The organism is Burkholderia sp. Se-20373, assembly GCF_017104705.1.
Taxonomy (GTDB): Bacteria; Pseudomonadota; Gammaproteobacteria; order Burkholderiales; family Burkholderiaceae; genus Burkholderia.
In genome coordinates, this window is record NZ_JAAGPH010000032.1 from 1 (window position 1) to 55797 (window position 55797).

The window sequence follows — 55797 nt, forward strand, 5'->3', positions numbered from 1 at the left end:
CGGCCGGCTGGGCAGGCGCGCGCGGTGGCAGGACGGCCGAAGGCGGGAAAGATGCGGATGGGGCTGCCGAGGCAGAGGCAGAGGCGGCCCCGGCGGGCGTGTACACGGTCGCGGCCGAGCCGGCCTTCGCGCCGGCCAGCTGGCCGCGCAACGACGCGACTTCGCGCGTCAGCGTCTCGACGGTCGCCTCGAGGCGTGCGACGCGCTCGGCCAGTGGAACCGGCGGCTGGGCGGGCGGTGCCTGCATCGCGAACGCAGCGGGGGCCGTGCCTTTGTTCTTGCGCTTGCGCTGTTGCAGCGTGTTGTCGAGGCAGAACCCGATCGCGGCGCCGAGCACTGCGCCGGTGATGGCGGAGACATCCCCGATCCATGCGGCAATCCCGCCCACGATGAAGCCGATTGCGGTAAAAGCCCAGTTCATCTCGCCTTGCTCCCTCTCTCGTATCGTTATCGGCCTGCGATCGGATGTTCGGCCGATCGAGGCGGTATCGGCATGGCCGGCAGGCGAACCGGCATGCGCTGCTGACCACGGTGGCCGCGTGGCGGCCTGCGTCGCGAGCAGCCTGTTGGCGGGGAATGTATCACAGCGGCTGTCGGGGATTTTCCGGGTTGGCGCGGTACCGCGGCGTGTACCGTCCGGTGTCGCCGCGCGGCTTTTTGCACGGTCATGCTTTTTATGGGTGGGGGCGAGGCGCTTTCGTCTGAGCAGATCGGCGCGTGATCGGACGTGAAATTGTCGTAAAGCGACGCGTGCCCGATGCGAATTGGCGCAACGCGCGACGCGATCCGCGCTGCGCTGCTGCGCACAAGTCCGACGCGCGATGCCCGCCGTTGCTGGCCTCGCGCGTATTGCGCCGCCGCAATCGGGTGCCGCCGCGTGCCGCGGCCCGCCCGGCGGGGCTGGAGGCCGTGTCGTATTTGCGCAAGCGTTTGTCGTAATTCGTCGGCAGGTCGGGGTTTTTTCTGGCAACTATGTAGGCACGCTAAGACAAGCGCGAGTCCCCGCTACACGAGGAGAAGGTTTCGATGGATGCCCCCAAGGTCGTGGTCGAAGGTCTGTGCAAGGTGTTTGGAAGTAACCCGCAGCAGGCGCTCGACATGCTCGCCGCCGGCGCGACGAAGGACGATGTGCTCAAGCGCACCGGCCAGGTCGTCGGCGTGCACAACGTCTCCTTCGATGTGCAGGAAGGCGAAATTTTCGTGCTGATGGGCCTGTCCGGCTCCGGCAAATCCACGCTGATCCGCCTCGTGAACCGGCTGGTCGATCCCAGCGCCGGCAAGGTGATGATCGACGGGCTCGACGTCGCGTCGGCGCGCCGCTCGGCGCTGACCGCGCTGCGCCGCAAGGACATGAGCATGGTGTTCCAGTCGTTCGCGCTGATGCCGCATCGCTCCGTGGTGTCGAACGCCGCGTTCGGCCTGGAAGTCGCGGGCATGGGCAAGAAGGAGCGCGAGCGGCGCGCGATGGAAGTGCTCGAGCAGGTCGGCCTCGCCCCGTTCTCGCACAAGCTGCCGTCCGAGCTGTCGGGCGGCATGCAGCAGCGCGTCGGCCTCGCCCGCGCGCTGGCCGTGAACCCGTCGCTGATGATCATGGACGAGGCGTTCTCCGCGCTCGATCCGCTCAAGCGCCGGGAAATGCAGGATGTGCTGCTGCAACTGCAGAAGGAACAACGCCGCACGATCATGTTCGTGTCGCACGATCTGGAAGAAGCGCTGCGCATCGGCAACCGCATCGCGATCATGGAAGGTGGCCGGCTCGTGCAGGTCGGCACGCCGCAGGACATCATCGCGAACCCGGCCGACGATTACGTGCGCGCGTTCTTCGACGGCATCGACACCAGCCGCTACCTGACTGCCGGCGACCTGATGCAGACGGGCGCCGTGCCGATCGTGTCGAAGTGCGATGCCGCGAACGTCGCGGCGACGCTGAACGGCAGTGCCGACTATGCGTTCGTGCTCGATGCGCAACGCAAGATCCGCGGCTTCGTCACGCGCGATGCGATCGGTCAGGCCACGCCGTCCGTGAGCCCGATCGAATCCATCCGGCGCGACGCGTCGCTCGAACATGTCGTCGCGCGTGTGGTCGCGAGCCCGAATGCCCTGCCGGTCGTCGACGACGACGGCTGCTACTGCGGCTCGGTCGATCGTGCGCTCATCCTGAAGGCCATCACGCGTTCGCGAGGTTCCCATGTCTGAAATGATTCCGCTCGGTACCTGGGTCGACCAGTCCGTTCACTACCTGCTCGACCACGACGCCAAGACGTTCGACACGATCGGCCAGGCGATCGAGGGGCTCGCGGCATTCGTCGAGCACGGCCTGCAGGCGATCCCGATGTGGCTGATGATGGCCATCTTCATCGGCGTCGGGCTGTGGCGGGTGGGCTGGCGCTTCGCGCTGTTCACGACGCTGTCGCTGCTGCTGATCTTCGCGACGGGCTTCTGGGACCAGACGGTCATCACGCTCGGCCTCACGCTGTCGTCGACGATCATCAGCCTCGTGCTCGGCATCCCGCTCGGCATCTGGGCCGCGAAGAGCAAGTGGGTCGCCGCGATCGTGCGCCCGATCCTCGACCTGATGCAGACGATGCCGGCCTTCGTCTACCTGATTCCGGCTGCCATGCTGTTCGGTCTCGGCCGCGTGCCGGGGATTTTGTCGACGGTGATCTTCGCGATGCCGCCCGCGGTGCGCCTGACGAGCCTCGGGATCCGCCACGTGAACCGCGAGATCGTCGAAGCCGGTCAGGCCTTCGGCTGCACGCCGTGGCAGCTGCTGTACAAGGTGCAGTTTCCGAATGCGCTGCCGTCGATCATGCAGGGCGTGAACCAGACGATCATGATGGCGCTGTCGATGGTGATCATCGCGTCGATGGTGGGTGCGGGCGGCCTGGGCAACGACGTGCTCGCCAGTATCCAGCGCCTCGACATCGGCCTCGGTTTCGAAAGCGGTCTGTCGGTCGTGCTGCTCGCGATCATTCTCGACCGCATCACCGAAAGCTTCGGCCGTGCGCCGGGCACCGTGAAGGCGCCGCTGTTCTCGGGTCTCAAGCAGCTGTTTCGCGTGAAGGCCTCGCCCGCGCAGGCTTGACCTCCGGCGGCCGGAACTCCCGGCCGCTCATCCTGAACTCGGATAACGGCCTCCGCGGCATCCGCCGCGGGGCTGGCCCCCTGCAACCTCCTCGACAGGAGACCGATGTGACGTCCGCCGTCGCTGTCGCGCCCGCAGCCTGCGTTTCACCGGTTTCATCGCTCGCCCATTTCGGCTTCCTGACGCTGCCGAACTTTTCGATGATCGCGTTCTCGAGTGCCGTCGAAGTGCTTCGGATGGCGAACTACGTCGGGCGCGCCGATCACTACCAGTGGTCGATCTATTCGCTCGACGGCAGTCCGGTTCACGCCAGCAACGGCATCGCGGTAAGGCCCACGCAGGCGCTCGACTACACGAACCTGCCCGACGTGATGATCGTGTGCGGCGGCATCCGCATCCGCGACGTGGTCGACGAAGGCGCGCGCGATACGCTCGCGGCACTCGCCGAACGTGGCCTGCCGCTCGGCGGCATCTGCACGGGCGCGTATGCGCTGATGTCGAGCGGGCTGCTCGACGGCTATCGCTGCACCGTGCACTGGGAGAACCTGTCCGCGCTGCATTCGGAGTTTCCGCAGGTCGGTTTCGCCGATGAACTGTTCGTCGTCGATCGCGACCGGCTGACCTGCACCGGCGGCACCGCGCCGCTCGACCTGATGCTGAACCTCGTCGGGATGCGCTTCGGCCAGCAATTGGCCGCGCAGGTATCCGAGCAGTTCATCCTGGAGCGCATCCGCAGCTCGACCGACACGCAGCCGATTCCGGTCGATGCGCGCGTCGGCTTCTCGCGCGCGGAGCTGATCGAGGTCGTGCGGCTGATGGAGGCGAACATCGAGGAGCCGCTGTCGCTCGAGGAGCTCGCGCGGCTCGTGCGGCTGTCGCAGCGGCACCTGCAGCGCATGTTCAAGGTGTACCTGAACGTGTCGCCGACCCACTATTACCTGACGCTGCGCCTGAAGCGCGCGCGCGACCTGCTGCGCACGACCGACGCGTCGATCGCACGCGTGACGACGGTCTGCGGCTTTCATTCGCCCTGCCATTTCAGCAAGGCCTATCGTGCGCAGTTCGGCCACGCGCCGAGCTACGAGCGCCGGTTGCCGGGGCGCTGACCGACCCAATGGTCCGCGACGCTGCCGGGATCGCGGCGCGCGGCTTCAATAAACGATCCCGCATTCAAGCAAACGACATCACTTTGAGGAGAAGCAAGATGAAGCGCCTATTGATCGCAGCGGTGTGCGGGATCGGGATAACCGCGCCGATGTCGGCCGTGTATGCGGCCGATCCGCCCGTGTGCAAGAACGTGCGCTTCGCGGACGTCGGCTGGTCCGACATCGCGGCGACCACGGGCCTCGCATCGACGATGCTGCAGGGGCTCGGCTACAGCCCGACGAAGACGATCGCCTCGGTGCCGATCACGTTCGCCGGCATCAAGAGCAAGCAGATCGACGTGTTCCTCGGCTACTGGTCGCCGACGATGGACCCGATCATCCAGCCGTTCACGAAGGCCGGCCAGATCAAGGTGCTGTCGACGCCGAACCTGACCGGTGCGAAATACACGCTCGCGGTGCCCGACTACGTGTACCAGGGCGGCCTGAAGTCGTTCGCGGATATTCAGAAGTACGCGGACAAGCTGAACGGCAAGATCTACGGGATCGAACCGGGCAACGACGGCAACCTGCTGATCAAGAAGATGATCGACGGCAACCAGTTCGGCCTCGGCAAGTTCAAGATGGTCGAGTCGAGCGAGGCCGGGATGCTGGTCGAGGTGAATCGCGCGATCCGCGACAAGCAGTGGATCGTGTTCCTCGGCTGGGAACCGCATCCGATGAACGTGCAGATGAAGATCGACTACCTGAGCGGCGGCGACGACGTGTTCGGCCCGAACTACGGCGAAGCGAAGGTGCTGACGGCGACGCCGCCCGACTACTCGCAGCGCTGCCCGAACGTCGCGAAGTTCGTGTCGAATCTGCAGTTCACGACGTCGATCGAGAACCACGTGATGATGCCGATCATGAACAAGGAAGACCCGAACAAGGCGGCGGCCGAGTGGCTGAAGGCGAACCCGCAGGCGCTCGACAAGTGGCTCGCCGGCGTGACGACGCTCGACGGCAAGCCGGGCCTGCCGGCGGTGAAGGCCTATCTCGGCGTGCACTGAGCGAGGTGCGCGGGGCTTCGCGGTCCTGACCGGAGGCCCGGCGTGCTGTCGAGCCGGCGGAAGCAGGGTACACATCCTGCTTCCGCCAGCTTTTTGCATTCGGCTTCATGCGCGGCCCGACCGTGAGCGGTCGATGCGCTAGACTGCCCGATTCCGATCGAGGAGGCGGTCATGATACGCAGTGCGCTTGAGGTATCCGGATGGCGGCAGGTGGCCGGCAGGCGGCCGAGGCCGAACGGCGCGTCGGCTTGTCGCGACGCAGGCTGCAGCCGGACGATGCCGCACTGCGGCCATTCACGCGCATGAAGCGCATCGAGCAAGTGGTGCTGGCCGCCGATCTCGCGGGCACGGCGGTGTTCGCGGTCGAGGGTGCCAATGCCGCGATCGGCGCCGGGCTCGACCTGTTCGGTGTGATGGTGCTGTCGCTCGTCGTCGCACTCGGCGGCGGCGTGATCCGCGATCTGCTGATCGGCGCACGGCCACCGAGCGCCGTGAGCGACTGGCGCTATCCGGCGCTCGCGTTCGCGTCCGGGCTGTTCGCGTTCGTCTTTCATGCGCGGGTGGCCGAGTTCTCGCCGTCGATGCTCACGACGCTCGATGCGGCCGGCCTTGCGTTGTTCGCGGTCGCGGGCGCGGTGAAGGCGCTCGAATTCCGGGTCCACCCATTCATCGCGACGCTGATGGGTGCCGTGACCGGGTGCGGCGGCGGCGTCGTGCGCGACGTGCTGCTCGCGCGGATACCGGTCGTGCTGGTCACGGATATTTATGCGAGCGCGGCACTGCTTGGTGCGGTCGTTGTCGTATCGTGCCGGCGGCTCGGTTGTCCGCCGGTCGTCGCGGCCGTGCTCGGCGGCATCGCCTGCTTTGCGCTGCGGATGGCGGCCGTGCGCTTCGGCTGGCAGTTGCCGAAAATCGCGGGCGGGGCGTAAACGGCGCTTCCAGCACACTTCGCGAAGCCGCAGCCGCAGCCGCTTGCCGGGCGGAAAAGGATGGGACAGAATCGCGACCACTGATCCGAACCGGACCGGACGTTCGTTTCGCGCAGCGCAATGGATCGCAATCGGGTACGCCTATGCCGCCTCTCGTCGAAGCAATCCTGGGTTGGGCCACCGTCGCGCTGGGCGCACTGGGCTTGATCTGCATGATGATCTGGCCGCTGACGCCGGACCGGTGGGTGTTCGAGGCCGGCTATGCGTGCGTGCCCGACGGCCGGGACCTGATCCTGTCGCCGCGGCGCATGCGCATGGGTCACTTCGTGTGGTGGTCGTTCGGCTTCGGGCTGAGTGCGTTGGGACTGGCCTGCATGATGGGCGTACCGCTGCTTGCCGGGAGCGTCACCCGTGACGAATTGCATGCATGGTACGAATGGCTTGGGCTTGGCGTCTTCGGTGTGTTCGTCGCCGGCGCGGGCGTGCTGTTGATCTGGATCGGCCGCAAGCTGATGCGCGCGCGCTGGTTTGCCGGTCCGCTGCGCGAAGCGCATTTTTGCTGGCGCGACGACGAACGCTGGATCGACATTCGCACCACGCGGCTGCTGCGCAAGCCGGTGCTGAGTAGCTACGCGTGTCGCGATCTGGAGCACCTGCTGGTCGGTGGCCGGAAAAGTATCGACGGCGCGGTCGTGGGCGGATCGCTGGTGAAGATCCAGAGCGACCTGGCGCAGCTCGTGCTTGTGTTTCGTAGCCGTCAGCCGATCGACCTGATGGGACGGATCAACGACGGCGAGCAAGCGCGCCGCATGGCCGGTATGATCGGCGCCTGGTGCGGTGTCGACGTGCAGCGGGTCGATGGTTTGCCTGGCGTGACGTCGTTCAACTTCGACCGGATCTGACTTTGCCCGCCTCGCGGGGTGAGTACCTCGCACCCATCTCACGACCCCTTCGTCGCCGCCGGCGCGTCGAACACCCGATCGAACGCCCACTGGAACACGAACGCGTAGCAGAAGAAGAACGCGAACAGCCCGATGTCGACGACGAACGCGTCGAGCCACGAGATGTCGAGCCACCCCGCCACGACCGGCACCAGGATGAAGATCAGCCCGCCTTCGAATCCGATCGCGTGGAGGATCCGCCGCCCGAGCGTGCGTGTCGGCTGACGACGCGACGCTTCCCAGCGCTCGAACAGCGCGTTGAAGATCATGTTCCACAGCATCGCGATCGCCGACATCGTCGCCGACAGCGCGCCCGAATAGACGAGGTCCTGCTTGAAGATCGCCGCGATCACCGGCGAGATGCAGGAAATCGCGATCGCTTCGTAGAGCACCGCCTGCGTGATCCTGCGCGGTAGGCCTTGCACGTTGTTGCTCCGGTTCGACACGACGCGCCGCGGCACCGTGCCGCGACGTCCAGCAAGGCTATCCGCGTTGCACGCCCGCTTCAATTCACCTAATCTCACCCGGATTCAATTGAATTCAACCCGGCCCGAGCCGGCCCGCGAGGCCCCGTGTTCTCGAAAATCCCCCTGACCGCATTGCGTGTATTCGAGTCGTCGGCGCGGCTCGGCGCGTTCAAGGCTGCCGCGGACGAACTGTCCGTGACGCCGGCCGCCGTGTCGCATCAGATCAAGTCGCTCGAGAGCCGGCTCGGCGTGCTGCTGTTCGAGCGCGGCGCGAGCGGCGTGCGGCTCACGGACGAAGGCGAACGCCTGTTTCGCGCGAGTCACGATGCGCTGCTCGCATTGAGCCGCGGGCTCGACGCGGTGCGGCCCGAGGCGGCCGACGAGCGTACGCTCGTGCTGACCACCACGCCCGCGTTCGCCGCGATGTGGCTGATTCCGCGCCTCGGGCGGTTTCGTCAGGTCGATCCGCAACTGCACATCAAGATCGAAACCGGCAACACGCTCGCGGATCTCGAACGCGATGCGCGGATCGATCTTGCGATTCGAGCGACGTCGCGCACGTTTCCGGCGCTGCACGAGATTGCGCTGATCGACGAGTATTTCGGCGCGTATGCAGCCGCCGGGTTCGACGCGCATCGCACGGACGAGCCGCTCGACCTGATCGAGACCGTGTGGGATACGCCGCTGCCGGTGTCGGTCGACTGGGTGTCGTGGTGTCGCGCGGCCGGCCGCGACGCGTGGCTCGAGCGCGCGGTGTTTCGCCACTACGACGACGAGCATTACGCGTTGCAGGCGGTGCTGCACGGGCAGGGCATCGCGCTGCTCAGTTCGGTGCTCGCTGCGGAGCATGTCGAGCACGGGGCGCTGATGCCGATCGAGCCGGCGGTGCGGATCCAGGGCGCGCGTTTTGTCGCGCTGTGCCGGCCGGGGCGGGAGCGCGAGCCGCAGGTCGGGTCGTTTCTCGACTGGCTCGAGGCGGAGATTGCGCAGACGCGGGAGGCAGTGGGGCGGATGGGGGCGGGCGTTGAGCGGTAAAGCGGGTCGTGCGGGCCGGATGCGAACCGACCTGCCCGCACCCCCACCTTCACCCGAACCTGACGCAATACACCGGCGGCAAATGCGCAGACACCAGTTGCCAGTTTTCGCCGCCGTCGCCGGACGTCCATAACCCGCCAGTCGTCGATCCCATCGCGAGGCGCGTGCCCGTGTCATCGATCGCGAGCCCGTGCCGATACACGAGGTCGTACGCCGGCGCACTCGGCAGCCCGTTCGTGAATTGCTCGAAACTGCGCCCGCCGTCGCGTGTGCGCGTGACGACGAACCGGCCGTCCACCGGAATCCGGCACGCGTCCTTCACGGCCGGCACGAACCACGCGGTGTCCGGTTCATGCGGGTGCACGACTACCGCGAAGCCGAAGCTCGAAGGCTGCGCCTCGATGCGCCGCCAGTGTTCGGCGCCGTCGGTCGAGCGGAAGATCGCGCAGTGATGCTGCGTCCACAGCACGTCCGGGTTGGCCGCGCACTGCACGACGCGATGCGGGTCCTGCGCGTTGGGCTCACCGCGTCGTTCGGGCGGCATGTAGTCGGCTTCCATGCCGTCGGCGGTCACGCGCCACGTCGCGCCGCCGTCGGCGGTCTGCCAGACGCCGCCGCACGAGATGCCGACCATCACGTGCCGGCTGTCGCGCGGATCGACCATCACCGAATGGATGCCCGGCGCATCGTATCCGCCGCCGCCCCATTCGGCGCGCTCCGGGCGATCCCATAGCGGGCGGTTGAGCACCCACGAATCGGCATGGTCGTCGGAGCGGAACAGGCCGCCGGGAATCGTGCCGGCCCACAGCACGCCGGGTTCGTCCGCGCCGCCGGTTTCGAGCGACCAGATTTGCTGAAGGGTCCACGGCGGCGGCGACCCGGCAGGCTCGTCGTCGGTGTTGCCGCTGCCGCCGTGCGGATCGGCACGGGTCGGCGACGCCTCGGCGGGCTGCGGCGGATAGACCGGGACTGCGCATTCTTCCCAGTCGGCGGCGCCTGCGCGCCTGCGGTGCAGCTTGACGCCGAAATGGCCGAGGTTCACCGCGGCATACAGCGTGCCGTCGCGCGGGTCGGCGAGCGCCATGCTGACCGGCTCGCCGGCGAAGTGCGGCTCACCGAGCGTCCAGCCGCCGTGGCCGTCGGCCTGCAGGACGAACAGGCCCTTGCGGGTGGCGACGAGCAGTCGATCGTTCATTTGCGATGTCTCCGGATGCCCGGCCTGACGTTGGGGTGCGCGGCCGGTGCTGGTGCATACGTCCCCTTATCCGCCCGTCAACGCCTGCACGACATAGACCCGGCTGGCGTCGCCGAGCACATCGGACAGGTGTTGCCGGTCGCGGATCGGCTGGCCGTCGATGAATACCGACAGGTGTTTGCGCAGCGCACCCTGGTCGTCGAGGATGTAGCCGCGCAGCCGCGGCTGCTCGCCGAAAACGGTGTCGAATGCCTCGCCGACCGAGTGGGCGTCGATTTCGCGCTCGGGCGTTTCGATATGCCGCTGGATCGAGGCGGCGAAGAAGAGGTGCGCCATGGCGGTGGCTGGCAGGAGCCGCGCGGAGGGGACGGTCTGTAGTTTAGGCGATCCAGCGGGGGCGACGGGGCTGGATCCTCGTCGGTTTGGTCTTGCGGGGTCGCACCGTCGGGCGCTTCGGTCACGCGTACTTGTCGCCCACCGCCGCCCTGACCGGATGCGTGTCATAGACGATGACCATGCGCTCGACGAGTCCGCTTTCGTCGAATTCGAACACGTCGACGCATTCGAACTGCACCGCCGAGCCGTCCTTCAGCCCCCAGTCGTACACGAAGTAACCGGTTGCCCGTCGCGCGCCGGTCGCACTGACACAGATGTCGATCGCCGTGATGCGGCTTTGTCCGGATGCCGAAGCGACCTTGTCGAAGAACGGTATCGGCTGCATCCAGCCGAGAAACGGCGAAAAAATCCGCGCATCCGGCGTGAACAATGCGCAGATCGCGGCGACGTCGCCGCGCTCGAGCGCTTTCAGGTAGGTGTCGACCTGCCGCGTGTATAGTGCCTTCGACGATGGGTCCATTCTCTTTCTCCGCGGGTTGTTGACGAGCCGGGCCGCGACAGGCGAGGCGGAGCCGGCGCAACCACGATAGCGATGCACAGATGTCCGAACAATCGAAAAATCCGCAACCCGGGCATGCGGCCCGTGCATACCCGCTGGCCGAACTCACGCGAGCCCTGCCGCCGTTGACGGCGTTCCAGGCTTTCGTTGCCGCGGCCGAACTGGGCAGCTTCAGCCGGGCCGCGGATCATCTGTGCCGGACCCAGGGGGCGGTGAGCCGTCAGGTGCAGCAACTGGAAGTGCATTACGGGTGCGCGCTGTTCGTGCGTCATGCGTCGGGGCTGACACTGACTGCGGAAGGCGGCGCGTTGCTGACGGTGGCCGTCGACGTCTTGACGCAACTGGCACGCCACGCGGAGGCGCATAGCGGCGTCGCGCCGGTTCTCACGCTGCGGTTGCCGTCGACCTTCGCGATCCGCTGGCTGCTGCCGCGTCTCCCGGCGATCAATCGCGCACTCCCGCGGACCGAGCTGCGTATCCAGACGTCGGCGGACGACACGCCGGATTTCGCCGGAACCGACGTCGACGCGATCGTCGTACGAGGCGCCGGGCACTGGGCCGGCATGGTGTCGGTTCCGCTCTTTGCAGAGCGGCTGACACCGATGTGTACCGGCACGCTGGCCGCTTCGTTGAGATCGATCGCCGACCTTGCGCAGGCCACGCTGCTTCATCCCGCCCACGGGCACGACGAGTGGCGCGGCTGGCTCGCGGCCGTCGGCGCGACGCAGGTCGACCCGGAAACCGGGCTCGTACTGGACACGCTCGAATTGACGCTCACCGCCGCCGAGCAGGGGCACGGCGTGGCGATCGGCGACCCGCGCATGGCCCGGGACCGGCTCGCGGCCGGGACGCTGGTTGCCCCGTTTGGCGACGTCGTGGACAACGGTCTCGGCTATTTCCTCGTGTACCCGTCGCCGCGTGCGATGCAGCCCAAGATTCGCGCGCTGACGTCGATCCTGACGGAACTGGCACAGGACGATTCGCCGCGCGTGGCGTGACGGGAAGCCACGCCGCTCACGCGCGCTAAACCGGAATCGACCGCCCGCGCATCCTGATCCCGATCCGCACGACGCCAATCACCGCATTCGACAGCCACGTGAGCAGGCGCGGCATCCCGCGCCGGCGGATATCGAGCAGCAGCACGATCCGCACTGCGTCGCTGTCGTTCCACACCTCGTGCAGGAAGGTGTCGTCCCACAGCAGGAAACGTCCTTCCTCGAGCCGGTATTCGTGGCCGTCGACCTTCAGCACGGCGGCCGGCGTGCCGTCCGCGCGCGTCGGCATCGACAGCACCAGATAGCCGCGCAGGATGCCGCGAAACGGCCCGCGATGCGGTGGAATGTGCTTGCCGGGCGCGAGGAACGACAGCGATGCGGACAGCACGTCCGGCGATGCCGCGACGATCGACGCGACGGTCGGGCAGCGCGACAGGTTGCGCGGGAACGGCTGGCCGTACGCCTGCATGATGAACATCCGCCAGTCGCGCGCATCGTTGGCCGAGATGTCGTACTGCTCGCGCATGATCTCGTGAAAGCGCGGGATGCGGGCCATGTCGCGCGCCACGGCGAACGCCTCTGCCTGGATGTCGGTCCACGCACGGACGAAACGCTCGGCGTCGGGAAACACGGCCGGATCGAGCACCGCGCCGCCGTCGAGATGGCGGTCGTACAGCGTGCGCAGCAAGCCGGCTGCATAGTCGTAAGCGACGGACATGGTCGATCGAAGGGCGATCCGTAAGGGGTGACGTCAGTCTGCCCGAAGCGCGGCGGGCGCTGCGTTACGTCAGGTTACGCCGGCTGACGAAAGAATGACAGTTGCATGAACGTCCACCCCGGGTGCTCCGGGCGCTCGAGAAGCCACGTGATCCGGGTTGTGCGACGCGCGGGAATAAACGCACGCGCTCCGTCGTCATACGGGTGTAGCACGTCGTCTCGTTGACTTCTCAAGGAGTGGAACATGAACACGCATTGGCTGGTGGCCGCCGCGGTGGCGGCGATTTCTCTCGCGGGTATCGCGACGCAAGCGTCGGCACAGGCACTGACGCGCGCGCAGGTCAGGCAGGAACTGATCGACGCCGAAAACAACGGGCTGCGCTTCGTGACCGATACGTCGTATCCGGACGTGAGCCCGCTGTTCCAGCGGCAGGTCGAACAGATGTCGGCACATCGGGCCAGCACGGCGGTCGGCAGCGATCCGGCCGCGTCATCCGAAGCGGGCAGGCCGGCGACGATGTCGCCGCGCCAGGGTTCTGCCGCCTGCGTCGGCCCCGCGAGTTTCTGCACGGTCTATTTCGGAAGCTGACGCAGCGGCCTGCGTTCGCGGGTCAGGCATTCAAGGTATTCAACACGGTTGATCGATACGGAACATTGAAGGAGTTCATGATGAAAACCTATATCGCAGTACTGACGATGATCGGCGCGATCGTCGCTCAGTCGGCCTTCGCGCAATCGGCCGCGCCGCTGACGCGTGCGCAGGTTCGCGACGAATTGATCCGCCTGGAAGCGGCCGGGTACGACCCGGCGAAGGGAGACGACGGCGAGTATCCGGCGGACATCCAGGCGGCGGAAGCGAAGCTTGCCGAGCAGGACCGGGCCCGGATGGCGGCTGCCGCCGCGCACGCACCGGCCTCCGGCATGCCGGCGCAGACCAGCAACTAGGTGTCGACATGGTCTTGTGCGACTTCAGGCCGGCGTGTTCGCGACACGGCAGTACCACAGCCCTTCGTGCCGCTCGACGCGGCAGGAGGGCGCCGGCCGCGCTGCCCGTCATCGCGCGCCGCTTCGCGCGGCGGCGCGATCATCTCATCGGCCGCGTGCGATGAGCGGCCGGCCGGGCGTGCGATGAACCGGAACGAAGACGGTATCGGTATCGGCGGCAATCCGGCACATGCGCGCGATGCCATGCGGTGCCGCCGGCATGGCGATCACCAGGGCGTCATGCGCTGCATGACCTGATCGCGCAGCACGAAGCGGTGCGCGAGCGCGGCCGCCACGTGCAGGCAAATGCCGACGAACAGTGCCCACGCGAGGATGCCGTGCACGTCGCCCATCGCGTGGCCGAATGCGGAGCCGGCCGCCGACAGCGCGGGCAACGGCACGATTCCGAGCAACGTCACGCTCCAGGCGCGCGACGACGCGTTGATCCAGCCGAGCAGCGGCACCGCGATCAGCAGCGCGTAGAGCGCGAAATGCGTCGCGCCCGACAGTGCGCGCATCGCGGGCGGCAGGTCACTCGCGGGCGGGCGATGCGTCACGCGCCACAGCACGCGGCAAGCCATCGCCGCGAGCAGCGCGGTTCCCACGAGGAGGTGGGCGGCGATCAGGCCGACGGGCTGCGTGTCGCGATGCACGTCGGGCATCGTCCAGCCGATCGCATATTGCGCGATGACCAGCGCGACGATCAGCCAGTGAAGCGAGCGCGCAACGGTGTCATATCGAGCGGGCGTGGACATGGAGACTCCCGGCGTACGGGGGGAAGGTATCAATCGTGGGAATTCTACGGTCGTATCCTTAACGAAACGTTAAGCACGGGGTATCGCACGTGACGGCGGGCCGCCGGGTTCGCCCGCGCCCGCCGACGGCAGCGTGATCACGACGCCGAGGCCCCGCCCGCCGATGCCGGCCCCGAACTGCACGGTGCCGCCGAAATACTGGGCGATGCGTGTGACGATCGACAATCCGAGCCCGCTGCCGGGCGATTGCACGCCGCTGCCCCGATAGAAACGGTCGCCGAGCCGCTCGTGCTCGCCGGGTACGACACCGGGCCCGTCGTCGCACACGGCGATGCGTTGCCGCGTGCCGTCATCGTCCACACCGATCTCGATGCGGCCGCCCTGGCGGCCGTACTTGACGGCGTTGTCGACGAGGTTGTCGAGCAGGATGCCGATCAGGATCGGATCGGCTTCGATCGCCCGTCCGGATACGGTGCCTGCCACGAGCGCGATGGCCTTGTCCGATGCCTTCGCGAGATGGCGATCGATGGCGGCTTCGACGAGTTCGCGAACGACGACGGCACGTGTCGGAATGCGGTCGTATTCGTCGAGTCGCGCGAGCAGCAGCAGTTGTTCGGCGAGACGCGCGCTACGGTCCACGCCTTGAACGACCCGCTGCATCGCCAGTTGCTTGCATGCAGGATCGTCGGTCGCGATTGCCACCTGGGCCTGGACCTTGATCGCGGCGAGCGGCGTCTTGAGTTCATGCGCGGCGTCGGACGTGAACGCGCGCTCGCGCACGATCGATTGCCGAAGCCTCGCCAGCAGTCGATCGATCGCGTCGACCAGCGCGCGCACTTCGTCCGGCACGGTGGCGATGCCGAGCGGTTCGAGCGATCGTGCGTCGCGTGCACCGATCAGCGCCGACAGCGTCTTCAACGGTGCGAGACCGCGCCCGATCAGGTACCAGAGAAGCAGCGCCAGCACCGGGAGTGCGACGATCAGCGGCAGGACGATGCCGCGCGCGATGCCGGTCGCCAGGTCGCTGCGCGTGTTGGCGATTTCCATCACGCGTATCCAGCGCCCCGACGCGTCGTCGCGCAACGTGTGCGTGCGCCACGGTGCGTCGTGAATGACGATCGTTTCAGGCGTGCCGCGCGCGTTGCGCGTGCCGGGCAACCCGGCCGCTTCGGCTGGAAGGCTCGACGCGACGACATGGCCCTGGGCGTCGCGTACCTCGAACAGCACGTCGCGCGGCAGGCGATCGCCGTCGGTCACGGGGCCGGGCTTCGAATGGCCACGATCCAGTTCGACGCGTGCATCGGGCGGAACACGGGCGAGGCGTTCGAGGTCGGCGGGAGAAAGATCGACCAGCAGCGACGCGTATTCGACGAGGCGCGCATCTTCCCATTCGCCGATCTCGCGCGTCGCATAACGGAAGCTGCCGAATACGGCGACGAGCCACACGACGGTCACGCAGCCGAGCGCCATCGACGACACGCGGCGCCGTATCGAGCGGGAGATCATGCGAGGTCGACGACGTAACCGATGCCGCGAACGGTGCGGATCAGGTCCGCGCCGAGTTTCTTGCGCAAGTTCGAGACATGGACCTCGATCGCATTGCTTTCGATACCTTCCTGCCAGCCGTACAGGGTGTCTTCGAGGCGCGCGCGCGATTGCGGCGCACCCGGGTGGCTGACGAGCTGAACCAGGATGGCCCACTCGCGCGAGGTCAGTGCGATGCGCGACGCATCGCGTGTCACGGTGTGGGCGGTGAGGTCGATCGTGATGTCGCGCCACACGATCTCGTCGCCGGCGCGGCCCTGCGAGCGGCGCACGAGCGCACGACAACGGGCCAGCACCTCGGTCAGCTCGAACGGCTTCGCGAGATAGTCGTCCGCGCCGTCGTCGAGGCCGCGGACCCGGTCGGCCACGGTGCCGCGCGCGGTCAGCACCAGCACCGGGACCGTGTCGCCGGCATCGCGCAAGGCGCGCAGCAGATCCGTGCCCGATTTCCCCGGCAGGCCGAGATCGAGCACGACGAGCGCGAAGCGCGTCGTCGCGAGCGCCGCGGCGGCCGCGTGTCCGTCGCGCAACCAGTCGACGTGATAGCCGGCCTGGCTGAGGCTGATCTCGAGACCGCTGCCGATCAGGTCGTCGTCTTCAACAAGGAGGAGTCGCATGGTCGATTCGGGTGCAGATGGCTGCGATTGTACGAGTGCAACCCTGCATCCCGTGCAACGGATTGTAATTGTGCTGCGTCAAGCTTCCTCCGATTCTGAAGAACGCTTAAGGTTTGCCGCCGGTAATCCCGCTACCATCGGCCACAACATTTCTCGGGTGGTGCTCCGCTTCCCTGGATCCCGAACCGGGTTGCGCCTGTCCGGCACTTGCCGCGCAAGCTTGCCCGTCAATCCGCGACGCTTCCGATCGGTCCCAGGTCGATGGGAGTCGTCCGAACGGGAGGTTCATTCCTCATGGCATCCTCGACGATCGGGCGATGGCGCGCCCACCTGCTGATCGCCGCGCTGGCCGGCATGTTGATTCAGTGTTTCATGCTGGTGTCGTTGCTTGCATGGCGCGTACCCGAAGCATTTTTCACCACGATGACGTTTCGCGTCTGGGTCGTCATCGCGGTGGCCACCGCGATCCTTTCAGCCCGCAAGCTTGCCGACGTCGCGTTCCGGGCCGCGCTCGCCTGCGGCTGCGTGCGCGTGACAGGAATCGATCACCGCACGGTAGTCGTGTCATCTGATTGCGCGTATCGTCGCTTGGTCGTCCTTCACATCCGGCTCCACGGGAATCGATACGGCGGCGTGCACGGGTGACCCCGCGTGCGCGCGGCGGCTCCCGGGTGTCGTGGTCGCACGGGTCATCACTGGGGAGAAGCATGGTTTTGCTGCATGTGCTGCGCGCGCTGGCCGGGGCAATGTCGATCGTCTGCGGGCTGGGCGTGATACTGGGCATTGCCTACACGATCACGGCCAGCGTGCTGGTCGGCCGGTTCTTTTCCCGGGCGGCGGCCGAGCCGCGCGAGTATCCGGGCGTCACCGTCGCGAAGCCGCTGCACGGCGACGAGTGGCAACTCGGACAGCATCTCGAAAGCTTCTTCGTGCAGAATTATCCGGGGCCGGTCCAGCACCTGTTCGGCGTGCACGATGCGAACGACAAGGCCCTCGGGGCCGTCGAGGCGCTGCGGGCGCGCTACCCCGACGCGAACATCAAGGTCGTCGCCGATGCGCGGCTCTACGGGCCGAACCGCAAGATCGCCAATCTCGTGAACATGCTCGAGCACGCGGAGTATTCGGTGCTCTGTCTCGCCGACAGCGACGTGCTGGTCGAGCGCGATTATCTGCGCGCCGTCGTCGGCGCGCTGCAGCAGCCGGAGGTCGGCATCGTCACGAGCGTGTATCGCGGCATCGCATCGCCGGGCTTCTGGCCCGGTGTCGCCGTCGCGATGACGAACTACCATTTCCTGCCGGGCGTGATCACCGGGCTCTTCATCGGGCGCGCACGGCCCTGCTTTGGCCAGACGATTGCGATCACGCGTGCGACGCTCGAACGCATCGGCGGGCTCACGCGTTTCGCGCATCACCTGGCCGAGGATCATGCGCTGGGCGAAGCGGTGCGGCAGGTGGGCGCGCAGGTCGTCATTCCGCCGTTCGTCGTCGGGCATGCGTGCGTCGAGGAAACGTTCGCGAAGCTGTACGCGCACGAATTGCGCTGGAGCTGCACGATCCGCGCGGCGGACCGGCTCGGTCACGCCGGCTCGGTGCTGATGCACCCGGTGCCGCTCGCGCTGCTGGCGCTGCTGTTCTCCGGCGGCACGGCCGTCGCGTGCGGGCTGGCGGTCGCGGCGCTCGCCGCGCGGGCGCTGCTGATGCTGAAAACGAGCCGGGCGACCGGCGCGGGCCTGCGCGGCGCGCTCTGGCTGCCGTTCGTCGATCTCCTGCAGTTCTTCGTGTTCGTATCGAGCTTCTTCTCGTCGCATGTCGTGTGGCGCGGCACGCGTTTTCGCGTCGACCGCGAAGGCCTGCTGTCGCCCGCGAGCGAATCATGACGACACCGGCTAACCCCGCTGCCGATGCCGCGGAGCGCAACGCCGCGCGGGGCGACGCACGGCTTCGCCGTGTGGGGCAGGTGGCGGCGCTGGGCGGGCTCGCGCTCGCCGTGTGGCTGATCTGGCGCGAGCATCCGCTCGACATCCTGCATCGCCTGCAGATCGCCGGCGCGGGGCTGTTGCTCGCGGCGCTGGCGCACATCCTGCCGATGCTCGCGAATGCGTGGGACTGGCGGATGCTGATTCGCAGCCCGCGCCGGCCGTCGTTCGCGACGATGCTGAAGCTCGTGTGGATCCGCGAATCGATCAACGGGTTGTTGCCGGTCGCGCGGATCGGCGGCGAGATCGTGTCGTTCGGCCTGCTGCGGCAGGCGGGCGTGCGGCCGGCGACCGCCGTCGCCAGCCTCGTCGCCGACATGCAGCTGACGCTGATCAGCCAGCTGGTGTTCGCGCTGGTCGCGATCGGCTACGTGCTCGAGCACGTGTCGTCAGACGCCGCGCGCGTGGCCGGCAACCTCGCGATCGGCATGGCCGCGCTGGTGCCGGTGCTGCTGCTGTTCGCGCTGGTGCAGCATGCGCGGCCGTTCGAACGCGCGATGCGCGTGCTCAACCGCGTCACGAGCGGCAAGGTGGTGGCGCTGGTCGGCGAGTCGGCGCGCACCGATCAGTCGATCCGGATGATCTGGAGAAAGACCGGCATCGTCGTGCGTTATCTCGTGATCTGGCAGACGCTGCAGTTCGTCGGCTATGCACTGGAAATCTGGCTCGCGCTGGTTTTCCTCGGCGCGGAGCCGACGTTCGCGCAGGCGCTCGCGATCGAGGCGCTGATCCAGCTCGTGAGCAGCATCGCGTTCCTGATGCCGGGCGGGCTCGGCGTGCAGGAGGGCGGGTTCGTGCTGATCGGCGGGCTGCTCGGGTTCGACCCGCCGACCTGTCTCGCGCTGGCCGGCGCCCGCCGCGTGCGCGACCTGCTGTTCTATCTGCCGGGCCTGCTGGCCTGGCAGTGGGCGGCCGGTTCGGCGAACCGGCCGGGCGGAACGAAACGCGCGCCGTTGCCCATCGGGGAATCGGCCCGGCCGCGGTGATGTGACCGGGCAGCCGCTGCTCGCCACGTGCGGCGGGCGGTGCGGGGAATCAGCGCCGTTCGCCGGCGAGATGGCTGCGGATCACGTCCGCGAACGACGTGTCGCCCTTCAACCCGAGCGCCTCCGCGCGCGACGTATCCCAGCGGCCCGGCCAGCTGCCGACGATCTTCTCGACGCGTTCGTCCGGCACATGGCGGATCCGCTTCACGACGTCGTCGCCCGCGACCTCGCGCAGCGCCGCGATCATTTCGTCGACCGATACCGACAGGCCGGGCAGATTGATCACCCGTTTGTTGCCGAGCTTCGCGCTGTCGATCTCGCAGCCCGCGACGAGCGCTTCGATCGCGCCGCGCGGCGACAGCAGCCACAGCCGCGTCGAACCCGGCACCGGGCACACGCTTTCCTCGCCGTTCAGCGGCTCGCGGATGATGCCGCTCGCGAACGACGACGCAGCCGCATTCGGGCGGCCCGGCCGCACGCTGATCGTCGGCAGCCGCAGCACACGGCCGTCGACGAAGCCGCGCCGCGCGTAGTCGCACAGCAGCAGCTCGGCGATCGCCTTTTCGGCGCCGTACGACGATTGCGGGTTCAGCGCGGTGTCGTCCTGCACGATGTCGGGCAGCGTGCCGCCATAGACCGCGACGGAGCTCGTGAACACGACGCGCGGCCGATGGCCGCGCGCGCGGCATACTTCGAGCAGCGTGCGCGACGCGTCGAGGTTGATCCGCATGCCGAGATCGAAATCGGCTTCGGCCTGCCCGCTGACGATTGCCGCGAGGTGGAAGATCGCGCCGGTCTGCGTGTCGATCGCGCGGTCGAGCACCGCGCGCTCGGCGATGTCGCCGACGATCGACGTCACGCGCGCGTCGCCGAAATCGCTGCCCGCGACGACGTCGAGCAGCACCAGCTCGTCGATCTTCTCGCTGCGGCCGTCGGGGCCGGTCAGTTCGCCGCGCTCGAGCAGCTTGCGCGCGAGACGCTGGCCGAGAAAGCCGGCGCCGCCGGTGATCAGTACTTTCATGTTCTTTACCCTCGGAAGAATGCTGGAATTACAGATACGGCTTGAGCCAGCCGAGCCCTTCGGACGTGCCGGCCTTCGGGCGGTACTCGCAGCCGATCCAGCCGTCATAGCCGAGCGCGTCGATCAGCGCGAACAGGTACGGGTAGTTGAGTTCGCCGAGATCCGGCTCGTGGCGCTCGGGCACGCCCGCGATCTGGATATGGCCGATGCCCGCGAAATCGCGCTTGAGCTTCATCGCGAGATCGCCTTCGACGATCTGGCAGTGGTAGCAGTCGAACTGCACCTTCAGGTTCGGCGCGCCGACTTCCGCGCAGATCGCCTGCGCGTCGTCCTGGCGGCTCAGGAAATAGCCGGGCATGTCGCGCTGGTTGATCGGCTCGATCAGGATCGTGATGCCGTGCGCGGCGGCGGCCTGCGTCGCATGGCGCAGGTTCGCGAGGTAGGTGTCTCGATGGCGGGCACGGTCGGCGCCCGGCGGCACCATGCCGGCCATCACGTGCAGCTTCTTGTTGCCGAGCACGCGCGCATAGTCGAGCGCCTGATCGATGCCGCGCCGGAACTCGTCCTCGCGGCCCGGCAGCGACGCAGTGCCGCGTTCGCCCGCGGCCCAGTCGCCGGGCGGCGCGTTGAACAGCGCCTGCTCGAGGTGGTGCGCGTCGAGCCGTGCACGGATGTCCTCGGCGGCGAAGTCGTACGGGAACAGGTACTCGACGGCCTTGAAGCCGTCGTAGGCGGCAGCGGCGAAGCGTTCGAGGAACGCGTGCTCGGTGTACATCATCGAGAGGTTGGCGGCGAAGCGTGGCATGGCAGCGGGTCCTGTGAATGAATGGGGCGGGGCGCACGGCGCCCCGCGCCGAATGGCGGCCGGATCGTTCGCGGGGCGAATCAGCGGTTCACGAGTTTCGCAGGCGTGAGCCACACCGCGATCGCGCCGATCACGAGCATCGCGGCGAGCACGTACATGCCGGACGCCGTGCTGTGCGTGACGTCCTTCAGGTAGCCGATCACGTACGGGCTCGCGAACCCGGCGAGGTTGCCGACCGAGTTGATGATCGCGATCCCGGCCGCGGCCGCGGAGCCCGCGAGGAACGCGGTCGGCAGCGACCAGAACAGCGGGGCGCAGGTCAGCACGCCGCCCGCCGCGAGCGACAGGAACACGATCGACACCGCCGTATTGTGCGAGTACGACGCGGCGACCGCAAACCCGAGCGCGCCCATCAGCGCCGGCACGATCAGGTGCCAGCGGCGTTCGCGGCGCTTGTCCGCGCTGTGGCCGAACAGGTTCATCACGACGATCGCGACGAGGAACGGAATGGCCGACAGCAGGCCGATCTGCAGCGTATCGGTGATGCCGGTCGACTTGACGAGCGTCGGCATCCAGAACGTGAGGCCGTACTGGCCGGTGACGAACGCGAAGTAGATCAGCGACATCCACCACATGCGCGGGTCCGCGAACACGGCCTTCAGCGAATGGCCGTGCTGCTGCTGTTCCTGCGGCTGCGCGGCGATCTCGTCCTCCAGCAGCTGCTTCTCGCGCTCGTCGAGCCACTTCGCGCCGCGGATGCTGTTGTCGAGATACAGGATCGTCGCGATGCCGACGAGCACGGCCGGCACGGCTTCGATCATGAACATCCATTGCCAGCCGTGGAAGCCCGAGCCGCCGTGGAAGTGCTCCATGATCCAGCCCGACAGCGGGTTGCCGAAGATGCCCGACACGGGAATCGCGGACATGAACACCGCGATGATCTTCGCGCGGCGATGCGACGGGAACCAGTACGTGAGGTACAGGATCACGCCGGGATAGAAGCCGGCTTCCGCGAGGCCGAGCAGGAAGCGCAGCACGTAGAACTGCGTCGGCGTTTGCACGAACGCGAACAACGCGGACAGCAGGCCCCACGTGATCATGATCCGTGCGATCCAGATGCGTGCGCCGATGCGATGCATCAGCAGGTTGCTTGGCAGTTCGAACAGAAAATAGCCCAGAAAGAAGATGCCGGCGCCGAGCCCGAACACCGTTTCGCTGAACGCGAGATCCTGCGACATCTGCAGCTTCGCGAAGCCGACGTTCACGCGGTCGAGATACGCGACCACGTAGCAGAGCATCAGGAACGGCACGATGCGCCAGAACACTTTCTTGTAGGTGCGGTCGAGTTCCGCGGCATGGGCGGGCGCGGCGGGCGAGCGGCCAGCGGCCGCGTCGAGAGCAGTCATCGTCGTCTCCAATGATGTCGTGTGCCGGCGGCGCGTACGTCGCCGGTCGTGTGTGTGCTGACGGAAGGGCCCGCGCACACGGCGGGCATGGGAATCGTTGCGTGGCGCGTCGCTACCAGCGCGCGCCGAAGCTGGCGCGCAGTTCGTCGAGCGCGGCGTCGTCGAGCGGTTCGGGTTGCGGGTGCGTCATCAGCCACAGCCGCGCCGTTTCCTCGAGCTCCTCGAGCGCGTACGACGCGTGCGACACCGACGGCCCCCACATCACCGGGCCGAGGCGCTCGAGCAGCACGCCGCGCACCTGGTCGGCGAGCGCCGCGACTTCGGCGGCAACGCCCGGATCACCGGGGCGGCGGTAGCGGATCAGCGGAATGTGGCCGACCTTCATCACGTAGTACGGCGTGATCGGCGGCAGCACGTCGGTGTCGCGCCACACGCCCGCGAGCGTCAGCGCGACGAGATGCGTCGAATGCGTGTGGACGACGCCGTTCGCTTCGGCATTGCGCGCGTAGATGCCGCGATGCAGCGCGAGCGTCTTCGATGGCTTGCCGCCCGATACGGGCTGGCCGTCGAGGCCGACTTTCGCGATGTCGTTCGGGTCGAGCCGGCCGAGGCAGGCATCGGTCGGCGTGATCAGCCAGCCGTCGGCGAGGCGCGCGCTGATGTTGCCGGCGCTGCCGACCGCGTGGCCGCGCGCATACAGGCTCGCACCGACCACGCAGATCTCTTCGCGCAGTTTTGCTTCGACGCTCATCGTGCGGCTCCGTCCAGCGCGCGCAGCGCCTTGTCGAAAAAGTCCGTGGCGCCGAAGTTGCCGGACTTCAGCGCGAGGCCGAGCGGCTGCGCGTCGATGGTGGCCGTCGCCGGCACGCCCGGATCGATCTGCGCGCCGATCTGCAGCGATTTCACGTCGAGCGCCTGCACGACCGCGCCGGACGTTTCGCCGCCGGCGACGACGAACTTGCGCACGCCGAGATCGCGCAGCCCCCGCGCGATCGCCGCGAGCGTGGCTTCGACGAGATGGCCGGCCGCGTCGACGCCGAGCGCCTGCTGCACGGCCTTTACTTCATCGGGCGTCGCGGTCGCATAGATCAGCACCGGCTGCGGCAGGTGCGAGCGCGCGAACGCGAGCGCCTGGTCGACGACGGGCTCGCCGCGCGAGGCCGCGAGCGGATCGATGCGGAAGCTCGGCCGCGTGGCGCGCCAGGCGGCGACCTGCGCGTTGGTGGCCTTCGACGCGCTGCCGGCGAGCACGGTCGAGAGCCCTTCGATGCGCGGCAGCGACGCTGCGTTGTCGCGCTCGGGCAGTTGCTCCGCGCGGCGGAAATTCGCAGGCAGGCCGAGCGCAATGCCCGAGCCGCCGGTGACGAGCGGCAGGCCCGCGCACGCTTCGCCGAGTACGTAGAGGTCGCGATCCGACAGCGCGTCGGCGATCGCGAAGCGCACGCCTTCCGCGCGCAGTTGCTCGATTCGCGTGCGGACGGCGGCCGCGCCCAGCGCGATCGTGTCGTAGCGGATCAGGCCGACCGGCGACTTCGTCTGCCGCTGCAGCACGCGCACGAGGTTCGCGTCCTGCATCGGCGTGAGCGGATGATTCTCCATCCCCGATTCGTTCAGCAGCACGTCGCCGACGAACAGGTGGCCGCGATAGATCGTGCGGCCGTTCTCGGGGAACGCCGGGCACGCGATCGTGAAGCCGCCGCCGGCCGCATCGAGCAGCGCATCGGCGACGGGCCCGATGTTGCCGGCGTCGGTCGAATCGAATGTCGAGCAGTACTTGAAGAAGAACTGCCGGCAGCCTTGCGCGCGCAGCCATTCGTAGGCGGCGAGCGATTGCGCGACGGCGTCGGCCGCGGGGATCGTGCGCGACTTCAGTGCGACGACGATCGCGTCGGCGTCGAGCGGGGTGTCTGCGGCGCCGTCGGCGGGCACGCCGATCGTCTGCACGGTGCGCATGCCGCTCTTCACGAGCATGTTCGCGAGATCGGTCGCGCCGGTGAAATCGTCGGCGATGCAGCCGAGCAGGGGACGGGAAGCGGAAGCGGTCATGGCGGAAGCGTCGGTCGAATCAGCGGGCGGGCGGCAGCGTGATGCCGGGGAAGGTCTTGATCACGGCGGAATCGTCCTCGCCGCCGTGGCCGGCGCTCGACGCGCTCATGAACATCTGGTGCGCGGTGGCCGACAGCGGCAGCGGGAACTTGCTGCGGCGCGCGGTATCGAGCACGAGGCCGAGATCCTTCACGAAGATGTCGACGGCCGACAGCGGCGTGTAGTCGCCGTTCAGGATGTGCGGCACGCGGTTCTCGAACATCCACGAATTGCCGGCGCTGTGCGTGATCACGTCGTACAGCGCATCGGCATCGACGCCTTCGCGCAGGCCGAGCGCCATCGCCTCGGCCGCCGCCGCGATGTGCACGCCGGCCAGCAGCTGGTTGATGATCTTCACTTTCGAGCCGATGCCGTGCGCGTCGCCGAGGCGATAGACCTTGCCGGCGATCGCCGCGAGCACGTCCTCGCAGCCCGCATAGGCGGCGGCCGGGCCCGACGTCATCATCGTCATCTCGCCGGAGGCCGCGCGCGCGGCGCCGCCGGATACCGGCGCATCGAGCATCTGCAGGCCGGCCGCCTCGATCCGCGCGCCGAGCGCGACCGCGAACTCGGGCGCAACGGTCGCGCTGGCGATCACGACGCCGCCCGGCTTCATCGCCGCGACCGCGCCGTGCTCGCCGAACAGCACCGTGTCGGTCTGCGCGGCATTGACGACGAGCGTGACGACGACGTCGCACTGCGCGCCGAGTTCGGCCGGCGTCGCGCAGGCGATGCCGCCTTCGGCGGCGAACGCCTGCAGCACGGTGTCGCGCACGTCGCATGCGTGCACGCGCAGGCCGGCGCGCAGCAGCGAGCGGGCGACGCCGAGGCCCATCGCGCCGAGGCCGATGACTCCAACATTTCGTGACATGGTCAACCTTGATCGATTCGGGAGAGGGGCGGCGCGGCCGCCGGGTTCAGCAGATACCGGCTTCCGCGAGGCGGCGGGCGGCGTTGTACATGTGCGTGCGTGCCGCGTTGCGTGCGGCCATCGGGTCGCGCGCGCGGATCGCGTCGGCGATCGCCGCGTGTTCGTCGCGCACCTGGCGCGAGAAGTCCTCGCGCGTCGCTTCGTTGCGACGCGTGACCTTCACGCCGGCTTCGAGGTACTGGTTCAGGAACTGCAGCGTCTTCAGGAAATACGGGTTGCCGGTGACGGCCGCGATCGTGCGGTGGAACGCGACGTCTTCCGCGACGCCGTCGCGCCCTTCGGCCACCGCGTCATCGATCTTGCGCAGCGCGTCGTCGATGTCGGCCATGTCTTCATCGGTGTGGTTCAACGCGGCTTCGGCCGCGACCTCGGCCTCGATCGCGCGGCGCACCGCAAGCAGGTGCGGCAGCGACGTGGCTTCGACGGCCTCCGCGTAGTCGATCCGCAGCGGCCGGATCGCGCCGTGCTGGTTCACGTACACGCCGCTGCCCTGGCGCGGCTCGACCACGCCTTCGTTCTTCAGCCGCGAGATCGCCTCGCGAATCACCGTGCGGCTCACGCCGAATTCCTGCGCGAGCACGGCCTCCGTCGGCAGCTTGCCGGTGGCGGAGAAACTGCCGACTTCGATCTGCTTGAGCAGTTGCTGCGCGACATGGTCGCTCATCGCACGGGCGGGAATTTTCTCGAACATGGTGCTCTGGTTTGTCAGGTTATGTGGTCATCATACAAATTTGAGCGTGCGGCAGCATCCGGGATAACCCTCGGTTATCGGAGTGCAACGTCGGTTAAATTGATTGGAACCGGTTCCAATTGAGCTTAAACCGATGCGTTCGAGTGTCGTGTCGCGATCGGTTGGAGAAGGAGCGGGGGCCCGTCGCCGTCAGTCGGCGATGTCCTCGACGGGGTCCGCCGCGATTGCCGCGCCGGCTTCCGCCACTTCCCCGCCACGCTCCCGATAGGTCGCCGGCGGCACGCCGAACTGCTTGCGGAATTCGCGCCCGAGGTGCGACGCATCGGCGAATCCGCAGCTCGACGCGATATCGGCCACCGTGCGGTCCGAACTCGTCAGCAGCCACGCGGCCGTGCGCAGCCGCACCTGCTTCGCGAACGCCTGCGGGCTCTTGCCCGTCTCCGCCTTGAACAGCCGCTCGAGCTGCCGCGTCGACAAATCGAGCTTGCTCGCGAGCTCGTCGAGCGACAGCGCGCGGCCGACATGCTGTTCCATCAGGAGAATCGCGCGCTTGACCTTCGGGTGCGTCGCCGGCTCGAGGCCCGGCGGATGCGGCTGCGGCGCATTGCCTTTCTGCATCTCGCCGACCAGCAGGATGCGCAGCGCCTTCTGCACGGTCGCGTGATCGAAGTGGCGCAGCAGGATCGCGGCGGCGACGTCGATCGACGCGCGGCCGCCCGAGCAGGTGATACGGCGCCGGTCGATCACGAACAGCCGGTCGGCGATCAGCAGGTCGGGATCGGCGGCGGGAAAGCGCTCGATGAAGTCCCAGTAGTGGAACCAGCTCACGCAGGTGCGGTAGCCGTCGAGCACGCCGGCCCGCATCAGCGTGAACACGCCGGTGCAGATGCCGACGACCGTCGCGCCGCCTGCCGCCGCGCGGCGGATGAAGTCGAGTGTCTCGGGGCCGGCCTGCGGTCCCGAATGCAGCAGCCCGCCGACCACCACCACATAGTCGAACGGCTCGGCCGCGTCGAACGTTTCCCACGGCGTGATCTGGATCCCGCAGCTTGCGCGCACCGGCGCGAGGGTCTCGCCGATCACGCTCCACGCGCAGCGCACGGGCTTGCTGTAGTCGCCGTCGTCCGCCGACAGCCGCAGCATGTCGACGAAGCCGGAGAAGGCCGTCAGCGTGAAGTTCGGCAGCAGCACGATGCCGAAGCGGATACGCCGCGGCGCGGGTTCTGCGAGGGGGGAAGCGGGTACGTCGGTTGTCATCGCGGCCAATCTCTTCACGCCGGGCGGGCGGTCTCACTCAGTCTGTTGATACGGGTCATGCGGGTACGGCGGCCGGGCGGGGCGGATGCAGCCAGCGTCGCTGATCGGTTCCGGCACGACTTGTGGTTTTCCGTCGCGAACCATCGCCAAAACGCACTTTCGGGCCTGCTGAAGTAGCGCTTGGCGGCGGTATCCCACGCCGATGCCGTTTTTGTTCTATCGGCCGATTTTACGCTTTGATGTACTGGCGCCAACGACATTTCACGTGTGTGCCACCCAGAGGAAGCCAATGAACGTCAGCGTCTTCGACCTGTTCAAGATCGGCATCGGCCCGTCCAGTTCGCATACGGTCGGCCCGATGATCGCCGCGTGCCGCTTCGCGTCGCACGTGGAGGACGCGAACCTGCTCGGTTTCGTGCGCCGCGTGCGGGTCGAACTATACGGCTCGCTCGGCGCGACCGGCAAGGGCCACGGCACCGACAAGGCCGTGCTGCTCGGTCTCGAGGGCCACCTGCCGGACACGATCGATCCGGACCTGATCGAGCCGCGGCTCGCCGCGATCCGCGCGGAGAAATCGCTGTCGCTGCTCGGCAAGCAGACCGTCCGTTTCGAGGAAAAGGAGCACATCGGCTTCTATCGCAAGCTGATGAGCGGCACGAGCATCGTGCACCCGAACGGGATGCGCTTCCAGGCGTTCGACGAGCACGGCCAGCTGCTCGTCGAGAAAGAGTATTACTCGGTCGGCGGCGGCTTCGTCGTGAACCGCGACGGCGATCGCGTGAACGGCGTGCGCGCGGCGGTCGAGGTGCCGTATCCGTTCCGCACCGGCGACGACCTGATGCGCCAGTGCCGCGAGCACGGGCTGTCGATCGCCGAGCTGATGATGCGCAACGAATGCGCGCTGCGTCCCGCCGACGAAGTGCGCGCCGGGCTGCTCGCGATCTGGCGCACGATGGCCGCCTGCGTCGAGCGCGGCTGCAAGGTCGAGGGCGACCTGCCGGGCCCGATGCGCGTGAAGCGCCGCGCGGCCGAGCTGAACGCCCGCCTGCGCGAGCGCTCGGAAGAGTCGCTGCGCGACCCGCTGTCGATGCTCGACTGGGTCAACCTGTATGCGATGGCCGTCAACGAGGAGAACGCGGCGGGCGGCCGGGTCGTCACCGCGCCGACCAACGGCGCGGCCGGCGTGATTCCCGCGGTGCTGCACTACTACGTGAAGTTCGTGCCGGGCTCGAACGAAGCCGGCATCGTCGAATTCCTGATGACAGCCGCGGCGATCGGGATCATCTACAAGGAAACGGCGTCGATTTCCGGCGCGGAAGTGGGTTGCCAGGGCGAAGTGGGCGTCGCGTGCTCGATGGCGGCCGCCGCGCTCGCCGCGGTGATGGGCGGCACGCCCGACCAGGTCGAGAACGCCGCCGAGATCGGCATGGAGCACAACCTCGGGATGACCTGCGACCCGGTCGGCGGGCTCGTGCAGATCCCGTGCATCGAGCGCAACGCGATGGGCGCGATCAAGGCGCTGAACGCGTCGCGCATGGCGCTCAAGGGTAACGGCCAGCACTACGTGTCGCTCGATTCGGTCATCAAGACGATGCGCGAGACGGGCGCCGACATGAAGACGAAATACAAGGAAACGTCGCGCGGCGGTCTGGCCGTGAACGTCATCGAATGCTAAACGAAGGATCACTCACATGAGCCGCTACTCGATATTCAGCCTGTTCCGCAACGGCCTCTCGTATCACGAGAACTGGGAAAAGCAGTGGAAAAGCCCGGAACCGAAGAAGGAATACGACGTCGTGATCGTCGGCGGCGGCGGCCACGGCCTCGCGACCGCGTATTACCTCGCGAAGGAGCACGGGATCACGAACGTCGCGATCCTCGAGAAGGGCTGGATCGGCGGCGGCAACACCGCGCGCAACACGACGATCGTGCGCTCGAACTATCTGTGGGACGAGTCGGCCGCGCTGTACGAGAAGGCGATGAAGCTGTGGGAAGGGCTGTCGCAGGACCTGAACTACAACGTGATGTTCAGCCAGCGCGGCGTGATGAACCTGGCCCACACGCTGCAGGACGTGCGTGACACCGAGCGCCGCGTGAACGCGAACCGGCTGAACGGCGTCGACGCCGAATTCCTGACGCCCGCGCAGATCAAGGAAATCGAGCCGACCATCAACCTGAACAGCCGCTATCCGGTGCTCGGCGCATCGATCCAGCGCCGCGCGGGCGTGGCGCGTCACGACGCGGTGGCCTGGGGCTTCGCACGCGGCGCGGACCGCGCGGGTGTCGACATCATCCAGAACTGCCAGGTGACGGGCATTCGCCGCGAAGGCGGTGCGGTGGTCGGCGTCGATACGGTGAAGGGCTTCATCAAGGCGAAGAAGGTCGCGGTGGTCGCGGCCGGCAACACGACGACGCTCGCCGACATGGCCGGCGTGCGCCTGCCGATCGAAAGCCACCCGCTGCAGGCGCTGGTGTCCGAGCCGATCAAGCCGGTCGTCAACTCGGTGATCATGTCGAACGCGGTGCACGCGTACATCAGCCAGTCCGACAAGGGCGACCTCGTGATCGGCGCCGGCATCGACCAGTACACGGGCTTCGGCCAGCGCGGCAGCTTCCACATCATCGAAAGCACGCTGCAGGCGATCGTCGAGATGTTCCCGGTGTTCTCGCGCGTGCGGATGAACCGCCAGTGGGGCGGCATCGTCGACGTGTCGCCGGACGCGTGCCCGATCATCACCAAGACCGACGTGAAGGGCCTCTATTTCAACTGCGGCTGGGGCACCGGCGGCTTCAAGGCGACGCCCGGCTCGGGCTGGGTGTTCGCGCACACGATCGCCCGCGACGAACCGCATCCGCTGAACGCGCCGTTCGCGCTCGACCGTTTCTACACGGGCCACCTGATCGACGAGCACGGCGCTGCCGCCGTCGCGCACTGACCGCTACCGCACAGACACAGGAGAAAGAAACATGTTGCTGATCGAATGTCCGTGGTGCGGGCCGCGCGCCGAATCCGAGTTCTCGTGCGGTGGTGAAGCCGACATCGTGCGCCCCGTGAACAACGAGAACATGACCGACCGCGAATGGGGCGAGTACGTGTTCATGCGCGAGAACAAGCGCGGGCTGCACAAGGAGCAATGGCTGCACGCGCAGGGCTGCCGTCGCTGGTTCAAGGCCACGCGCGACACGGTGACCTACGATATCAAGGGCTACGAAAAGTTCGGTGGCGACGCTGCCGGCAACGCACACGAAGAGGGCACGAGCAAATGAGCCAGAAAGACCGCCTCGGCACCGGTGGCCGCATCAATCGCGCGATTCCGTTGACCTTCACGTTCAACGGCCGCACGTATCAAGGCTTCCAGGGCGACACGCTCGCGTCCGCGCTGCTCGCGAACGGCGTGCATTTCGTCGCGCGCAGCTTCAAGTACCACCGCCCGCGCGGGATCGTGACGGCGGACGTCGCGGAACCGAACGCCGTCGTGCAGCTCGAATCGGGCCCGTACACGGTGCCGAACGCGCGCGCGACCGAGATCGAGCTGTACCAGGGGCTCGTCGCGTCCAGCGTGAACGCGGAGCCGTCGCTCGAGAACGACAAGTACGCGATCAACCAGAAGCTGTCGCGCTTCCTGCCGGCCGGCTTCTATTACAAGACCTTCATGTGGCCGCGCAACATGTGGCCGAAGTACGAAGAGAAGATCCGCGAAGCGGCCGGCCTCGGCAAGGCGCCGGAAGCGCTCGACGCCGATCGCTACGACAAGTGCTACGCGCACTGCGACGTGCTCGTGGTCGGCGGTGGCCCGTCGGGCCTCGCGGCCGCGCATGCGGCGGCCACGGCCGGCGCGCGCGTGATCCTCGTCGACGACCAGCGCGAGCTCGGCGGCAGCCTGCTGTCGTGCCGCGCCGAGATCGACGCGAAGCCCGCGCTGCAGTGGGTCGAGAAGATCGAGGCCGAGCTGCGCAAGCTGCCCGACGTGACGATCCTGTCGCGCAGCACCGCGTTCGGCTACCAGGACCACAACCTCGTGACGGTCACGCAGCGCCTGACCGATCACCTGCCGGTGTCGATGCGCAAGGGCACGCGCGAACTGCTGTGGAAGGTCCGCGCGAAGCGCGTGATTCTCGCGACCGGCGCGCACGAGCGTCCGATCGTGTTCGGCAACAACGACCTGCCGGGCGTGATGCTCGCAGGCGCCGTGTCCACCTACGTGCATCGCTTCGGCGTGCTGCCGGGCCGCAACGCGGTCGTGTTCACGAACAACGATCGCGCGTACCAGACCGCGCTCGACCTGAAGGCGTGCGGCGCGAAAGTGACGGTCGTCGATTCGCGCGCATCGTCGAACGGTGCGCTGCCGGCCGCCGCAAAGCGGCAGGGCGTGACGGTGATGAGCGGCGCGGTCGTGACGGGCGCATCGGGCAAGTGGCGCGTATCGTCGGTCGACGTCGCGTCCTACTCGAACGGCCAGACCGGCGGCAAGCTGCAGACGCTGCCGTGCGACCTCGTCGCGATGTCGGGCGGCTTCAGCCCGGTGCTGCACCTGTTCGCGCAGTCGGGCGGCAAGGCCTGCTGGAACGACGAGAAGGCCTGCTTCCTGCCGGGCAAGCCCGTGCAGGCGGAAGCGAGCATCGGTGCCGCGGCCGGCGAATTCGGCCTGGCGCGCGCGCTGCGGCTCGCGGTCGATGCGGGCGTGGAAGCCGCGAAGGCGGCGGGTTTCACCGCAGAGCAGCGCGCCGTTGCGCCGCAGGTCGCGGAAACCGTCGAAGGCGCACTGCAGCCGCTGTGGCTGGTCGGCAGCCGCGAAGCCGCGGCACGCGGGCCGAAGCAGTTCGTCGACTTCCAGAACGACGTGTCGGCCGCGGACATCCTGCTGGCCGCACGCGAAGGCTTCGAGTCGGTCGAGCACGTGAAGCGCTACACGGCGATGGGCTTCGGCACCGACCAGGGCAAGCTCGGCAACATCAACGGGATGGCGATCCTCGCGGGGGCGCTCGGCAAGACGATTCCGGAAACGGGCACGACGACGTTCCGCCCGAACTACACGCCCGTGTCGTTCGGCACGTTCGCGGGCCGCGAGCTCGGCGATTTCCTCGATCCGATCCGCAAGACCTGCGTGCACGAGTGGCACGTCGAGCACGGCGCGCTGTTCGAGGACGTCGGCAACTGGAAGCGGCCGTGGTACTTCCCGAAGAACGGCGAGGATCTCCATGCGGCCGTGAAGCGCGAATGCCTGGCGGTGCGCAACAGCGTCGGCATCCTCGACGCGTCGACGCTCGGCAAGATCGACATCCAGGGCCCGGACGCGGTGAAGCTGCTGAACTGGATGTACACGAACCCGTGGAACAAGCTCGAAGTGGGCAAGTGCCGCTACGGGCTGATGCTCGACGAGAACGGGATGGTGTTCGACGACGGCGTGACGGTGCGCCTCGCCGACCAGCATTTCATGATGACGACCACGACGGGCGGCGCGGCGCGCGTGCTCACGTGGCTCGAACGCTGGCTGCAGACCGAATGGCCCGACATGAAGGTGCGGCTGTCGTCGGTCACCGATCACTGGGCGACGTTCGCGGTGGTCGGCCCGAAGAGCCGCAAGGTCGTGCAGAAGGTGTGCCAGGACATCGACTTCGGCAACGAGGCGTTCCCGTTCATGAGCTACCGGAACGGCACGGTTGCAGGGGCGAAGGCGCGCGTGATGCGGATCAGCTTCTCGGGCGAGCTCGCCTATGAAGTGAACGTGCCGGCGAACGCGGGCCGCGCGGTGTGGGAAGCGCTGATGGCGGCCGGCGCCGAGTTCGACATCACGCCGTACGGCACCGAGACGATGCACGTGCTGCGCGCGGAGAAGGGCTACATCATCGTCGGCCAGGATACCGACGGCTCGATCACGCCGTACGACCTCGGGATGGGCGGCGTCGTCGCGAAGTCGAAGGACTTCCTCGGCAAGCGCTCGCTGTCGCGTTCGGACACCGCGAAGGAGGGCCGCAAGCAGTTCGTCGGCCTGCTGACCGAGGACGAGCAGTTCGTGCTGCCGGAAGGCGCGCAGATCATCGCGAAGGACACGCAGGTGTCGGCGGTCGATCCGACACCGATGCTCGGCCACGTGACGTCGAGCTACTACAGCCCGATCCTGAAGCGCTCGATCGCGCTCGCGGTGGTGAAGGGCGGCCTGAACAAGATGGGCGAGAGCGTCGTGATTCCGCTGGCCAACGGCAAGCGCATCACCGCGAAGATCTCGAGCCCGGTTTTCTACGATACCGAAGGGGTGCGCCAGCATGTGGAATGAAACCAGAAACCAGACGCAGGTGGCGGGTGCGGGCGGCGTGACGCTTGAATCGCCGTTCGTCGGCGCGGCCGACGTGCTGAAGCCGCACCAGGCGCGCGCCTCGAAGAAGTTCACGCTGCGCGAGCGGCCGTTCCTCGATCTCGTCAACGTGCGCGGCGAGTTGAGCGATCCGGCGTTCGTGAGCGCGTTCGAGCGCGTGGTCGGCTGCCGGCCGCCCGCGGCGCCGAACACGGTCGCGCGCGGCGCCGAGTACGACGTGCTGTGGCTCGGCCCCGACGAGTGGCTCGTGCGCTCGAACGGACCCGTGCCGGCGGGCGTGCTCGAAGCGAAGCTCGCGGAAGCCGTGCAGGGCACGTATTCGGCGGCCGTCGACGTCGGCAGCGGCTATACGGTGGTCGAGATCAGCGGCGAACGCGTGCGCGACGTGCTCGCGCGCGGCTGCCCGCTCGATCTCCATCCGTGTGCGTTCAAGCCGGGCCAGTGCGCGCAGTCGCATTACTTCAAGTCGTCGATCGTGCTGATCCCGACCGGTGACGATGCGTTCGAGATCGTCCTGCGCCGCAGCTTCGCCGACTACTTCGTGCGCATCATGCTCGACGCGGCCGCGCCGCTCGCATCATGAAGCCGTTCGACGAACCGTTCGTGGCGATCGATGCGCCGCGCCTGCGCGGGCGCGGCTGGAGCGTGTTCGTCGACGAACTGAAGGTGCCCGCGCGGATCGGCATTCATGCGCACGAGCATGAAGCGCCGCAGCCGATCGTGATCGATGCAAGGCTCGGCTATCGGTGCGAGCCGAGCGAGCAGGGCGAATGGATCGATTACGACGGCTATTGCGCGCGGCTTGCGGCGTTCCTGTCGCACAAGCCGCATACGCGGCTGCTCGAAACGCTCGTCGCCGATATCGCGGTGCTGTCGTTCCGTGAGTGGCCGGCGCTGGAGTCGCTGACGCTGTCGGTGTACAAGCCGAAGATCCGGCCCGGCACGAAGCGCGTCGGTGTGTCGCTCGACTGGACGCGTGGGGATTATTTGCGGTGGACGGGGGCGGCGGGGCAGTTTTGATGCGGGAGAGGCGGCCGACGAGCGCGTCGAAACGATGCCGGTCGGCCGCCAGCATGGCACTTGTCGGGCTGTATAGTTCCTGGAATATGAGAATAATGCGTCGACCGTAAGTATGCCGGCATTTGTTCCTGAAATATGAGAACAATTCGCCATCACCGGCGTTCAAGCCTATAATTCCGATATTCTCGTAACAATGTCGTCGATGCACGTTCGCCGGCATTTTGTTCCTGGTATCCCGGAATTATGGCTCGTACCTTACCCCGCCCAATTGCATCACCCGACCCGCTTGCGCAAGATCTCGCGGCGTTGGGGGCGCTCGTCCGCAACCGGCGGGCGCAGAACCAGATGCGGATCGACGACGCGGCCGATATGCTCGGCGTCTCCAAGGATGTGCTGTCGCGGCTCGAAAACGGCCGGGCAGTGAGCCTCGACAAGTTGTTCAAGGTACTCGACGGCTTGGGTCTCAATTTGCTCGTCATACCGAAACGCGAAGTGCCCGTCGCGCGCAAGGCGTTGCATGAACTGGCTGAGCCGACTATTCCGGCGGGTTCGCGAGAGGGTGCCTGATGGTTCATCGCCTGCGCATCTCGACCAACGGTTCGCCCGTCGGGCAACTGACCTACGACGCCCGTCAGGACGACTACGGTTTTTCGTATGACCCGACGTGGCAGGCGCGCGCCGATGCGTTCGCGTTGTCGCCATGCATTCCGCTCGACGGTCGTTCGCTTCCCGTGGGCGCGGTGCAGCGCTTCATCGGCAATCTGTTGCCTGAGGGGCGTGCGCTCGAAGTGGCCGCGGCGATGTATCAGCTATCGAAGGACAACGTGTTCGGCCTGATCCGGATGCTCGGCAAGGAGCCGGTCGGCGCGCTGAGTTTCCTGCCGGACGACGCTGATGATGTGCAGGCACCGGAAGCCGCCGAGTCCGAACGTCGCGTGATATCCGCGGAGGAGTTGACCGACCGCATTCGCAAGCGCGACGCGATTCCGTTTCCGGTGTGGGACGGCCAGGTCCGGCTGTCGATTGCCGGCCATCAGGACAAACTGCAGGTGCTGGTCGAGGGGGAGCAATTTGCACTCGTCGAAGGGGCGCTCAGCAGCACGCACATTCTGAAGCCGGAGTCGGGCAACCCGCATGCGCCGTTCATGGTCGCCAACGAGCATTTCTGCATGACACTGGCCGCTCGTATGGGGCTGCCCGTGGCGCCCGTCGAGATTCGCCGCATCCCGGAACCCATTCTGCTCATCGAGCGCTTCGACCGGATCGTGACGACCGAGCCGGACGATCCGACGCGCGTCAATGCGGTGCGACGCCTTCACGTCATCGACGGATGCCAGGCATTGGACTTGCCGGCGACGCTCAAGTACGAACGCAACCTCGGTAACAACGCGGACGTGCGCAATATTCGCGAAGGCGTGAGCTTCGAGAAGCTGTTCTCGCTGACACCGTATCTCGAGACCCCGGCAGCCGCGCGCACGGCAATGCTGCGCTGGGCACTGCTGCAACTGCTGATCGGCAACAGCGACGCGCATGGCAAGAACATCTCGTTTTTCGTCAGCGGTGGCGGGCTTGCGCCGGCCCCGTTTTACGACCTCGTTTGCGTCGACGTGTATGGCGACGCGTACGTCCAGGATATGGCGATGGCTTACGGGGATGTGTTTCGCACGGAGGAATTGACCGCGTTTGCACTCGCGGATTTTGCGCATCGCACGCAGATCCGGCCATCGTTCGTCGCGCGGGAAATGTCGAAGATGGCAAGTCTGGCGAAGAAGCTCGCGCCCGAATTGGCGGAGTCCGACGTTTACGCGGGCGATGAACGTGGATGGGTAGGCAATATTTCGGAGTACGTGTGTGATCAGGCAGACCGTGTACTGCGTATTGCACCTATGGTGTCCAAGGTGAACGTCGATCTGCTTTGAAATCGGGTGCGCCACGGGCGATCGCTGCAACACGGATTCCGGTGTGCCGCAACGATCACCCTGAGCCGAAGCATCAAGCCGCAGCCACCCCACCCAACGCCGGATAGTCGACATACCCGCGCGCATCGCCACCAAAGAACGTTTCGCGCCGTGCGTCGTTCATCGGCGCGCCGGTCTTCACCCGCGTCACGAAATCCGGATTCGCCAGCACCATCTGCCCGTACGCTTCGAGATCGGCCAGCCCCGACTTCAGGTCGTCGCCGATCGCGTCGCGCGGGCGGCCCGGGCGGTTCAGGATCAGCATGCCGCTCCAGCGCGCGCGCAGGTCGGCCAGCAGCGCTTCGTCGCCGTGATGCATCACGTGCAGGTACGCGAGGCCGAGCCGGTCGAGTTCCGTTACCAGATAGCGATTCAGGTCCGGCCCTTGCTCGCCTTCATCGACACCACCCAGCGTCGCGCGAGGAGACAAGCGGATCGCCGTGCGGTCGGCGCCGATCTCGTCGGCGATCGCCGTCGCGACCTCGATCGCGAAGCGGGCGCGGTTCTCGATCGAGCCGCCGTACACGTCGGTGCGTGTGTTCGCATTCGGCGAGAAGAACTGCTGGACAAGATACCCGTTCGCGCCGTGGATCTCGACGCCGTCGGCACCGGCCTCGATCGCGCGGCGTGCCGCGGTGCGGAAGTCCTCGACGGTCGCGCGCACTTCCTCGGTCGTCAATGCGCGCGGCACCGGGATGTCCTGCATGCCCTTCACCGTGAACATCTGCGCGCCAGGCGCGATCGCCGAAGGCGCGACGCCCTGCCGGTGATGCGGCGTATTGTCCGGATGCGACATGCGCCCGACGTGCATCAGCTGGATGAAGAGACGGCTGCCGCGCGCATGCACGGCGTCGCTGATCGCCTTCCAGCCGGCGACGTGCGCATCGGTGTAGATGCCGGGCGTCGTGAGATAGCCCTGCCCGTCGTCGGAAGGTTGCGTGCCCTCGGTGACGATCAGGCCGAGGCTCGCGCGCTGTGCATAGTATTCGGCGGCCCATTCGCCGGGCGTGCCGTCGAAGGCGGCGCGGCTGCGCGTCATCGGCGCCATGACGAGGCGGTTTTGCAGCGTGTAGCGGCCCACGCGGGCCGGGGTGAACAGCTGGCTCATGATGTGTTGCTCCTCGAGATTCGGGATAGCGGCGCCGGGTCGGTGCCGCCTCGGGCGCCGGCCGCGCACGGGTGTGCCGACCTCGCCTCCACGCATCCATCATCCATTGCTTCCTTTTCGGGATAAACCGGGTAATCTGGATAACATTGATCCACTGATGAGGCAATGAGCATGGAACTGCTGAACGACATGGCGCTGTTCGTCGAAGTCGTGAAAGCAAAGGGCTTTCGCAGCGCGGCCGAGACGCTGGGGATGCCGAACTCGACGCTGTCGCGGCGCATCGGCGCGCTGGAGAAGGCGATCGGGCTGCGGCTGCTGCATCGCACGACGCGCCGGATCGAACTGACCGAGGCCGGCCAGCTCTACTTCGAACGCTGCAAGCGCATCGTCGACGAGGCGCGGCTCGCGCACGAGCAGCTCGGCGGCCTGCTGGCGGAGCCGACCGGCGTGTTGCGCGCGTCGTTTCCGGTCGATTTCGCGGTGGTCATCCTGGCGCCGCTGCTCGTCGAATTCGCGAACCGCCATCCGAAGCTGAGCTTCGATTACGAACTGACGTCGCGGCGTGTCGATCTGGTGAGCGAACCGTTCGACGTGGCGATCCGCATGGGCCCATCCGAGGATTCGCAACTGATCGCACGGCGGATCGCGACGTTACGGAACTACCTGTATGCGTCGCCCGGTTATCTCGAGCGCGCCGGCGAGCCGCGTGAACCGGAAGACCTCGCCCGGCACGCGTGCCTCGGTTTGCAGCGGAGCGGGTCATGGACGCTGCATGACGGCACGCGTGCCGTTGCGGTGCCGGTGAGCAGCCGTTTCGGGGCGAACAGCGTCGGCATGCTGCGGCGCCTGGCCACGCTCGACGCGGGCATCATCATGCTGTCGGAGGCGATCGTCGCGGACGATCTGGCCGCCGGCCGGCTGCGCCGCGTGATGCCCGAATGGGAAGGCGAGCCGATCCCCGTCTATGCGATGACGGAAACGCGGCTGCTGCCCGCGAAGACGCAGCATTTCATCGAATTTTTGCGGGAGCGTTTCGCGCAGGCGTGACGAGATGTTGCGCGGGCATCCTTCTGTCGCTCACTGCTGCGCCGGTTGCGGCGCGTCCAGCTGCGCTTCCCATTTCTTCAGGATACGCACGCGTGCCTGGCTGAAATCGACCCAGCAGTTCATCCGCGCGTCTTCCGGGATCATCTGCTGCGGATTGGCGGCTTTCACGTAGTCGCAGGTGTCGTCGGCGAAGCGGGTCCAGCTGGCCTGCGACTTCGCGAGCGCGCTGGCGGCATCGGGGTTGCGCTGCTCGAGCTTGTGCTCGAGCGACCGGTATGCGCGTTCGACGGCCTGGTTGTTCTGGTCGAGTATGCAGATCCACACGTTGCTCATCGTCGGGCCGTGTTGCTCGCAATCGACGGCGGCAAATGCGGAGGTGTGGCCGATCGCCAGCGCGGCGACGGCAAGGAAGCGGGTGGCGTGGCGCATGCGCGTCGAACGAAGGGAGGGACTAGTTGCCGCGGGCCGGCGTCGGGCTCGTCTTCTCGCTGACCGGCACCATGCGGGCCTTCGCATCGTTCGCGGGATTCGCGGGATTCACGGCTTTCGCATCGTCGTCAGGTTCGAGCACGAAGCGGAACGAATCGACGCGCTGCATCACCTTCGCCGCGTACGCGTTCGAACCGCCGCTGTAGCTCCTCAGTCCGGCCCGCACGTCGCCACCGGCGGCCCGCACGTAGCCCGACAGGATCGCCGACCCGACTTCGATGTTCGCGTTCGGGTCGGTCAGGTCCTTCACGTTGCGCACCAGGCCGCGGTGCGCGGTCGGCACGACCTGCATCAGCCCGGTCGCGCCATGCTGGCCGCGCGCCTTTTCCTGGAAGCGCGATTCGATCGAAATAATGGCGTAAACGAGTGCGGGAGGCAGCGAATATTTCGTCGCAGTGACGCTCACGATATCGGCAAGCTTCGCGGCCTTTTCTCGTGCGACGCCGAACTTCTTCGTCAGGTAGGACGTGATGCGGCGGTTTGCTTCGTTCGGCTGATCGTTGGCGTCGGCGAGCGGCGCGGATGCGACGGACGGCGCCGATGCGGCTGCTTCGGGCGCGGAGGCAGGCAGTGCGGGCGCTTGCTGCGCCGACGCCTGTTGCGCGATGCCGAGCGAAAGCACGATCAGCCAGAGAAACCGTCGCATGGTGGAGTGCGGGGAATGGGAAGGCGCCTAGTATATCGGCCAATTGCGGCCGGTGGTCGAGTGCCGGTTCGAATGAAAGCGGCATGTAGGCTTGTGTCGTGGCGAGCCGATCGAGGGGCCGATCGTTGCGCGGACACGCATCGGAGTCCGGAAGAACGCTAGTTGATGATCTCGCCGGTGCCGGTTTCGATGCGGATCCTGAGCTGCTGGATGAACGCCGGATCGTAGGGTTCCCAGCGCTCGAGTTCGCCGACGATCCTCAAAGGCGATGTGCTCCGGTACGATCGCGTCGGATTGCCCGGGAATTTCTTGTCCGTGACGTTCGGGTCGTTTTCGAATTCGCCGGTGGGTTCGACGATGTAGACCCGCGGTCGGCCGTCACCTTTGGCCATTTCCGCAGCCAGGCCGGCGCCTTTGGGCAAGGCCGTGAAGTAGACGTGATTCATCACGACGTCATCGCGATAATTCGATCGGAAGCCTGCCTTCAGCAAGTCGCCGATCCGCAAATCCGCTTTCGTGCCATGAAAAAACGGGCCGGTGTCCGAAACGGTCATGGTTCCTCCTTCCCAAAATCGCGCAATGGTTTCTACGCGCGTCGCGCGGCCGCCACCCGTGCAATCGCGCCGATCGCATCGCTGACGAGCACCGCGAGCAGCCCGACGATCACGCCGCCCTGCAGCACGAACGCGGTGTTCGACGTCTGCAGCCCCGCGATGATCACGTCGCCGAGCCCGCGCGCGGCGACCGTCGAGCCGATCGTCGCGGTGCCGAGGTTGATCACGACCGCGAGCCGCACGCCGTTGACGATCACCGGAAACGCGAGCGGCAACTCGACCGACACCAGTTGCTGCCAGCCGCTCATCCCCATCCCGCGCGCGGCATCGACGACGTCGCGCGGCACGTCCTCGAGCCCCGCGATCGTGCTTTCGAACACGGGCAGCAAGCCATACAGCACGAGCGCGATGAGCACGGGCTTCAAGCCGAAGCCGACGGCCGGCACCGCGAGCGCGAGCACCGCGACGGGCGGGAAGGTCTGCCCGATGTCGACGACGCTGCGCGCGACCGGCAGGAAATCCGCGCCCCACGGCCGCGTGACCGCGATGCCGGCCGCGACCGCGACGATCGTGCCGATCACGCTCGACAACGCGACCGTGCCGAGATGCGCGAGCGTGAGATCGAGCAGGCTCGCGCGATCGTAGATCACTGGCGCGCCGTTGTCGGCGAACGGCGCGAACAAGCCTTGCAGCCAGGCGGGTCGCAGCAGCAGCACGAGCAGCAGCGCGAGCGCTGCCGCGCGTGCGAGGTAGGCGGGAAGTGCCGACCGCCCGGGCCGCGTGATGCCGTGCGTCGTCATGCGGGCTTCCTTGCGTGCGCACGGATCGCATCGAGCGTGATGCGGCGCGTGTTGCGGCCGTCGCCGTCTTCCACCGGAAGCACATCGACACCGCGCCACAGCAGCTCCGACACCGCATCGCGCAGCGTGCGCGTCGCGGCGATCGGTTCGCCATCGGCATGACCGGGTTCGGCCACCGCGTCGATCGGTGTCAGCGCGAGCAGGCGCAGCGGCCGGTCGACGCCGGCGACCAACTGTTCGACGACGCCGGCTGCCGGCTTGCCGAGAATCTCGGCAGGCGTTGCGACCTGCAGCAGCCGGCCGCCGTCCATCACCGCGATCGTGTCGCCGAGCTTCAGCGCTTCCTCGATATCGTGCGTGACGATCACGACGGTGATGCCGAGGCGGCGCTGCAATGCAAACAGGTCGTCCTGCGCCTTGTTGCGGATGATCGGATCGAGCGCGCCGAACGGCTCGTCCATCAGCAGCATCGCGGGCTCGGCCGCGAGCGCGCGCGCCACGCCGACGCGCTGTTGCTGGCCGCCCGACAGTTCATGCGGCAGCTTGTCCGCGAACTCGACCGGCGCGAGATGAAACAGGTCGAGCAATTCGTTCACGCGCGCGTCGATGCGGTCGGCCGGCCAGCCGAGCAGGCGCGGCACGGTCGCGATGTTGCGCGCGACGCTCCAGTGCGGAAACAGCCCGTGCCCCTGGATCGCATAGCCGATGCCGCGACGAAGCTGTTCGGGTGCAACGGTGGCCGTATCGACGCCGTCGATGCGGATCGTGCCGCTGGTGGGCGCGATCAGCCGGTTGATCATGCGCAGCAGCGTCGACTTGCCGCTGCCCGATGCGCCGACGAGCGCGGTGATCGTGCCGCGTTTCATCGTCAGCGAGACGTCGTCGACGGCGACGATATCGCCGAAGCGTTTGCCCGCACGTTCGATCTCGATCATCCTGCACGCCCCTTCGCGAGCGTGGTCGCGGCTTCGAATATGACGGCCGCCACCAGCGCGAGCGCGATCGTCGGGATCGCGCCGAGCAGCACGAGATCGGCGGCCGATTGCCCGATCCCCTGGAAGATGAAGGTGCCGAAGCCGCCGCCGCCGATCAGCGCGGCGACCGCGGTCAGCCCGATGTTCTGCACGAGCACGATGCGCACGCCGCTCAGGATCACCGGCAGCGCGAGCACGAGATCGACGCGCAGCAGCCGTTGTGCGCGCGTCATCCCCATCGCGCGGGCCGCTTCGGTCACGTGCGGCGGCACCTGGCCGAGCCCGACCACGACGCTCGACGCGATCGGCAGCAGCGAATACAGGAACAGCGCGAGCACGGCCGGTGCGACGCCGATGCCGCGGATGCCGAGCGCGGCCGCGAGCGGCACGTGTGCGGCGAGCAAACCGAGCGGCGCCATCATCAGCCCGTACATCGCGATGCTGGGGATCGTCTGCACGATATTGAGCACGGGCATCGCGACGGTACGCACCGCCGCGATGCGCGCGCAGGCGATGCCGAGCGGCACGCCCGCGACGAGCGCGGCGGCCACCGAGCCGCCGGTGAGCGACACGTGCCGGATCGCCTCGATCCAGAAGTCGTCGCTGCGCACCGCGTATTCGCGCATCACGGACAGGCCGTCCCACCAGCCGCTCGCGAGCGGCACCGAAATCGCTGCTATCGCGACGACGAGCGCGGCGAGGCGCCGCCACGGGCCGAATGCGAGCCGTGCGAGCGCATCCGCGACGAGCACGGCCCACGCGAACAGCAACAGCCAGACGCCGGAGGAGGGCGATACGCGGGCGAGCGTGTCGTCAGGCGCGACGACGTGCGTCGCGGCCGCGCCGACCGCATACGCGAGCGTGGCGAGCCACGCGCAGCCGGCCATGAGGCGCCAAGCGGGGCGGCTGGCCGTCATTGCCCACAGCGCGCCGACGATCCACAGCGCGGCGAGCACGGCGCCCTGCAGGGCCGGCAGCGCGGCGAACACCGACAGGTCGGTGCCGGCCGCGATGCGGTTCGGCCGCAGCACCGCGAACGGCAGGCCGAGCACGGCGACGATCGTCATGACCCCGATCAGGATGCCGACCTTGTCCGCCGTGATGCGCCGCGCGGACGCTGCCGCGCGACCCGTCATTTAACGAAGCCCTTCGCTTTCAGGTAGCTTTTCGCGACGCCGGCGGCCGGCTCGCCGTTGATCTGGATGCGCGCGTTCAGCGTCTGCAGCGTCTTCAGGTCGAGGCTCGCGAACACGGGCTTCAGGTAGTCGGCGATCTGCGGATGCGCTTTCAGCACGGCTTCGCGGATCACGGGCGCGGGGGCGTAGACGGGCTGCACGTGCTTGTCGTCGTCGAGCACCGCGAGGCCGCTCGACGAGATTCCGCCGTCGGTGCCGTAGACCATCGCGGCATTCACGCCGTCGGTCTGGTTCGCGGCGGCCTTGATGGTTGCGGCCGTGTCGCCGCCGGACAGCACGACGAGCTGGTCGGGCTTCAGCTTGAAGCCGTACGCTTTCTCGAACGACGGCAGCGCCGACGCGCTGTTCACGAATTCGGCCGACGCCGCGAGCTTCACCTTGCCGCCGCCGGCCACCCACTTGCCGAAATCGGAGAAGGTCTTCAGGTGCTGCGACTGCGCGACCGGTGCGAGCACGGCGACGCCCCACGTGTTGTTCGCGGGCGCAGGCGTGAGCCAGACGAGATGGTTCGCCGCGTAGTCGAGTTGCTTCGCGGTGTCGTAGCCCTGGCTCGCGTTCTTCCACAGCGGATCGTCCGCCTTGTTGAAGAAGAACGCGGCATTGCCGGTGTATTCGGGGTAGACGTCGATCTCGCCGCTCGTGAGCGCCTTGCGCACGATCGGCGTGGTGCCGAGCGCGATCTTTTCGGTGACGGGGATGCCGTGGGCCTTCAGCACCTGCGCGATGAGGTTGCCGAGCAGGTTGCCTTCGGTGTCGATCTTCGACGACACCACGACGGGCGTGTCGGCATGCGCGCCGGGCGCGACGAGGGCGGCGGCGAACGCGAGGCCCAGGATCCGGGCGGGCAGGGCGAGCTTCATACGGGCCAATCTCCAGGACGGGGGCGTACGCCGAAAGTTACTTGACTGAGCCGGCTTTGGCAAACCGCGTGCGGCGGCGTGCCCACAGCCCGTGTGGGGATTACCCGCATCCGTGCGACAGGCTTGTTACACTGAATCCGTTCCCGCCTTGCCGACACTTCCTGACATGAAGCCCGAGTTGCTGGTTCTCATCGCATTGCGCGGTGACGCGCATCGCGAGATCGCCGCGTCGTTCGACGTGCGCTACGCCCCGACATCCGACGCACGCGAACGTGCGATCGCCGAACACGGCGGCACCCTACGCGCCGTGCTGACCAACGGCAGCACGGGGCTCACCGCCGCCGAGATCGATCGTCTTCCGCAACTCACGTTCGTCAGCGCGCTCGGCGCCGGCTACGAGCACATCGATGTCGCGCATGCCAAAGCGCGCGGCGTGACCGTGGTCACAGGCGCCGGCACCAACGACGATTGCGTCGCCGATCATGCGTTCGCGCTGCTGCTCGCGGCCGTGCGCAACGTCGTGCAGCTCGATGCGAAAACCCGTGCGGGCGTGTGGCGCGACGGCCTGGCGATGCCGCCGAACGTGTCGGGCAAGAAGCTCGGCATCGTCGGGCTCGGCAAGATCGGCGAGAAGTGCGCGCGCCGCGCGGCCGGCTTCGACATCGAGATCGGTTATCACAACCGGTCGCGGAAGAACGTCCCTTACCGCTATTTCGATCGCGTCGACGCGCTCGCGCAGTGGGCCGACTTCCTGATCGTCGCGACGCCCGGCGGCGCGGGCACGCGGCATCTGATCGACCGCGCGGTGCTCGATGCGCTCGGCCCTGGCGGGTTCGTCGTCAACGTGTCACGCGGCAGCGTTGTCGATACCGCTGCTTTGGCGGAGGCGTTGCGCGAAGGACGCATCGCGGGCGCGGGGCTCGACGTGTACGAAGGCGAACCCGAGCCGCCGCGCGCGCTGACGGATCTCGACAGCGTCGTGCTGACGCCGCACATGGGCGGCTGGTCGCCCGAGGCGCTCGATCGGTCGGTGCGGCAGTTCATCGACAATGCCGAGCGGCACTTTTCAGGGCGGCCGGTGTTGACGCCGGTGTGAGCGCGGCTCGTGCGGCAGGCACGGCGGCTTTTTTCCGCCGCAGCGAGCCCGTTGCCGTTGTTTCGACGGTATCGATGCGTTTGCGTGGCCGAGCCGGTTGCCCCAATTCGCGGGACGGGCACCGGCCAGATCGGCCGCCGCGACTTCATCCGTCGAGGGTAGCGCCCGAATGGTCACCTCGCCGGAAATGAACCGTTTCCCTTTGAAATCCCGGCCATGGTAGCGCGTGCTGATCGCGTGAAATTCAGCGTTGCCGGACGCCAGATGCTCGAGCTCCGTCACGTAGGCGCGCACATCCGCCCGATTCCCGAGCGGGCCGGCAAGGACGCGGTCGCGCGCGGCCATCAGATTGCGCTCGTTCTCCGCAACCAGCGTTGCCAGCTTGTTCAGCGCGTCCTGGAGTTTCAGGCCCTCCCGGTACATCAGCAGCCAGACGGAGTTGACCGAATCGGCGATATGAATTTCCTTTCGGAATGAATACGGGTCGTTGACCAGCGTAATCGAATCGATGGCGGCCGTTCTCATTTCCGCCAGCGAGCGGTCGGCCATCAGGTGCTCGGTCATGTCGACGTCGATGGCGAACTCCGTCATGATGGCCGCCCATTCCCCGTAGTTGTCGATGCGCCGCATTTCCAGGTAGGCGTCGAACGTGAGTTCGTCCATCTTCAACGCCAGTGGATCCGTCTGCCTGACGATCAACGTATGCAGCGCGTCCTCCATGCGTTTCCAGACACGCGGTTTCGACGCCAGATGCGCCTTGACGGGCAGCAGCCCCTCGTACAGCAATTGCGCGATGGGCGCGGTGTCGGGCGGCCGAATGCCGGCGATTGCATCGAAGTAGTGCTGGCGCAATGTCGAGCGCTTGTGCGCCTGCTCCAGCATCGCGGGGTTGGTGATGGTGTCGTCGATCAGCGTGGTGATGCTCATCATCCGTTCGAGATCGTAGATCCTGTCGTTCAGCGTGTGCGGATAGCACAGGCCGCCGAATGACGGCATGCTTTGCGCCAGATAGTGTTCGACGGCCTTCTGGCTGCCGTAGTAGGCGAGGATGTACGGGCTGTCCGTGAGCGCGATCCGGCGTTCCGCCTCGTCATGATGCGGATGCCACATGGGTTTCAACTGCAGATGGAAATCCGGATGGAAGATCTTTTCCCCGGGCTTCGGCAGGCCGGGCAGGTTGCGAACGAAGTTGGGAATATCTGTCATGGCGGGTTCTCGGGTTCGATGTCCGGCGGCCGGCACGGGCGGCGTTCATCGACCGTGCTTGAGCACGAAGCTGTAAATGGAAACCTGACGCTTCACGATTGCGACGGCCAGGCTTTCGCACATCACGCGGAGTTCCTCCAGCGCGCCGACCGCCCCTGTCGGGAAATGGCGCTCGATGTTGTCCTGAACGTTCAACAGCCATCGCGTCGCGTCCGTCCTGTCAGGCAGGATCTGCATGTCCTGGACGCGGAAGCCGCTTTGCTCGAACACCTGGCGCAGGTACGCGGGCGTCTTGCGATACTTGCACGCGAGCCTGTCGACCAGGTCAGGCGTATCGGAGCGGTAGTCGGAGAGATCGACGTTATATAAGTTATCCGAAATGATTACCGTCCCGTTCGCGCCCAGCCGATGTCGCAATTTGGCCATCACGATTTCGAAGAGATCGTAGGGGAAATGGGAGATCACGCCGCGCATGATCGCGAGGTCGTAGGGCTGGTCGACATCCGGCAGCAGGTCAATGTCCAGCGCATTGCACTGGAACAGGTTGATCCTGTCGGACACCCCCCGCGCGGCGTTAACCTCCGCGCAGTATTCGAGCTGGCGATCGCTGATGTTGATGCCGTCCAGGCGATGACAGGCGGGAAACCGCTCGGACAGATCGCGCAGCACCGTTCCCCATCCGCATCCGATATCGAGTACCCGGTTGATCGGCTGGCGCCCGGGCGGATCCAGGCCAGCGATCTTCAGTTGCCGTTCGAAATACCTGAGGCCGGATTCGTCGAGATCGACCGGCCTTGGCGATTGGGGATGGTCAAAGACGCCGAACTGGAACCAGAGGCGATCGCCGATGGCCTTGCTCCAGTTCACCGGATCGTCCTGGTAGGCCTCCATGACCCGCGATTCGTAATCGTTTCGCCGTCGGCCGCGAATGGCCGCGAATGGCGGGTTACGTCGATCGTTCAATGGCGACGCGGATGCGGCGGTTGTACCGGTGATCAGGTCGTTCATTGCCATTCCCCCGCAGCGACCGGCTACAAATGTCCGGATTATTGACTTTCAAATCTAGTCGGCGGGGAATCGATGTCAAGCGACATCCGATTGTTTCTGATTTTGATTCAATGATGTAATTGATTTATGAAGCGTGGAATTATTGTTTTAAAGAGCCGTTGCTTTTGTTTCCATAAGAATCGGGAAATGGAGCCGAATGAATGAAGCTATCCCGGGACGCCGGTGTGCTGGCGTCCCGGGATGGCTTCAGTACGGGCATGCCGCCGCTCAGGACGCAGCCAGCGGCACCGTCACCGACGTACCGGCCGGATCGAGCGTCAGCCCGGTGCCCGGCGTCGGCCGCAGGGTCGCCTCGTTGTCGCTCGACAGCACGACGAGCCCCAGCCGGTGGCCGGCTTCCAGCTTGTAGTCACGCGGCATGAACGTCAGCTTCAGGTCATACGGCATGCCGGGCAGAACCGGCTGCGAGACCCACTCCGACACGCGGTTACGCGGATCGGTCCACGCACGCGTGACGATCGTCGCCGTGCCGTCCGGCGCGCGATCGACCAGCAGGGCCGTCACGTTGGCCACGGCCGTGAAGGTCAGCCTGACGCGTGCGGTCGCCGAACCGGACAGGCGTGTCGCGGCCGTGAGCGGCGCGGTTTCGAAACGGCTGCGGTTCTCGCCCGTCGGCGCGTTCGCCAGCGTGAGCGCGGTGATGCGCGCATCGTCGGTGAAGCGTGCGAGTGGGCCGCCGGTCGGCAGTCGCAGCAGCGTGCCGGTGCCTGCGCCGTCGCCGCCCGCGAAGTAAGTGACCGGCGTGGCGTGGCGCGCGGCCCAGTCCGCTTCCTTCAGCAGCGTGCCGTCCGCCTGCTCGATCACCGCGCGCGGATCGCGTTCGACGCCGTTGTCGAAACCGATCAGGTAGCGCGTAAACCAGCGGTTCACTTCCGCGGTCCACGCATCGGCCATCGCCGGCACGCGGGTCGGGTCGGTGTGCTTCAGGCGATGCAGCCACAGCTGCGTGGGCACACCCTGGCGCCGCATCGCGAGATGCCACAGCGTCGACTGGTCGACCCGCACGTTGTCGTCGGTGAGCCCCTGCGCGACGAGCGCCGGCGCGACCGCGTACGCGGTGGGAATATCGCGCGCGGCCCAGAACGGCGAATAGTCGCCGGTCTTGCGGTCTTCCTGCTGCAGCGCTTCGTCGATCAGGTGCGTGCAGCGCTCCGGATGCGCGTTCGTCAGCAGCGCCTTGATGTACACGTCGACGTCCTCGCCCTGATAGCCTTCCGGCGCACGCACGAGCCCGCCCGAGCGGTAATAGCCGTACATGTTCGTCAGCCCGGCGACCGGCACGATCGCGTCCAGCCCGCGCGTGCGCAGGCTCGCGACCATCTTCGGCAGCGTGCCGTCGTACGACACGCCGTACATGCCGACGTGGCCCGTCGACCAGCTCGCGACGACCGTCTTGCCGTTCGCGTCCTTCGCGGTCGCGTCGCGGCCGAGCCAGCGGATCACCGAAGCCATCGCGACCGATTCGTCGCGGGTGAGGATCGTCGGGCAGCCGTCCGAGCCGGCCGTGCCGAGCGAATCCGCGTAGACGATCGTGAAGCCGCGCGGAATGAAGTAGCCCTCGATCCACGAGCGCCCGGCGGCGGCCGCCTCGACCTGCTGCAGCATCCGCACCTGCGGCGCGGCGGCCATGATGCGCGCGGAGGCGCCGGTCGCTGCCGTGGCCGCCGTGGCGGCCGGATGCGGCGTGCCGTCGAGTTCGACGTCGACGTTGTGGTCGGGGCTGTCGGCGAGGCCCGCGTAGTACGGGCTCGCGAGCACGATGACGGGCGTGCGCGCGCCGTTCGCGGTTTCGGTCGGGCGCACGATGCGCACGTGGATGCGGTCGCGTGTGCCGTCGCCGTCGGAATCGACCGGCGTGTCGACCCACGCGTTCTCCTCGATCGTGCCGCCCGACAGCGACGGCTGCACCTGGCCGTTCGTGATCACGGGCCGGTAGCGGCCGCCGCTGGCCGGGTTGGCGTACGGCACGCCCGACGGCGAAATGCGTGACGCGAGCGACTGCTTGTCGGCCGCCGACGCGGCGGCGCCCTCCTGTTGGCCCTGCGCGAGCGCGGAGGCGCCCGCGACGCTGCCGCCGTCGTCGCCGCCGCACGCGGCGAGCGTTGCGGCTGCAACGAGCGCGGGAAGCCACGCGCGACGCAATCCGGTTCGATGAATGTCCATTGTCGACCTCTTCTTTTGATTGTCTGGAACCGGTCGGCCCGCGATATGCCCCCTGCGGCCCGGCCGGGTGCTGCATCGGATGAAACGGAACTGCACCTTCGAAAGCGCCGGGCGCGATGCCCGGGTGTCATGGCCGGTGTCGACGCGCGTCACGCATCGCGCAACCCGGCGAGCGTCGGGGCGATTGCATCGCCTCGACCGGAAAGCGTCAGCGCGGCGGCCGATTCGGGCCGCCCGGTCGAAGCGAGTCCGGCGGCGCGAAACGAATGCAGGAGTGCGAATCAAATGCGGGCATGCCCGATCTTCCTTCAGGTTTCAGATGAAACGGAACGGCACGATGCGATGAGGCGGGGATGGTGCGAACGGCGGTGCTGCAACGGCAGGAAAGCGCGACGCGAGTCGGCGGGGCTGGCCGGAATGCTTTCCGGAAGCTTGCGCAAAACTTATCTCAGTGAAATCTCGGTGTCAAACTTTTTTAGTTTGAGTCAAACAAAGTTTTTAAGCGTGAGAGGCGACGGACCTGCGATCGGTCTAAATTTCCGGGAAATCTGTCCGTAAACGGTAAAAAGAAGATTGAAAGGAGAGAGGGCATGACGACTTCAGTCACGGCGGCGAGCGGCCTTTCGCTCGCGCAGATGGCGCAGCAGGCTGCGCTCGACGGGGGCCAGCAGACGGCCGCGGCGGCCGGGCAGCCGCAGGACACGCCGATCACCATCCGGGCGCTGGACCAGGACGCGATGCACGCGGCGCGCATGAAGCAGATGTCGATCCTGGGCAACCTGTCGACGAAGCTGCGCGACGTCACCAGCCAGCTCGCGACGAGCCTGCACGAGATCATCGCGAAGCGGCCGGACCTGGCCGACGCGCAGTTCGACTTCATGACCGACAACGGCGCGATCAAGGTCGTATCGAAGACGATGACGGAAAGCGACCGCGCGTGGGTGGAGTCGACGCTGAACGCGAACGCGGGCCTCGTGCTCGCGACGCGCGCGTTTCACCAGCAGGCCGTCGACTTCGCGGAGCAGGGCGCGGCCGCCGTAGGCGAGACGTTCACGGACGACGATCGCAAGGTGGCCAGCCAGCGCGCCGACGCGGACTTTCTGTTCATGAAGGAGAACAACGCGTCCGTCGTGCGCAACCGGAAGTTCGAGGAGGTCGGCGGGCATTTCACCACGCAGGACGGCACGCGGCTGACGTTCGACCCGTCGGCCGGCACCGCGCGCGGCACGCTGGCGCTGCTGGATACCGACCGCCAGTTGTCGTCGGGGGCGGCGATCTTCGTCGACGATTCCGGGCAGAAGACCTACGGCCGGCGTGCCGGCCTCATCGACGTCGGCTTCGGCGCCGCGTTCGAGAACATCCTGAACGGCCGCAACAGCATCGGCTTCCACGAGATCGCGTAGCCACGCGCGTCACGGAGCCGCACGCCGCGCGCCTATTCGTCGCGCAGCGCTTCGGCCGGCCGCACCCGCGCGGCGCGCCAGCTCGGGTAGAGCGTCGCGACGCACGACATCAGGAACGCGGCCGCGGCGATCTCGATCACGTCGGTCGCCGCGAGCTTCGACGGCAGCGAGCTGAGGAAGTACACGGACGGCGTCAGGAAGCGGATGCCGAGCACCTGTTCGATCGCGGGCAGCACCCACGGGATGCTCACCGCGATCGCGCAGCCGAGCGCGACACCCGCGAGCGTGCCCGCGAGGCCGATCGTCATCCCCTGGATCGCGAAGATCTTCATGATCGACCCGGGCGGCGCGCCGAGCGTGCGCAGGATCGCGATGTCGCCCTGCTTCTGGGTGACGGTCATCACGAGCGACGACACGAGGTTGAACGCGGCGACCGCGACGATCAGCATCAGGATCAGCGACAGCATGCGCTTTTGCAGCCGCTCGGCCTCGAACCACGTGCGGTTCTGCCGTGTCCAGTCGCGGATATAGAGGTCGCCCGACAGCGTGCGCGACAGTTCCAGTGCGACGTCCGGCGCGCGCTGCAGATCGTCGAGGCGCAGCCGGACGCCGGTTGGCGCCCGCACGTTGAACAGCGTCTGCGCGTCGCGGAGGTGGATGTAGGCGAGCGCGCTGTCGTACTGGTAGTGGCCCGACTCGAACGTGCCGACCACGTTGAACTGCCGGAACCGCGGCAGCGCGTCGCCGATGCGCGCGGAGTTGCCGGGCGCGAAGAACGTGATGCGGTCGCCGATCTTCACGTGCAGCGCGTCGGCCAGCGCCGAGCCGAGCACGATGCCCATCTCGCCCGGCACGAGCGCGTCGAGCCGGCCGGTCTTCAGCTTGCGCGCGATCTCGGACACCCGCGGCTCCAGCACGGGATCGATGCCGCGCAGCGCGACGCCCGTCACGCTGCCCGCGTTCGTCAGCAGCGCCTGTGCGTCGACATAGGGCGCGACGGCGCGCACCGCCGGATTCCGCAGCGATTCGTGCGCGGTGAGCCGCCAGTCGGGCATCGCGCCGGTCGGCGAGAAGATTTCCACGTGGGCGAGCACCGACAGCATCCGGTCGCGCACTTCGGTCCGGAATCCGTTCATTACCGACAGCACGACGATCAGCGCGGCGACGCCGAGCGCGATGCCGGCCATCGCGGCGCCGGCAATGAACGACACGAAGCCGTCGCCGGCCGAGCGCCGGCCGCCGCGCGCATAGCGCAGCCCGATCTGCCATTCGAACGGGAGTTTCAAGCGGTTTCCTTTCATTTCGATTCGATCCTGCCGAGCCGCGCATTCTAGCGAACGCGGCGCCGCCGTGGGCGAAGGTTGCGCGATGGACGACCGAGATCCGCCCGACCGGCCGGTCATCCGGCGGCGTTGCGCGCCGGCACACCGATATTTCCATCGTTTCGGGTCTGATCGATAATGTCGCCCAGCATCCGGTCGAACATACCAAGCAATTACGGCGCAACCGGGCCGCGCCGTCACAGACCCATAACAATTCGGGGAAGGTTGCCGCACCCGGCAGCATGTCCTTGACAAGGAAATAACAATGGATTTGCTGCGCTTCCTGCTGCTCCTGCCGATTCGCGTGGCGGGCTTCGTGTGGTGGCTGCTCGGCTGCGCGCTGCGGCCGCTGGTGGGCGACGTGTCGTGGACGGCGCCCGCGTGGATGGGCGTCACCGCCGCGGCCGTGCGCCGCCGCCCGTGGCATGCCGGCGGCCTCGTGCTGCTCGCGGCCGCGCTCGGCTACGGCGGCTACTGGTTCAAGCATCGCCCGAAGCCGCCCGAGCCCGCGACCGTCAGCTTCACCGTGAAGGCGCCGGCGATCACCACCTACGAGGTGGACGACACCGACAAGCCGACGATCACCGTGCATCCGCTCGAAGTCGTGTTCGCGCAATCGGCGGCGCCGATCGAACAGGTCGGCAAGCCGGCCGGCGACGGCATCGAGATGACGCCCGCGCTGAAGGGCGTATGGGAGTGGGCCGACGACAAGACGCTGCGCTTCACGCCGGCGGCTGACTGGCCGGTCGGCGCGCACGTCGAGGTGCGCTTCGCGGTGCACCGGGTGTTCGCGCCGCAGGTGACGATGCATGACGACCGCTTCGCGTTCGACCTGCCGGCGTTCGCCGCGACAGTCGGCAACAACGAGTTCTACCAGAACCCCGACAATCCGGCGGAGAAGCAGGCGCTGCTGCAGTTGCGCTTCAACTACCCGGTCGATCCCGCCGAGTTCGAGAAGCGCATCGGCCTCGTGCTGGTCGGCCGCGACGGCAAGAATACGACGCCGCTGCGCTACACCGTCAGTTACGACAAGATGAAGACGAGCGCATGGGTCCGCTCGCAGTCGCTCGAGATCCCGCTCAACTCGATGGCGGCACGGCTCGACGTCGACAAGGGCGTGAAGAGTGCGCGCGGCGGCAACGGCACGCCGGACGTGCTGCATGCATTGGTCGACGTGCCGGGGCTCTACAGCCTGTCGATCGACAACATCGCGCCGACGCTCGTCGACAACGAGCGCTACGAGCCCGAGCAGGTGCTCGTCGCGGAGGCATCCGACGGCGTGCGCAGCGCCGACCTCGCGGCGCGCGCCAAGGCGTGGGTGCTGCCGAAGCGCAAGCCGGGCGTCGATCAGTCGGACGACGATCCGCCGTACGAATGGAACGTGGCCGACATCAGCGACGCGGTGCTGAAGCAGTCGAAGCCGCTGTCGCTCGACGTGGTACCGACCGAGAACGACTTCGCGACGCTGCAAAGTTTCAAATATCACGCGACGCCGGGCGATCGCATCTTCGTGCGGTTCGCCGAAAACCTGAAATCGGCCGGCGGCTACCTGCTCGCCGAGCCGGTGACGACCGCGTTCACGGTGCCCGACTATCCGAAGCTGCTGCGCTTCATGGCCGACGGCTCGCTGCTGTCGATGAGCGGCAGCAAGCGGCTGTCGGTCGTGTCGCGCAACCTGCCGGGGATGAAGGTCGAGATCGGCCGCGTGCTGCCCGACCAGCTCCAGCATCTCGTGAGCTTCAACAACGGCACGTACGCGCGGCCCGAGCTGTCGTATTCGTTCAGCGAGGATCACATCGTCGAGCGCTTCGTGCAGACGCGCGCGTTCCCGGCCGGCGACCCCGGCAAGGCGCACTACGAAGGCATCGATCTCGGCCAGTACCTGAAGGGCGGCAAGCGCGGCGTGTTCCTGCTGCATCTGACGAAGTACGATCCGGCGGCCGAGAAGAAGAAAGCCGACGATGCGAAGGACAGCGATGCATCGTCCGGCGACGGCAGCCAGGATCAGGCGGACAACGCCGATTCGGGCGACAGCAGCGGCAACGGCAATGGCGACGACAGCGACAACGCGCTCGGCGACACGCGCCTGATCGTCGTGACCGATCTCGGCATGCTGGTCAAGAAGGCGCTGGACGGCAGCCAGGACGTATTCATCCAGTCGATCCGCACGGGCAAGCCGGTTGCGGGCGCAACCGTGTCGGTGCTCGCGGTGAACGGCCAGGCGCTGTTCACGCAGACCACGAGCGCCGACGGCATCGTCCATTTCCCCGCGTTCAAGGGGCTCGACCGCGAGAAGCGGCCGCAGCTGTACGTCGTGAAGAAGGACACCGACCTGTCGTTCCTGCCGGTGGCCGGCCGCGACCGCCAGCTCGACTTCTCGCGTTTCGACGTCGACGGCGAGCGCAATGCGACGGGCCAGGGGCAACTGTCGGCCTACCTGTTCTCGGATCGCGGGCTGTACCGGCCCGGCGATCCGTTCCACATCGGCCTGATCGTGCGCGCCGCGAGCTGGGCGCGCAGCCCGGCCGGCGTGCCGCTGCAGGCGGAGATCGTCGACCCGCGCGGGATCACCGTCGAGCGCAAGCCGGTGACGGTCGATGCGACCGGCTTCACCGAGCTCGGCTATACGACGGCCGAAACGGCGCCGACCGGTACGTGGACCGTCAACCTGTATATCGTCAAGGACGGCCAGCCCGGTGCGGAGCCGATCGGCAGCACGACGGTGCAGGTGAAGGAGTTCCTGCCCGACCGGATGAAGGTCGACGCGAAGCTGTCGCAGCAGGTCGTCGAAGGGTGGGTGAAGCCGAAGGGGCTGAAGGGCATCGTCGATGCGCAGAACCTGTTCGGCACGCCGGCGGAGAAGCGCCGCGTCGCGGCGACGCTGACGCTGCGCCCGGTGTGGCCGTCGTTCCGCAGCTGGCAGGGCTATCACTTCTTCGATGCGCGCCGCGCGAAGGAGGGCTATACGACGACGCTGCAGGACGGCACGACCGACGACAAGGGCCATGCGGAGTTCGACCTCGATCTCGACAAGTACGCGGACGCGACCTACCAGCTCTACTTCCAGGCGAAGGCCTATGAAGCGGAGGGCGGGCGCAACGTC

General features: G+C 67.3%; 52 protein-coding genes and 2 pseudogenes (1 of these 54 only partly in view). 25 read left to right on the top strand and 29 right to left on the bottom strand.

Annotation, left to right across the window (positions count from 1 at the left end; translation table 11 throughout):
• A pseudogene (locus tag G3N96_RS13460) lies at positions 1-421 on the bottom strand (DUF2339 domain-containing protein); the annotation flags it as partial.
• A gap of 271 nt (positions 422-692) precedes the next feature.
• On the opposite strand from G3N96_RS13460, the pseudogene G3N96_RS13465 reads away from it, so the two are divergent.
• From G3N96_RS13465 to G3N96_RS13490, 6 genes and pseudogenes are all read left to right on the top strand, one after another.
• Positions 693-2196 (top strand): annotated as a pseudogene (locus G3N96_RS13465) (glycine betaine/L-proline ABC transporter ATP-binding protein); the annotation flags it as partial.
• Positions 2189-3085, top strand: coding sequence for a choline ABC transporter permease subunit (choW, locus tag G3N96_RS13470; RefSeq protein ID WP_089441685.1), 897 nt, complete (start codon positions 2189-2191; stop codon positions 3083-3085). The pseudogene G3N96_RS13465 and the gene choW, both read left to right, overlap by 8 nt.
• Positions 3086-3192: 107 nt before the next feature.
• Complete coding sequence (locus tag G3N96_RS13475; protein ID WP_039346651.1) at positions 3193-4191, top strand: GlxA family transcriptional regulator; 999 nt, start codon at positions 3193-3195, stop codon at positions 4189-4191.
• Between the two features lie 98 nt (positions 4192-4289).
• Positions 4290-5237 carry a choline ABC transporter substrate-binding protein gene (locus G3N96_RS13480; protein ID WP_206137520.1) on the top strand — a complete coding sequence of 316 codons (948 nt, stop codon included), beginning with the start codon at positions 4290-4292 and terminating at the stop codon, positions 5235-5237.
• 302 nt (positions 5238-5539) lie between these two features.
• A complete protein-coding gene (locus G3N96_RS13485) occupies positions 5540-6166 on the top strand; it encodes a trimeric intracellular cation channel family protein (protein ID WP_124585175.1) in 627 nt (208 codons plus the stop codon).
• Positions 6167-6309: 143 nt separating this feature from the next.
• On the top strand, positions 6310-7068 hold the full coding sequence (locus tag G3N96_RS13490; protein WP_206137521.1) for a hypothetical protein: 759 nt from the start codon (positions 6310-6312) through the stop codon (positions 7066-7068).
• Between the two features lie 38 nt (positions 7069-7106).
• Here the strand turns inward: G3N96_RS13490 and G3N96_RS13495 are convergent, their stop codons facing one another.
• Entirely contained in the window at positions 7107-7532 is a 426-nt protein-coding gene (locus tag G3N96_RS13495; protein WP_206137522.1) for a PACE efflux transporter, read from the bottom strand.
• Positions 7533-7679: 147 nt separating this feature from the next.
• On the opposite strand from G3N96_RS13495, the gene G3N96_RS13500 reads away from it, so the two are divergent.
• Positions 7680-8609 (top strand): LysR substrate-binding domain-containing protein, encoded by a 930-nt coding sequence (locus G3N96_RS13500; protein ID WP_206137523.1) that lies wholly within the window; start codon positions 7680-7682, stop codon positions 8607-8609.
• Between the two features lie 49 nt (positions 8610-8658).
• On the opposite strand, the gene G3N96_RS13505 is transcribed toward G3N96_RS13500, so the two are convergent.
• From G3N96_RS13505 to G3N96_RS13515, 3 genes are all read right to left on the bottom strand, one after another.
• Positions 8659-9804 carry an exo-alpha-sialidase gene (locus G3N96_RS13505; RefSeq protein WP_206137524.1) on the bottom strand — a complete coding sequence of 382 codons (1146 nt, stop codon included), beginning with the start codon at positions 9802-9804 and terminating at the stop codon, positions 8659-8661.
• 66 nt (positions 9805-9870) lie between these two features.
• A complete protein-coding gene (locus G3N96_RS13510; protein ID WP_043180651.1) occupies positions 9871-10140 on the bottom strand; it encodes a MoaD/ThiS family protein in 270 nt (89 codons plus the stop codon).
• 121 nt (positions 10141-10261) lie between these two features.
• Positions 10262-10660, bottom strand: coding sequence for a nuclear transport factor 2 family protein (locus G3N96_RS13515; protein ID WP_124585152.1), 399 nt, complete (start codon positions 10658-10660; stop codon positions 10262-10264).
• An 80-nt stretch (positions 10661-10740) separates the two neighbouring features.
• Between G3N96_RS13515 and G3N96_RS13520 the strand changes: the two genes are divergently transcribed.
• Entirely contained in the window at positions 10741-11697 is a 957-nt protein-coding gene (locus G3N96_RS13520) for a LysR substrate-binding domain-containing protein (RefSeq protein WP_206137525.1), read from the top strand.
• A 25-nt stretch (positions 11698-11722) separates the two neighbouring features.
• Here the strand turns inward: G3N96_RS13520 and G3N96_RS13525 are convergent, their stop codons facing one another.
• Positions 11723-12412, bottom strand: coding sequence for an aspartyl/asparaginyl beta-hydroxylase domain-containing protein (locus G3N96_RS13525; RefSeq protein WP_206137526.1), 690 nt, complete (start codon positions 12410-12412; stop codon positions 11723-11725).
• 243 nt (positions 12413-12655) lie between these two features.
• On the opposite strand from G3N96_RS13525, the gene G3N96_RS13530 reads away from it, so the two are divergent.
• Positions 12656-13000 (top strand): DUF4148 domain-containing protein, encoded by a 345-nt coding sequence (locus tag G3N96_RS13530; protein WP_206137527.1) that lies wholly within the window; start codon positions 12656-12658, stop codon positions 12998-13000.
• An 80-nt stretch (positions 13001-13080) separates the two neighbouring features.
• Positions 13081-13356 (top strand): DUF4148 domain-containing protein, encoded by a 276-nt coding sequence (locus tag G3N96_RS13535; protein ID WP_206137528.1) that lies wholly within the window; start codon positions 13081-13083, stop codon positions 13354-13356.
• A gap of 266 nt (positions 13357-13622) precedes the next feature.
• On the opposite strand, the gene G3N96_RS13540 is transcribed toward G3N96_RS13535, so the two are convergent.
• The 3 genes from G3N96_RS13540 to G3N96_RS13550 all read right to left on the bottom strand — a co-directional run bounded on the left by G3N96_RS13540 (position 13623) and on the right by G3N96_RS13550 (position 16312).
• Entirely contained in the window at positions 13623-14150 is a 528-nt protein-coding gene (locus tag G3N96_RS13540; RefSeq protein ID WP_124585140.1) for a cytochrome b, read from the bottom strand.
• Between the two features lie 69 nt (positions 14151-14219).
• Positions 14220-15656 (bottom strand): ATP-binding protein, encoded by a 1437-nt coding sequence (locus tag G3N96_RS13545; protein WP_206137529.1) that lies wholly within the window; start codon positions 15654-15656, stop codon positions 14220-14222.
• Entirely contained in the window at positions 15653-16312 is a 660-nt protein-coding gene (locus G3N96_RS13550) for a response regulator (RefSeq protein WP_206137530.1), read from the bottom strand. Before G3N96_RS13550 ends, G3N96_RS13545 begins: the two co-directional genes overlap by 4 nt.
• 294 nt (positions 16313-16606) lie before the next feature.
• Between G3N96_RS13550 and G3N96_RS13555 the strand changes: the two genes are divergently transcribed.
• The 3 genes from G3N96_RS13555 to G3N96_RS13565 all read left to right on the top strand — a co-directional run bounded on the left by G3N96_RS13555 (position 16607) and on the right by G3N96_RS13565 (position 19274).
• Positions 16607-16957 carry a hypothetical protein gene (locus G3N96_RS13555; protein ID WP_124585136.1) on the top strand — a complete coding sequence of 117 codons (351 nt, stop codon included), beginning with the start codon at positions 16607-16609 and terminating at the stop codon, positions 16955-16957.
• Between the two features lie 62 nt (positions 16958-17019).
• Positions 17020-18189, top strand: a complete 1170-nt coding sequence (gene hpnI, locus G3N96_RS13560) for a bacteriohopanetetrol glucosamine biosynthesis glycosyltransferase HpnI (RefSeq protein WP_206137531.1) — start codon at positions 17020-17022, stop codon at positions 18187-18189.
• Positions 18186-19274, top strand: coding sequence for a lysylphosphatidylglycerol synthase domain-containing protein (locus G3N96_RS13565; protein WP_206137532.1), 1089 nt, complete (start codon positions 18186-18188; stop codon positions 19272-19274). The genes hpnI and G3N96_RS13565 overlap by 4 nt, the downstream gene beginning before the upstream one ends.
• 49 nt (positions 19275-19323) lie before the next feature.
• Here the strand turns inward: G3N96_RS13565 and denD are convergent, their stop codons facing one another.
• From denD to G3N96_RS13605, 8 genes are all read right to left on the bottom strand, one after another.
• On the bottom strand, positions 19324-20295 hold the full coding sequence (gene denD, locus G3N96_RS13570) for a D-erythronate dehydrogenase (protein WP_206137533.1): 972 nt from the start codon (positions 20293-20295) through the stop codon (positions 19324-19326).
• A gap of 28 nt (positions 20296-20323) precedes the next feature.
• On the bottom strand, positions 20324-21100 hold the full coding sequence (gene otnI, locus G3N96_RS13575) for a 2-oxo-tetronate isomerase (protein WP_124585127.1): 777 nt from the start codon (positions 21098-21100) through the stop codon (positions 20324-20326).
• A gap of 80 nt (positions 21101-21180) precedes the next feature.
• Complete coding sequence (locus tag G3N96_RS13580) at positions 21181-22506, bottom strand: MFS transporter (RefSeq protein ID WP_206137534.1); 1326 nt, start codon at positions 22504-22506, stop codon at positions 21181-21183.
• 112 nt (positions 22507-22618) lie between these two features.
• Positions 22619-23257, bottom strand: a complete 639-nt coding sequence (locus G3N96_RS13585) for an aldolase (protein WP_206137535.1) — start codon at positions 23255-23257, stop codon at positions 22619-22621.
• Positions 23254-24552, bottom strand: a complete 1299-nt coding sequence (gene otnK, locus G3N96_RS13590; protein WP_206137536.1) for a 3-oxo-tetronate kinase — start codon at positions 24550-24552, stop codon at positions 23254-23256. Before otnK ends, G3N96_RS13585 begins: the two co-directional genes overlap by 4 nt.
• Before the next feature lie 19 nt (positions 24553-24571).
• Positions 24572-25462 carry an L-threonate dehydrogenase gene (ltnD, locus tag G3N96_RS13595; RefSeq protein WP_124585119.1) on the bottom strand — a complete coding sequence of 297 codons (891 nt, stop codon included), beginning with the start codon at positions 25460-25462 and terminating at the stop codon, positions 24572-24574.
• Between the two features lie 46 nt (positions 25463-25508).
• The gene (locus tag G3N96_RS13600; protein WP_206137537.1) at positions 25509-26213 is read right to left on the bottom strand and encodes a FadR/GntR family transcriptional regulator; all 705 of its coding nucleotides are present in this window, start codon (positions 26211-26213) and stop codon (positions 25509-25511) included.
• Between the two features lie 189 nt (positions 26214-26402).
• Positions 26403-27470: a GlxA family transcriptional regulator gene (locus tag G3N96_RS13605; RefSeq protein WP_206137538.1), complete on the bottom strand. Its 1068-nt coding sequence runs from the start codon at positions 27468-27470 to the stop codon at positions 26403-26405.
• Positions 27471-27759: 289 nt separating this feature from the next.
• On the opposite strand from G3N96_RS13605, the gene G3N96_RS13610 reads away from it, so the two are divergent.
• From G3N96_RS13610 to G3N96_RS13645, 8 genes are all read left to right on the top strand, one after another.
• Positions 27760-29145 carry an L-serine ammonia-lyase gene (locus tag G3N96_RS13610; protein ID WP_043180619.1) on the top strand — a complete coding sequence of 462 codons (1386 nt, stop codon included), beginning with the start codon at positions 27760-27762 and terminating at the stop codon, positions 29143-29145.
• Between the two features lie 16 nt (positions 29146-29161).
• On the top strand, positions 29162-30406 hold the full coding sequence (locus G3N96_RS13615; protein WP_006480591.1) for a sarcosine oxidase subunit beta family protein: 1245 nt from the start codon (positions 29162-29164) through the stop codon (positions 30404-30406).
• A gap of 31 nt (positions 30407-30437) precedes the next feature.
• The gene (locus G3N96_RS13620) at positions 30438-30737 is read left to right on the top strand and encodes a sarcosine oxidase subunit delta (RefSeq protein ID WP_027790629.1); all 300 of its coding nucleotides are present in this window, start codon (positions 30438-30440) and stop codon (positions 30735-30737) included.
• The gene (locus G3N96_RS13625) at positions 30734-33745 is read left to right on the top strand and encodes a sarcosine oxidase subunit alpha family protein (protein ID WP_206137539.1); all 3012 of its coding nucleotides are present in this window, start codon (positions 30734-30736) and stop codon (positions 33743-33745) included. The genes G3N96_RS13620 and G3N96_RS13625 overlap by 4 nt, the downstream gene beginning before the upstream one ends.
• The gene (locus tag G3N96_RS13630; protein ID WP_206137540.1) at positions 33735-34367 is read left to right on the top strand and encodes a sarcosine oxidase subunit gamma; all 633 of its coding nucleotides are present in this window, start codon (positions 33735-33737) and stop codon (positions 34365-34367) included. The genes G3N96_RS13625 and G3N96_RS13630 overlap by 11 nt, the downstream gene beginning before the upstream one ends.
• Positions 34364-34804 carry a dihydroneopterin aldolase gene (locus G3N96_RS13635; RefSeq protein ID WP_011354099.1) on the top strand — a complete coding sequence of 147 codons (441 nt, stop codon included), beginning with the start codon at positions 34364-34366 and terminating at the stop codon, positions 34802-34804. Before G3N96_RS13630 ends, G3N96_RS13635 begins: the two co-directional genes overlap by 4 nt.
• 243 nt (positions 34805-35047) lie before the next feature.
• Positions 35048-35371, top strand: coding sequence for a helix-turn-helix transcriptional regulator (locus G3N96_RS13640; RefSeq protein WP_206137541.1), 324 nt, complete (start codon positions 35048-35050; stop codon positions 35369-35371).
• The gene (locus G3N96_RS13645; protein ID WP_206137542.1) at positions 35371-36723 is read left to right on the top strand and encodes a HipA domain-containing protein; all 1353 of its coding nucleotides are present in this window, start codon (positions 35371-35373) and stop codon (positions 36721-36723) included. Before G3N96_RS13640 ends, G3N96_RS13645 begins: the two co-directional genes overlap by 1 nt.
• A 73-nt stretch (positions 36724-36796) precedes the next feature.
• Here G3N96_RS13645 and G3N96_RS13650 read toward each other — a convergent pair whose 3' ends face one another.
• On the bottom strand, positions 36797-37870 hold the full coding sequence (locus G3N96_RS13650) for an alkene reductase (protein WP_206137543.1): 1074 nt from the start codon (positions 37868-37870) through the stop codon (positions 36797-36799).
• Between the two features lie 171 nt (positions 37871-38041).
• Between G3N96_RS13650 and G3N96_RS13655 the strand changes: the two genes are divergently transcribed.
• On the top strand, positions 38042-38917 hold the full coding sequence (locus G3N96_RS13655; protein ID WP_206137544.1) for a LysR family transcriptional regulator: 876 nt from the start codon (positions 38042-38044) through the stop codon (positions 38915-38917).
• 30 nt (positions 38918-38947) lie between these two features.
• Here the strand turns inward: G3N96_RS13655 and G3N96_RS13660 are convergent, their stop codons facing one another.
• The 7 genes from G3N96_RS13660 to G3N96_RS13690 all read right to left on the bottom strand — a co-directional run bounded on the left by G3N96_RS13660 (position 38948) and on the right by G3N96_RS13690 (position 44436).
• Positions 38948-39346, bottom strand: coding sequence for a lysozyme inhibitor LprI family protein (locus G3N96_RS13660; protein ID WP_206137545.1), 399 nt, complete (start codon positions 39344-39346; stop codon positions 38948-38950).
• Positions 39347-39368: 22 nt separating this feature from the next.
• Positions 39369-40052 carry a lytic transglycosylase domain-containing protein gene (locus G3N96_RS13665; protein ID WP_206137546.1) on the bottom strand — a complete coding sequence of 228 codons (684 nt, stop codon included), beginning with the start codon at positions 40050-40052 and terminating at the stop codon, positions 39369-39371.
• Between the two features lie 158 nt (positions 40053-40210).
• Positions 40211-40606 carry an NAD(+)--rifampin ADP-ribosyltransferase gene (gene arr / locus G3N96_RS13670; RefSeq protein ID WP_206137547.1) on the bottom strand — a complete coding sequence of 132 codons (396 nt, stop codon included), beginning with the start codon at positions 40604-40606 and terminating at the stop codon, positions 40211-40213.
• A 32-nt stretch (positions 40607-40638) separates the two neighbouring features.
• Positions 40639-41406 carry an ABC transporter permease gene (locus tag G3N96_RS13675; RefSeq protein WP_124585097.1) on the bottom strand — a complete coding sequence of 256 codons (768 nt, stop codon included), beginning with the start codon at positions 41404-41406 and terminating at the stop codon, positions 40639-40641.
• Positions 41403-42341, bottom strand: a complete 939-nt coding sequence (locus G3N96_RS13680; protein ID WP_206137548.1) for an ABC transporter ATP-binding protein — start codon at positions 42339-42341, stop codon at positions 41403-41405. Before G3N96_RS13680 ends, G3N96_RS13675 begins: the two co-directional genes overlap by 4 nt.
• A complete protein-coding gene (locus tag G3N96_RS13685; protein WP_206137549.1) occupies positions 42338-43516 on the bottom strand; it encodes an ABC transporter permease in 1179 nt (392 codons plus the stop codon). Before G3N96_RS13685 ends, G3N96_RS13680 begins: the two co-directional genes overlap by 4 nt.
• Entirely contained in the window at positions 43513-44436 is a 924-nt protein-coding gene (locus G3N96_RS13690; protein ID WP_089496295.1) for an ABC transporter substrate-binding protein, read from the bottom strand. Before G3N96_RS13690 ends, G3N96_RS13685 begins: the two co-directional genes overlap by 4 nt.
• 166 nt (positions 44437-44602) lie before the next feature.
• Here G3N96_RS13690 and G3N96_RS13695 point away from each other — a divergent pair, with 166 nt between their 5' ends.
• Positions 44603-45532 (top strand): 2-hydroxyacid dehydrogenase, encoded by a 930-nt coding sequence (locus G3N96_RS13695; protein ID WP_206137550.1) that lies wholly within the window; start codon positions 44603-44605, stop codon positions 45530-45532.
• Here the strand turns inward: G3N96_RS13695 and G3N96_RS13700 are convergent.
• The 3 genes from G3N96_RS13700 to G3N96_RS13710 all read right to left on the bottom strand — a co-directional run bounded on the left by G3N96_RS13700 (position 45503) and on the right by G3N96_RS13710 (position 49969).
• Positions 45503-46738, bottom strand: coding sequence for a methyltransferase type 12 (locus tag G3N96_RS13700; RefSeq protein WP_206137551.1), 1236 nt, complete (start codon positions 46736-46738; stop codon positions 45503-45505). The two genes, G3N96_RS13695 and G3N96_RS13700, sit on opposite strands and share 30 nt — an antisense overlap.
• A gap of 45 nt (positions 46739-46783) precedes the next feature.
• A complete protein-coding gene (locus tag G3N96_RS13705; RefSeq protein WP_206137552.1) occupies positions 46784-47746 on the bottom strand; it encodes a class I SAM-dependent methyltransferase in 963 nt (320 codons plus the stop codon).
• Between the two features lie 267 nt (positions 47747-48013).
• Entirely contained in the window at positions 48014-49969 is a 1956-nt protein-coding gene (locus tag G3N96_RS13710; protein WP_206137553.1) for a Xaa-Pro dipeptidyl-peptidase, read from the bottom strand.
• A gap of 590 nt (positions 49970-50559) precedes the next feature.
• On the opposite strand from G3N96_RS13710, the gene G3N96_RS13715 reads away from it, so the two are divergent.
• The gene (locus G3N96_RS13715) at positions 50560-51372 is read left to right on the top strand and encodes a hypothetical protein (RefSeq protein WP_206137554.1); all 813 of its coding nucleotides are present in this window, start codon (positions 50560-50562) and stop codon (positions 51370-51372) included.
• 32 nt (positions 51373-51404) lie between these two features.
• Here the strand turns inward: G3N96_RS13715 and G3N96_RS13720 are convergent, their stop codons facing one another.
• Positions 51405-52673 (bottom strand): lipoprotein-releasing ABC transporter permease subunit, encoded by a 1269-nt coding sequence (locus G3N96_RS13720; protein WP_124585081.1) that lies wholly within the window; start codon positions 52671-52673, stop codon positions 51405-51407.
• A gap of 286 nt (positions 52674-52959) precedes the next feature.
• On the opposite strand from G3N96_RS13720, the gene G3N96_RS13725 reads away from it, so the two are divergent.
• A protein-coding gene (locus tag G3N96_RS13725) for an MG2 domain-containing protein (protein WP_206137555.1) crosses the window boundary here: on the top strand, positions 52960-55797 show its 5' portion. The gene runs 3171 nt beyond the window's last position; 2838 of the gene's 6009 nt are visible here — the first part of the coding sequence; it begins with the start codon at positions 52960-52962; its stop codon lies beyond the right edge, outside the window.

What these genes read in the sequence shown, in the direction of transcription:
- choW (WP_089441685.1), top strand. Translation starts at nt 2,189, where the DNA reads ATGTCTGAAATGATTCCGCTCGGTACCTGGGTCGACCAGTCCGTTCAC.
- G3N96_RS13480 (WP_206137520.1), top strand. Translation starts at nt 4,290, where the DNA reads ATGAAGCGCCTATTGATCGCAGCGGTGTGCGGGATCGGGATAACCGCG.
- G3N96_RS13485 (WP_124585175.1), top strand. Translation starts at nt 5,540, where the DNA reads ATGAAGCGCATCGAGCAAGTGGTGCTGGCCGCCGATCTCGCGGGCACG.
- G3N96_RS13490 (WP_206137521.1), top strand. Translation starts at nt 6,310, where the DNA reads ATGCCGCCTCTCGTCGAAGCAATCCTGGGTTGGGCCACCGTCGCGCTG.
- G3N96_RS13505 (WP_206137524.1), bottom strand. Translation starts at nt 9,804, where the DNA reads ATGAACGATCGACTGCTCGTCGCCACCCGCAAGGGCCTGTTCGTCCTG.
- G3N96_RS13510 (WP_043180651.1), bottom strand. Translation starts at nt 10,140, where the DNA reads ATGGCGCACCTCTTCTTCGCCGCCTCGATCCAGCGGCATATCGAAACG.
- G3N96_RS13515 (WP_124585152.1), bottom strand. Translation starts at nt 10,660, where the DNA reads ATGGACCCATCGTCGAAGGCACTATACACGCGGCAGGTCGACACCTAC.
- G3N96_RS13520 (WP_206137525.1), top strand. Translation starts at nt 10,741, where the DNA reads ATGTCCGAACAATCGAAAAATCCGCAACCCGGGCATGCGGCCCGTGCA.
- G3N96_RS13525 (WP_206137526.1), bottom strand. Translation starts at nt 12,412, where the DNA reads ATGTCCGTCGCTTACGACTATGCAGCCGGCTTGCTGCGCACGCTGTAC.
- G3N96_RS13530 (WP_206137527.1), top strand. Translation starts at nt 12,656, where the DNA reads ATGAACACGCATTGGCTGGTGGCCGCCGCGGTGGCGGCGATTTCTCTC.
- G3N96_RS13535 (WP_206137528.1), top strand. Translation starts at nt 13,081, where the DNA reads ATGAAAACCTATATCGCAGTACTGACGATGATCGGCGCGATCGTCGCT.
- G3N96_RS13540 (WP_124585140.1), bottom strand. Translation starts at nt 14,150, where the DNA reads ATGTCCACGCCCGCTCGATATGACACCGTTGCGCGCTCGCTTCACTGG.
- G3N96_RS13545 (WP_206137529.1), bottom strand. Translation starts at nt 15,656, where the DNA reads ATGATCTCCCGCTCGATACGGCGCCGCGTGTCGTCGATGGCGCTCGGC.
- G3N96_RS13550 (WP_206137530.1), bottom strand. Translation starts at nt 16,312, where the DNA reads ATGCGACTCCTCCTTGTTGAAGACGACGACCTGATCGGCAGCGGTCTC.
- G3N96_RS13555 (WP_124585136.1), top strand. Translation starts at nt 16,607, where the DNA reads ATGGCATCCTCGACGATCGGGCGATGGCGCGCCCACCTGCTGATCGCC.
- hpnI (WP_206137531.1), top strand. Translation starts at nt 17,020, where the DNA reads ATGGTTTTGCTGCATGTGCTGCGCGCGCTGGCCGGGGCAATGTCGATC.
- G3N96_RS13565 (WP_206137532.1), top strand. Translation starts at nt 18,186, where the DNA reads ATGACGACACCGGCTAACCCCGCTGCCGATGCCGCGGAGCGCAACGCC.
- denD (WP_206137533.1), bottom strand. Translation starts at nt 20,295, where the DNA reads ATGAAAGTACTGATCACCGGCGGCGCCGGCTTTCTCGGCCAGCGTCTC.
- otnI (WP_124585127.1), bottom strand. Translation starts at nt 21,100, where the DNA reads ATGCCACGCTTCGCCGCCAACCTCTCGATGATGTACACCGAGCACGCG.
- G3N96_RS13580 (WP_206137534.1), bottom strand. Translation starts at nt 22,506, where the DNA reads ATGACTGCTCTCGACGCGGCCGCTGGCCGCTCGCCCGCCGCGCCCGCC.
- G3N96_RS13585 (WP_206137535.1), bottom strand. Translation starts at nt 23,257, where the DNA reads ATGAGCGTCGAAGCAAAACTGCGCGAAGAGATCTGCGTGGTCGGTGCG.
- otnK (WP_206137536.1), bottom strand. Translation starts at nt 24,552, where the DNA reads ATGACCGCTTCCGCTTCCCGTCCCCTGCTCGGCTGCATCGCCGACGAT.
- ltnD (WP_124585119.1), bottom strand. Translation starts at nt 25,462, where the DNA reads ATGTCACGAAATGTTGGAGTCATCGGCCTCGGCGCGATGGGCCTCGGC.
- G3N96_RS13600 (WP_206137537.1), bottom strand. Translation starts at nt 26,213, where the DNA reads ATGTTCGAGAAAATTCCCGCCCGTGCGATGAGCGACCATGTCGCGCAG.
- G3N96_RS13605 (WP_206137538.1), bottom strand. Translation starts at nt 27,470, where the DNA reads ATGACAACCGACGTACCCGCTTCCCCCCTCGCAGAACCCGCGCCGCGG.
- G3N96_RS13610 (WP_043180619.1), top strand. Translation starts at nt 27,760, where the DNA reads ATGAACGTCAGCGTCTTCGACCTGTTCAAGATCGGCATCGGCCCGTCC.
- G3N96_RS13615 (WP_006480591.1), top strand. Translation starts at nt 29,162, where the DNA reads ATGAGCCGCTACTCGATATTCAGCCTGTTCCGCAACGGCCTCTCGTAT.
- G3N96_RS13620 (WP_027790629.1), top strand. Translation starts at nt 30,438, where the DNA reads ATGTTGCTGATCGAATGTCCGTGGTGCGGGCCGCGCGCCGAATCCGAG.
- G3N96_RS13625 (WP_206137539.1), top strand. Translation starts at nt 30,734, where the DNA reads ATGAGCCAGAAAGACCGCCTCGGCACCGGTGGCCGCATCAATCGCGCG.
- G3N96_RS13630 (WP_206137540.1), top strand. Translation starts at nt 33,735, where the DNA reads ATGTGGAATGAAACCAGAAACCAGACGCAGGTGGCGGGTGCGGGCGGC.
- G3N96_RS13635 (WP_011354099.1), top strand. Translation starts at nt 34,364, where the DNA reads ATGAAGCCGTTCGACGAACCGTTCGTGGCGATCGATGCGCCGCGCCTG.
- G3N96_RS13640 (WP_206137541.1), top strand. Translation starts at nt 35,048, where the DNA reads ATGGCTCGTACCTTACCCCGCCCAATTGCATCACCCGACCCGCTTGCG.
- G3N96_RS13645 (WP_206137542.1), top strand. Translation starts at nt 35,371, where the DNA reads ATGGTTCATCGCCTGCGCATCTCGACCAACGGTTCGCCCGTCGGGCAA.
- G3N96_RS13650 (WP_206137543.1), bottom strand. Translation starts at nt 37,870, where the DNA reads ATGAGCCAGCTGTTCACCCCGGCCCGCGTGGGCCGCTACACGCTGCAA.
- G3N96_RS13655 (WP_206137544.1), top strand. Translation starts at nt 38,042, where the DNA reads ATGGAACTGCTGAACGACATGGCGCTGTTCGTCGAAGTCGTGAAAGCA.
- G3N96_RS13660 (WP_206137545.1), bottom strand. Translation starts at nt 39,346, where the DNA reads ATGCGCCACGCCACCCGCTTCCTTGCCGTCGCCGCGCTGGCGATCGGC.
- G3N96_RS13665 (WP_206137546.1), bottom strand. Translation starts at nt 40,052, where the DNA reads ATGCGACGGTTTCTCTGGCTGATCGTGCTTTCGCTCGGCATCGCGCAA.
- arr (WP_206137547.1), bottom strand. Translation starts at nt 40,606, where the DNA reads ATGACCGTTTCGGACACCGGCCCGTTTTTTCATGGCACGAAAGCGGAT.
- G3N96_RS13675 (WP_124585097.1), bottom strand. Translation starts at nt 41,406, where the DNA reads ATGACGACGCACGGCATCACGCGGCCCGGGCGGTCGGCACTTCCCGCC.
- G3N96_RS13680 (WP_206137548.1), bottom strand. Translation starts at nt 42,341, where the DNA reads ATGATCGAGATCGAACGTGCGGGCAAACGCTTCGGCGATATCGTCGCC.
- G3N96_RS13685 (WP_206137549.1), bottom strand. Translation starts at nt 43,516, where the DNA reads ATGACGGGTCGCGCGGCAGCGTCCGCGCGGCGCATCACGGCGGACAAG.
- G3N96_RS13690 (WP_089496295.1), bottom strand. Translation starts at nt 44,436, where the DNA reads ATGAAGCTCGCCCTGCCCGCCCGGATCCTGGGCCTCGCGTTCGCCGCC.
- G3N96_RS13695 (WP_206137550.1), top strand. Translation starts at nt 44,603, where the DNA reads ATGAAGCCCGAGTTGCTGGTTCTCATCGCATTGCGCGGTGACGCGCAT.
- G3N96_RS13700 (WP_206137551.1), bottom strand. Translation starts at nt 46,738, where the DNA reads ATGACAGATATTCCCAACTTCGTTCGCAACCTGCCCGGCCTGCCGAAG.
- G3N96_RS13705 (WP_206137552.1), bottom strand. Translation starts at nt 47,746, where the DNA reads ATGAACGACCTGATCACCGGTACAACCGCCGCATCCGCGTCGCCATTG.
- G3N96_RS13710 (WP_206137553.1), bottom strand. Translation starts at nt 49,969, where the DNA reads ATGGACATTCATCGAACCGGATTGCGTCGCGCGTGGCTTCCCGCGCTC.
- G3N96_RS13715 (WP_206137554.1), top strand. Translation starts at nt 50,560, where the DNA reads ATGACGACTTCAGTCACGGCGGCGAGCGGCCTTTCGCTCGCGCAGATG.
- G3N96_RS13720 (WP_124585081.1), bottom strand. Translation starts at nt 52,673, where the DNA reads ATGAAAGGAAACCGCTTGAAACTCCCGTTCGAATGGCAGATCGGGCTG.